The 45,638-nt window shown below is 74.5% G+C and carries 40 protein-coding genes (1 of these 40 running past the window's edge); 21 read left to right on the top strand and 19 right to left on the bottom strand.

From position 1 onward, the window contains the following. The 4 genes in view from AB7J25_RS02050 to AB7J25_RS02065 are tightly spaced (at most 21 nt apart) and all read right to left on the bottom strand, a layout consistent with a single transcriptional unit that may run on beyond the window. A protein-coding gene (locus AB7J25_RS02050; RefSeq protein WP_428504348.1) for an ABC transporter substrate-binding protein crosses the window boundary here: on the bottom strand, nt 1-1,237 show its 5' portion. 95 nt of this gene lie to the left of the window's left edge; only the first 1,237 of its 1,332 coding nucleotides appear in the window; the start codon lies at nt 1,235-1,237; its stop codon lies beyond the left edge, outside the window. Further along, the gene (locus AB7J25_RS02055) at nt 1,234-1,833 is read right to left on the bottom strand and encodes a GTP-binding protein (RefSeq protein WP_428504350.1); all 600 of its coding nucleotides are present in this window, start codon (nt 1,831-1,833) and stop codon (nt 1,234-1,236) included. Before AB7J25_RS02055 ends, AB7J25_RS02050 begins: the two co-directional genes overlap by 4 nt. 21 nt (nt 1,834-1,854) lie before the next feature. Beyond that, nucleotides 1,855-2,271, bottom strand: coding sequence for a roadblock/LC7 domain-containing protein (locus AB7J25_RS02060; protein ID WP_428504353.1), 417 nt, complete (start codon nt 2,269-2,271; stop codon nt 1,855-1,857). Continuing rightward, on the bottom strand, nt 2,268-7,223 hold the full coding sequence (locus AB7J25_RS02065) for a nitrate- and nitrite sensing domain-containing protein (protein ID WP_428504355.1): 4,956 nt from the start codon (nt 7,221-7,223) through the stop codon (nt 2,268-2,270). Before AB7J25_RS02065 ends, AB7J25_RS02060 begins: the two co-directional genes overlap by 4 nt. A gap of 437 nt (nt 7,224-7,660) precedes the next feature. Here AB7J25_RS02065 and AB7J25_RS02070 point away from each other — a divergent pair, with 437 nt between their 5' ends. The 4 genes from AB7J25_RS02070 (at nt 7,661) to AB7J25_RS02085 (ending at nt 11,663) form a co-directional block, all read left to right on the top strand. Beyond that, nucleotides 7,661-9,322 (top strand): DNA repair helicase XPB, encoded by a 1,662-nt coding sequence (locus AB7J25_RS02070; RefSeq protein WP_428504357.1) that lies wholly within the window; start codon nt 7,661-7,663, stop codon nt 9,320-9,322. Between the two features lie 269 nt (nt 9,323-9,591). Next, nucleotides 9,592-9,801 carry a hypothetical protein gene (locus AB7J25_RS02075; protein WP_428504359.1) on the top strand — a complete coding sequence of 70 codons (210 nt, stop codon included), beginning with the start codon at nt 9,592-9,594 and terminating at the stop codon, nt 9,799-9,801. Further along, entirely contained in the window at nt 9,776-10,951 is a 1,176-nt protein-coding gene (locus AB7J25_RS02080) for a GAF domain-containing sensor histidine kinase (protein ID WP_428504361.1), read from the top strand. The genes AB7J25_RS02075 and AB7J25_RS02080 overlap by 26 nt, the downstream gene beginning before the upstream one ends. A gap of 106 nt (nt 10,952-11,057) precedes the next feature. Further along, nucleotides 11,058-11,663 carry a response regulator gene (locus AB7J25_RS02085; RefSeq protein WP_428504437.1) on the top strand — a complete coding sequence of 202 codons (606 nt, stop codon included), beginning with the start codon at nt 11,058-11,060 and terminating at the stop codon, nt 11,661-11,663. Nucleotides 11,664-11,674: 11 nt separating this feature from the next. On the opposite strand, the gene AB7J25_RS02090 is transcribed toward AB7J25_RS02085, so the two are convergent. The 3 genes from AB7J25_RS02090 to AB7J25_RS02100 all read right to left on the bottom strand — a co-directional run bounded on the left by AB7J25_RS02090 (nt 11,675) and on the right by AB7J25_RS02100 (nt 14,707). Further along, the gene (locus AB7J25_RS02090) at nt 11,675-12,895 is read right to left on the bottom strand and encodes a low temperature requirement protein A (RefSeq protein WP_428504363.1); all 1,221 of its coding nucleotides are present in this window, start codon (nt 12,893-12,895) and stop codon (nt 11,675-11,677) included. Nucleotides 12,896-12,980: 85 nt separating this feature from the next. Continuing rightward, nucleotides 12,981-14,057, bottom strand: a complete 1,077-nt coding sequence (locus AB7J25_RS02095) for an HPP family protein (protein ID WP_428504365.1) — start codon at nt 14,055-14,057, stop codon at nt 12,981-12,983. A gap of 53 nt (nt 14,058-14,110) precedes the next feature. Continuing rightward, nucleotides 14,111-14,707 carry a TIGR03086 family metal-binding protein gene (locus tag AB7J25_RS02100; RefSeq protein ID WP_428504367.1) on the bottom strand — a complete coding sequence of 199 codons (597 nt, stop codon included), beginning with the start codon at nt 14,705-14,707 and terminating at the stop codon, nt 14,111-14,113. A 62-nt stretch (nt 14,708-14,769) separates the two neighbouring features. Here AB7J25_RS02100 and AB7J25_RS02105 point away from each other — a divergent pair, with 62 nt between their 5' ends. Next, complete coding sequence (locus AB7J25_RS02105; protein WP_428504369.1) at nt 14,770-15,735, top strand: helix-turn-helix transcriptional regulator; 966 nt, start codon at nt 14,770-14,772, stop codon at nt 15,733-15,735. A 99-nt stretch (nt 15,736-15,834) separates the two neighbouring features. On the opposite strand, the gene groL is transcribed toward AB7J25_RS02105, so the two are convergent. Beyond that, a complete protein-coding gene (groL, locus tag AB7J25_RS02110; RefSeq protein ID WP_428504371.1) occupies nt 15,835-17,460 on the bottom strand; it encodes a chaperonin GroEL in 1,626 nt (541 codons plus the stop codon). Nucleotides 17,461-17,698: 238 nt separating this feature from the next. Here groL and moeA point away from each other — a divergent pair, with 238 nt between their 5' ends. The 4 genes from moeA (at nt 17,699) to AB7J25_RS02130 (ending at nt 23,578) form a co-directional block, all read left to right on the top strand. Continuing rightward, nucleotides 17,699-18,937 (top strand): molybdopterin molybdotransferase MoeA, encoded by a 1,239-nt coding sequence (gene moeA / locus AB7J25_RS02115; RefSeq protein WP_428504373.1) that lies wholly within the window; start codon nt 17,699-17,701, stop codon nt 18,935-18,937. Nucleotides 18,938-19,376: 439 nt separating this feature from the next. Next, entirely contained in the window at nt 19,377-20,039 is a 663-nt protein-coding gene (locus AB7J25_RS02120) for a phosphatidylserine decarboxylase (RefSeq protein WP_428504375.1), read from the top strand. 5 nt (nt 20,040-20,044) lie between these two features. Continuing rightward, nucleotides 20,045-20,989: a CDP-alcohol phosphatidyltransferase family protein gene (locus tag AB7J25_RS02125; protein ID WP_428504377.1), complete on the top strand. Its 945-nt coding sequence runs from the start codon at nt 20,045-20,047 to the stop codon at nt 20,987-20,989. 204 nt (nt 20,990-21,193) lie between these two features. After that, nucleotides 21,194-23,578 carry an AAA family ATPase gene (locus tag AB7J25_RS02130; protein ID WP_428504439.1) on the top strand — a complete coding sequence of 795 codons (2,385 nt, stop codon included), beginning with the start codon at nt 21,194-21,196 and terminating at the stop codon, nt 23,576-23,578. On the opposite strand, the gene AB7J25_RS02135 is transcribed toward AB7J25_RS02130, so the two are convergent. Beyond that, the gene (locus AB7J25_RS02135) at nt 23,579-24,187 is read right to left on the bottom strand and encodes a LytR C-terminal domain-containing protein (protein ID WP_428504379.1); all 609 of its coding nucleotides are present in this window, start codon (nt 24,185-24,187) and stop codon (nt 23,579-23,581) included. It abuts the gene before it with no gap. Between the two features lie 54 nt (nt 24,188-24,241). Continuing rightward, nucleotides 24,242-24,544, bottom strand: a complete 303-nt coding sequence (locus tag AB7J25_RS02140) for a DUF3263 domain-containing protein (protein ID WP_428504381.1) — start codon at nt 24,542-24,544, stop codon at nt 24,242-24,244. A gap of 153 nt (nt 24,545-24,697) precedes the next feature. Here AB7J25_RS02140 and AB7J25_RS02145 point away from each other — a divergent pair, with 153 nt between their 5' ends. Together AB7J25_RS02145 and AB7J25_RS02150 are read left to right on the top strand one after the other, a co-directional pair. After that, nucleotides 24,698-25,270: a peptide deformylase gene (locus tag AB7J25_RS02145; RefSeq protein WP_428504383.1), complete on the top strand. Its 573-nt coding sequence runs from the start codon at nt 24,698-24,700 to the stop codon at nt 25,268-25,270. Between the two features lie 46 nt (nt 25,271-25,316). Next, complete coding sequence (locus AB7J25_RS02150) at nt 25,317-26,222, top strand: S1C family serine protease (protein ID WP_428504385.1); 906 nt, start codon at nt 25,317-25,319, stop codon at nt 26,220-26,222. On the opposite strand, the gene AB7J25_RS02155 is transcribed toward AB7J25_RS02150, so the two are convergent. Further along, entirely contained in the window at nt 26,219-27,184 is a 966-nt protein-coding gene (locus AB7J25_RS02155; RefSeq protein WP_428504387.1) for a helix-turn-helix transcriptional regulator, read from the bottom strand. The two genes, AB7J25_RS02150 and AB7J25_RS02155, sit on opposite strands and share 4 nt — an antisense overlap. Before the next feature lie 62 nt (nt 27,185-27,246). Here AB7J25_RS02155 and AB7J25_RS02160 point away from each other — a divergent pair, with 62 nt between their 5' ends. Then, a complete protein-coding gene (locus AB7J25_RS02160; RefSeq protein ID WP_428504389.1) occupies nt 27,247-28,233 on the top strand; it encodes an ATP-binding cassette domain-containing protein in 987 nt (328 codons plus the stop codon). Next, the gene (locus AB7J25_RS02165; protein WP_428504391.1) at nt 28,230-29,042 is read left to right on the top strand and encodes an ABC transporter permease; all 813 of its coding nucleotides are present in this window, start codon (nt 28,230-28,232) and stop codon (nt 29,040-29,042) included. The genes AB7J25_RS02160 and AB7J25_RS02165 overlap by 4 nt, the downstream gene beginning before the upstream one ends. 82 nt (nt 29,043-29,124) lie before the next feature. Here the strand turns inward: AB7J25_RS02165 and AB7J25_RS02170 are convergent, their stop codons facing one another. Next, nucleotides 29,125-30,648, bottom strand: a complete 1,524-nt coding sequence (locus AB7J25_RS02170; protein ID WP_428504393.1) for an HD domain-containing phosphohydrolase — start codon at nt 30,646-30,648, stop codon at nt 29,125-29,127. A 63-nt stretch (nt 30,649-30,711) separates the two neighbouring features. Here AB7J25_RS02170 and AB7J25_RS02175 point away from each other — a divergent pair, with 63 nt between their 5' ends. The 4 genes from AB7J25_RS02175 to AB7J25_RS02190 all read left to right on the top strand — a co-directional run bounded on the left by AB7J25_RS02175 (nt 30,712) and on the right by AB7J25_RS02190 (nt 34,432). After that, nucleotides 30,712-31,140, top strand: a complete 429-nt coding sequence (locus AB7J25_RS02175) for a nuclear transport factor 2 family protein (protein WP_428504395.1) — start codon at nt 30,712-30,714, stop codon at nt 31,138-31,140. A 17-nt stretch (nt 31,141-31,157) separates the two neighbouring features. Beyond that, a complete protein-coding gene (gene thiD / locus AB7J25_RS02180; RefSeq protein ID WP_428504397.1) occupies nt 31,158-32,015 on the top strand; it encodes a bifunctional hydroxymethylpyrimidine kinase/phosphomethylpyrimidine kinase in 858 nt (285 codons plus the stop codon). Nucleotides 32,016-32,148: 133 nt separating this feature from the next. Then, a complete protein-coding gene (gene thiC / locus AB7J25_RS02185; protein ID WP_428504399.1) occupies nt 32,149-33,801 on the top strand; it encodes a phosphomethylpyrimidine synthase ThiC in 1,653 nt (550 codons plus the stop codon). Nucleotides 33,802-33,901: 100 nt separating this feature from the next. Beyond that, the gene (locus tag AB7J25_RS02190) at nt 33,902-34,432 is read left to right on the top strand and encodes a hypothetical protein (RefSeq protein WP_428504401.1); all 531 of its coding nucleotides are present in this window, start codon (nt 33,902-33,904) and stop codon (nt 34,430-34,432) included. A 14-nt stretch (nt 34,433-34,446) separates the two neighbouring features. Here AB7J25_RS02190 and AB7J25_RS02195 read toward each other — a convergent pair whose 3' ends face one another. Continuing rightward, the gene (locus tag AB7J25_RS02195) at nt 34,447-35,124 is read right to left on the bottom strand and encodes a response regulator (RefSeq protein ID WP_428504403.1); all 678 of its coding nucleotides are present in this window, start codon (nt 35,122-35,124) and stop codon (nt 34,447-34,449) included. After that, the gene (locus AB7J25_RS02200) at nt 35,121-36,374 is read right to left on the bottom strand and encodes a sensor histidine kinase (protein WP_428504405.1); all 1,254 of its coding nucleotides are present in this window, start codon (nt 36,372-36,374) and stop codon (nt 35,121-35,123) included. The genes AB7J25_RS02195 and AB7J25_RS02200 overlap by 4 nt, the downstream gene beginning before the upstream one ends. A gap of 110 nt (nt 36,375-36,484) precedes the next feature. Here AB7J25_RS02200 and AB7J25_RS02205 point away from each other — a divergent pair, with 110 nt between their 5' ends. The 3 genes from AB7J25_RS02205 (at nt 36,485) to AB7J25_RS02215 (ending at nt 38,953) form a co-directional block, all read left to right on the top strand. Further along, nucleotides 36,485-37,078, top strand: a complete 594-nt coding sequence (locus AB7J25_RS02205; RefSeq protein ID WP_428504407.1) for a hypothetical protein — start codon at nt 36,485-36,487, stop codon at nt 37,076-37,078. Continuing rightward, nucleotides 37,071-38,189, top strand: coding sequence for a DUF418 domain-containing protein (locus tag AB7J25_RS02210; RefSeq protein ID WP_428504409.1), 1,119 nt, complete (start codon nt 37,071-37,073; stop codon nt 38,187-38,189). The genes AB7J25_RS02205 and AB7J25_RS02210 overlap by 8 nt, the downstream gene beginning before the upstream one ends. 179 nt (nt 38,190-38,368) lie before the next feature. Then, nucleotides 38,369-38,953, top strand: a complete 585-nt coding sequence (locus tag AB7J25_RS02215) for a DUF5134 domain-containing protein (RefSeq protein ID WP_428504411.1) — start codon at nt 38,369-38,371, stop codon at nt 38,951-38,953. Between the two features lie 23 nt (nt 38,954-38,976). On the opposite strand, the gene AB7J25_RS02220 is transcribed toward AB7J25_RS02215, so the two are convergent. The 5 genes from AB7J25_RS02220 to mdo form a co-directional block, all read right to left on the bottom strand. Continuing rightward, nucleotides 38,977-39,399, bottom strand: a complete 423-nt coding sequence (locus AB7J25_RS02220) for a VOC family protein (RefSeq protein ID WP_428504413.1) — start codon at nt 39,397-39,399, stop codon at nt 38,977-38,979. 19 nt (nt 39,400-39,418) lie between these two features. Continuing rightward, on the bottom strand, nt 39,419-40,357 hold the full coding sequence (locus AB7J25_RS02225) for a methyltransferase domain-containing protein (RefSeq protein WP_428504415.1): 939 nt from the start codon (nt 40,355-40,357) through the stop codon (nt 39,419-39,421). A 106-nt stretch (nt 40,358-40,463) separates the two neighbouring features. Continuing rightward, nucleotides 40,464-41,996 (bottom strand): VWA domain-containing protein, encoded by a 1,533-nt coding sequence (locus AB7J25_RS02230; protein ID WP_428504417.1) that lies wholly within the window; start codon nt 41,994-41,996, stop codon nt 40,464-40,466. A gap of 15 nt (nt 41,997-42,011) precedes the next feature. Further along, a complete protein-coding gene (locus AB7J25_RS02235; protein WP_428504419.1) occupies nt 42,012-43,247 on the bottom strand; it encodes an AAA family ATPase in 1,236 nt (411 codons plus the stop codon). Nucleotides 43,248-43,330: 83 nt separating this feature from the next. Beyond that, a complete protein-coding gene (gene mdo / locus AB7J25_RS02240; RefSeq protein ID WP_428504421.1) occupies nt 43,331-44,623 on the bottom strand; it encodes an NDMA-dependent methanol dehydrogenase in 1,293 nt (430 codons plus the stop codon). 304 nt (nt 44,624-44,927) lie between these two features. Between mdo and AB7J25_RS02245 the strand changes: the two genes are divergently transcribed. After that, on the top strand, nt 44,928-45,191 hold the full coding sequence (locus AB7J25_RS02245) for a hypothetical protein (protein WP_428504423.1): 264 nt from the start codon (nt 44,928-44,930) through the stop codon (nt 45,189-45,191). Nucleotides 45,192-45,638 lie beyond the last annotated feature (447 nt).

The following is a 45,638-nucleotide window of genomic DNA, read 5'->3' on the forward strand; positions in this document are numbered from 1 at the left end:
CCACGGGGTCGCGGCCCAGCGACTGGGTGACGGCCGGGACCTCGCGCAGCAACGCGACCCCTCCGTCCCTCACCTGGAGAAGGTAGTTGTCGGCGATCACCTGACGGTTCGCGTCGAGCCGGACGGGCCCCTGCGGCGTCTCCATCGCGAGCGACGACAGCGCCGCCCTGAACTCGCGCTGATCACCGGTCACGTCGCCGTCGGCCGCCTCGGCCGCCTCGAGTGTCGCCTTCATCGCCACGTAGTAGAGGACGTCCGCGACCCCCGGCGGTGGCGACTTCGGGTAGTGGGCCCGCATGTTCTCCACGTAGTCGCGGTAGGGCCGGTCCGCCGGCAGCGGGGCCACCGGCCCTGCCGACACGGTGCCCTCCAGCCGGTCCCCGAGCTCCTCGATCGCCGCCGCGTCGAAGGTGAGGCTGCCCGCCAGGATGGGCAGGTCCGCGTCGGTCTGCGCGTCGAGCTCGCGGATGAAGCCCACCGCGGCCTCGCCGTCCAGCGCGAGGAACACCGCGTCGACGTCGGCCGGGACCTGGTCGACGTAGGCGGCGAAGTCCGTGGCGCCCCGCGGGATCCACAGCCGCTTCACCACCGACCGCTCCGGCCCGCAGTACTCCGTGAGGAACCCGCCGACCTGGTCGTACGGGTACGAGTCGATCTCCGCGACCGTCACGACCCGGTCGTAGCGCTGCGCCGCGTACGCGCCGAGGCCGGCCATCCACTGGGCACCGTCGCCGGAGAACCGGAACACGTTCGGTTCGGGGTCGCGCAACGTCAGGTTCTGCGCTGCGGACATGCCGCTGACCAGCGTGACGTCCGGGACGCCCGCGACGTAGTTCTTCACCGCGAGGCCCTCGTCGCCCGACGTCGGGCCGACGATCACGTCCACACCCCGCAGCTCCACCAGCCGCCGCGCCGCGCTCACCGCGACGTCGGGGGACGCCGGGTCCGAGCCCTCGACGAACAGCTGTACCGGCTTGCCCGCCACCCGGGCGCCCCGCACCGCGTCCAGCGGACCGTCCCCGACGAGCGTGCCGCCCGCCTCCAGCAGCGCCAGCTTCGCCCCGCGGTTCGCGGCCTCGCCGAGTGCCGCGTACGGCTCCGACAGCGAGGACAGCAGGCCGATGCGGACGACGTCGGGGTCGTCCGGGACCGACGGCTCCCCGGTCCCGCTGCAGCCCGCGAGCAGGACCGTCGCGGCGGCGCACGCGGCCGCGACGAGACGACGGGACCGCCTCACCGCACCCCCGACTGCATCCAGTGCCGCATCGCGTGCTCGACCAGCGCGATCAACGTCTGCTTCACCGACTCCCGGTTGCGCGCGTCACAACCGAACATGGGCACGCTCGGGTCGATCGACATCGCCTCCCGGACGTCCTCGACGCGGTGGGCCAGGATCCCGTCGAAGCAGTTCAGCCCGACGAGGTAGGGCAGCCCACGGTCCTCGAAGAAGTCGATCGCCGCGAACGAGTCCGCCAGTCGGCGGGTGTCGACGAGCACCACGGCACCGATCGCGCCGCGCACCAGATCGTCCCACATGAACCAGAAGCGGTCCTGACCCGGCGTTCCGAAGAGGTACAGGATCAGATCCTGGTCCAGCGAGACGCGTCCGAAGTCCATCGCGACCGTCGTCGTGCGCTTGTTCGGCACGGCGGAGAGGTCGTCGTGGCCCGCGCTCGCCTCCGTCATCACCGCCTCGGTCGTGAGCGGCATGATCTCCGACACGGACCCGACGAACGTGGTCTTGCCGACGCCGAAACCACCCGCGACGACGATCTTCGCCGATGTCGTGGCGGCCGTCGCGATCGGGCGCTGGGTCGAATCGACTGGATGCACTCCAGGCTCCGTTCAGGGTTCCTAGCGGGCGAACGAGCCCTGCAGCTCGGCGCGCAGCTCGGGGGTCAGGAGCTGGCCGACCCGGTCGACCAGCAGGGTCATCTCGTACCCGATGAGGCCGATGTCGCAGCTCGGGGCCGCCAGCACCGCGAGGCAGCTGCCGTCGCTGATCGACATCAGGGCCACGATGCCGTGGTCCATCTCGATGATGGTCTGCACGACGCCGCCCGCGTCGAAGCAGCGGGCCGCACCGTTGGTGAGACTCACCACTCCCGAGGCGATGGCGGCGAGCTGGTCCGCCCGATCCCGTGGAAGGCGGGCGGATGCCGTGAGCAGCAGCCCGTCCGCGGACACCACGACGGCGTGCGCCACCCCGGGTACCCGGTCGGCGAAGTCGGTGACCAGCCAGCCGAAGCTGCTGAGGTCCGGTCGGCTCACGAGCCCTCCTTGTCGCGGTGACCGTTGCTGCCCGGGGCGAACACCGGTGCCTTGCCCGCCTCGGCGGCCTGCACCGCCTCGGCCGCGGCCGCCATCCTGCGCAGCCGTGCCTCCCGGCCCTGCCGCACGCCGTCCTGGTAGCTCGCCAGGCGGTTCCGGATCGCCTCCGCGGTGCGAGCGGCGCCAGTCTGCTCGCCGTGCCCGGGCGAGCCCGTGCGGCCCACCGGGTCCGCGGGCTGCGGGGCCGGGCCCGCTGCACCCGGGACGAGACGTGCTCGCGGTCGGCGCTTCGGGAGCCCGGCGGAGGTCAGCTCCTCCCCGACGACCTCGGCCGCTGCGGCCGAGGCGCGCCATCCGTCGTCGGCGGGTGTCGCGAACGCGCCGGCAGCAGTGGGTGCGGATGCGGCGGGCGCGGGCGCGGTGGGCGCGGGTGCGGTGGGCGCGGGTGCGGTGGGCGCGGCGGGTGTGCCGAGCGGCGGCGCCTCCGCACTCACCTCCGGGAGGGGCTGCGCCGTCGGCCGCTGCGGGGTGCCGCGGACCGGCAGCGGATCGGGCCCGGGCTCCGGGGGGGCCTCGTAGGGCACCGGGCGATCCTCACGGAACCACGCCGAGGCGATCTCCTCGAAGATCGGTGTCGTCTCCGCGGGGTCGTTGGTGCGTGGGGGCGCGGTGCCGATCGAGGGCGGTGCATCCGTCGCGCGGCCGTCGTCGTGCGCGTCCGCCGGGGGCTGCGGGGCGTCCTGGCGCCGCTGGCCGGTGTCGGCACCCGCCGTGACGGGCGTGCCGGCTGCCGGGCGGGGCGCCGGCCCCGACCCGGGCGCCGGAGCACCGGCCCCGGGGCCGCCGGGCGCGCGGGTGCCGGGTGCGTGCGGGTCGGGACCGGGTGCGCGGGTGCCGGGTGCCTGCGGGTCCGGACCGGGCGCGCCCGGGGTCCACGGCGCGGTGGGCCTGGGACCCGGCCACGGACGGCTGCCGGGGCGGGCGGTCGGGCCGGGTTGCGACGGCGGGCCCGCGAGGGGCCGCGGGTCCCGGTGGGGACCCGCCAGGCCGTTCGGCGACGCGTTGCGATCCTTCGTCCCGGGTCGGCCCGGCCAGCCGGGCCGCGGGCGGCCGGCGGTGGGCGGGCGAAGTGGTGAGTCCTGAGGTCCGTCCTGCCCGGGCGGTGGGCTGCCCGCGGGGAGGCCCGGCGCCCGGCCGGGCTGCGTGACCGGTGCGGGCGGGGTGTCCGACCGCAGCGCATGAGCAGGACCGCCGTCGGAGCCGCCCTCCTGCGGCGGCGTGCCGGGACGGCCGGCACCCGGTGCGTCGAGCCCGGGCCGGGAACGCGAGGCGGCGTCGCCGGTGCGGGCGGTCGTGCCGGGTGGGACGTTGCCGGGCCGGGGATCCGGGCCGTCCGAGGCGCCCGCGAGGGCCGCGGCGGGCCCCGCTTGCGTCCGGTCGGCACCGGTCTGGCCCGCCGGCCCCGGACCGTCGCCGGTCCCGGAGCCGTCCGACACCGGGCGGCTGACGGCCGCCGCGACGGCGGCCGCGACCGAGCCGGCCCCGCTCGCAGGGACGGACGGGCGCGACGAGCCCTCGGCGGGACCCGGGGCCGCGGGGCCTGTCGTGCCCGGCGCGGCGGGCGCGTCCGGAGCCGCGGCGGGCTTCGACGTCTCGGCCGAGCCGGCCGGATCGCCGGGCCGCCCTGCGGCGCCCGGGCCGGGGTCGCCCGGCCGGGGCGCCCCGGTGGCGTCGGGGGCCGCCGGCCGGTCGGCGCCGGCCGACCGCTGTGGGACGGCGGGGTCGGCCGTCTCGCCGGGCCCACCCGGCCGGTCGGCGCCGGCGGCACCGGTCCCGGCCGTGCCGCCGCTGCCCGGCGACCCCGTCCCGCGGGCGCCCTCGGCGCCGGCGGAGGTCGCCGGGCCGGCCAGGGGCGTGCCCGGGTCCGCCGTTCCCGGCTGCGGGCCGGCCGGTCCGTCCGTCGCCGAGTCACCCGATCCCGCACGGGCCGGGGTACCGGGTTCGGCGGGTGTGCCGGGCCTGGTCGGGGAGCCTGCGGCGGCCCGCTGCGGGGTGGACGGGCCGGACGCCGTCCGAGCGGCGTCGTCGCCCTGCGCGCGATCCGATCCGGGCCGCAGCGGCGGGGCGGGGTTCTGCGCGAGGAACGCCTCCGTCGCCGGGGTCGGCGGCTCAGCCGGCGTGGGCCGGTCGCCGTCCGCGGCGCCCGCCGGGCGCGGCGACCCGGGCGCTCGTGGCGAGGACCGGTCGCCGGTCAGCGCCTCGCCTGGTCGGCGGACGGGCAGCGGCCCGGCCGGGCCGGGAGCCTGCAGGCCCGTGGGGAACGCACCGGGCCGGTTGCCGTCGCGGCCGCTCGGGTTCCCGTGCGGGCGGGCGACACCGGGCCGCTCCGCCTCGCCGGGCCCGGCCGGACCACCCCGCTCGCCGGCACCGGGCATCGCCGTGCGGCGATCCAGGTCCTCCGGGGGCCGGGCGAACGACCCCGGCTGCTCGACGTGGCCGTTCGGGCTCGGCCGCAGCGCGAACGCCCCCGAGCTCTCGGACGGGCCGGACGGGCCGGGCGGGTCGAAGAGCTCGCCGGGAGTGCGTGAGGCGCCGGAGGGTCGGGGCGTGTGCTGCGTGCCGGACCGCTCGACGCCCGGTGCCGCAGGCGGCACCTGGCCGAGCATCTGCCCGGGGTGGCGCAGCGGGAGGTCGGAGGCCGAGCCGGTGTCCGGACCAGGGGCAGCCGGCCCGCGCCGGTCGGGCGTGGAGCCGTTGCGGCCGTGGTCGGGGCCGAGGCCGTTCGCCGCGCCACCCAGACCGTTGACGGGGGCCGTCGGGACCCCGTTCGGGCCGGGGCGGCGGGCGGGGGGGCCGGGCAGGGGGCCACCGGGGCTCCCGGGTGGGGCGTCGCCGCCCGCGACGAGCGCGGACAGCGGGGCGGGGCGTTGCTCGCCCGGGCCGCGCAGCGACGGGACGAATGTGTCCGGGCCCGGCGTCGGGGGCGTGGACGGGGTGGGCGGCGTGCTCGAGGACGTGCCGCCGGCTTCGGCGCCGGGACCGGCCGTGACCAGGTAGCCGGGCACGGTGACGGAGGCCGTGGTGCCACCGGACCCGCCGCCGAGGCGGACCCCGAGACCGTGCCGGGCGGCCAGGCGGCCGACCACGAACAGGCCCATCCGCCGGGACACCGAGACGTCCACGGCGGTGGGGCGGGCGAGGCGCTCGTTGGCGGTGTCGACCTCCTCGCCGCTCATGCCGACGCCCCGGTCCAGGATCTCGATGAGGATCGCGCCGTCCGAGGTCCGCTGGCTGGACATGACGACCTGCGTGTCCGGCGGGGAGAAGTTCGTCGCGTTGTCGACCAGCTCCGCGAGCAGGTGGACGATGTCGCTCGCGGCCCGGCCGGCGATCGTGGCGTCCGGCGGCGACTGCACGACCACCCGCTGGTACTGCTCGACCTCGGAGACCGCTGCGCGCAGGACGTCCACGACCGGGACGGGCTGGGTGGCCCGCTTGGAGAGGTCGGTGCCGGAGAGGACCAGGAGGTTCTCGGAGTTGCGCCGCATCCGGGTGGCGAGGCTGTCCAGCTGGAACAGGTTGGCGAGCTGGTCGGGGTCCTGCTCGTTGCTCTCCAGCTGCTCGATGAGCTTGAGCTGGCGCTCGGCCAGCGCCTGGCTGCGGCGGGAGAGGTTGGCGAACATGTTGGAGACGTTGGCCTGCAGCGTGGCCTGCTCGGCGGCGAGGCGGACGGCCTGGCTGTGCACCGCGTCGAACGCGCGGGCCACCTGGCCGATCTCCTCGCGGGTCGTCACGGGGACGGGTTTGACGTCGACGTCCGGGATCGCGCCGTCGCGCATGCTCTGGACGGCGCTGGGGAGCTTGCGGTCGGCCACGTCGAGTGCGGAGGTGCGCAGCGTCCGCAGCGACGTGATGAGGGACTTGGCCACGACGTAGACGACCGCGGCGCCGAGGAGGATGGCGAGCAGCAGGATGACGCTGCTGATGCCGGCCAGGTTGCTGGCGGCCTCCTTCTGCGTGGCGGTGACCTCGCCCAGCTCGGACCGTGCACCGGAAGCGGCCGAGTCGATCTCGGACAGGACGGCCGCCGACGCCGCGTTCCATGCGTCCGGGGCGACCTCGAGCGGGAGGTTCGCGCGCCCGCGGTCCACGACGCTCTGCTTGAGCTGCTCGCGGGTGGCGGCCACGGAGCCGGCGAAGTCGGTGTAGCGCGTCTGCTGCTCGTCGCTCAGCACGGACCGGACGGTGGCGGTGGCCGTGGCGAGGCGTGCGTCCGCGGCTCCCAGGGCGTCCGCCTGGGCGTCGGAGAGGCTGCCGGCCGCGAGCGCCGCGGCGACGACGGCCTGCTGGGCGGCCACCTGCTCGCGGGCCTCGCCGAGCGCGCCGACGGCCTGGGCGAGCCCGCTGGTCTCGGGATCGGTGAGCTGGCGGGTCAGCGCGGTGTCGAACACGAGCAACGGCTCGACGACGACCTTGTACTGGGCCTGCAGGTCGGTGGCGTCGTTCGCGCCGGTGAGGACCTGGCGGCGCAGCTGGGTGAGCCGGAAGTAGGTGTTCTCGACCTGGCGCAGCGCGCCCACGGAGCCGGCGTTGAGGTCGGACTGGTCGCCGAGCAGCTCTGCGGCGTCGGTGCGGGCCTGGTCGGTCGCGCGCGTGGCGGCCTCGAACGGGGCGGGGTCCCTGCGGTCGCGGACCGCGACGAACTCGACGGCGGCCAGCCGCTCCTCCTGCAGCCTGCCGGCGAGCGCGGCGTAGCGCTCCTGGACGGCCGCGATCCGGTCGATCCGGTCGAAGTCCGCTGCGGCGGTGCTCTGGTCGAGGACGCGCAGCACCCCGAGGACGAGGGCGAACAGCGCGGGCACCGCGATCACCGCGACGAGCTTGACCGGCAGGGGCCAGCTTCGTGGCTGGATCCGTTCGGACCAGGAGGCCCTCGGTAGTGGGCTGTTCACGGGCGCGTCCCCTCGCTGTCGTGCTGTGACGGGGTGCCGGGCGCCGACGCCCCGTTCGGCGACGATCCGAGGAACTCTGACATGCCCGCGTCGCGGCACGTGAAGCCGTGAACGTCGGACCGACACCGCGCTGCGGCGAACGGTCGAGGCGTGCGGGGAACGGTGGCGGGGAGCCGCACGATGGGCATCGGGAGAGTCGTCGGATCTTGTGTCATTCGTGTGGTGGCCCGTGTGGCTCGACACGCGCCCATGTTGCGGGCAGGTGCCAAGTCGACCCGGTAGGGTCTCCCACGAGCAGTTGTGCGTCCTGAGCGTGCCTGTTTCGGGATGCAGCAGTGTAAACAGGTGTCGACAGGCGCCCTCGCAGCCCCCGTCGCCGAGGTCGCTCCTCACCCGCCGGCGCGCCGGTTGTCGGTGTCGTGCGGTAGGGAGAACACGTGCCCGAAGGACCCCTGATCGTCCAGTCCGACAAGACGCTGCTGCTCGAGGTCGACCACCCGGACTCGGCGGACGCGCGCATGGCCATCGCCCCGTTCGCCGAGCTGGAGCGGGCGCCCGAGCACGTCCACACCTACCGGGTCACGCCGCTGGCGCTGTGGAACGCCCGCGCGGCCGGGCACGACGCCGAGCAGGTCGTGGACGCGCTGGTGCGCTTCTCGCGCTACGCCGTGCCCCAGCCCCTCCTGGTGGACGTCGTGGACACCATGGGCCGCTACGGCCGCCTGCAGCTCACGAACTCGCCCGTCCACGGGCTGGTCCTCGCGACAACGGACCGCGCGGTGCTGGCGGAGGTGCTGCGCAACAGGAAGATCGCCCCGCTCCTCGGCGCGCGGATCGACGAGGACACCGTGGTCGTGCACCCGTCGGAGCGCGGGCACCTCAAGCAGGCGCTGCTCAAGGTGGGCTGGCCGGCGGAGGATCTCGCGGGCTACGTCGACGGTGAGGCGCACCCGATCGACCTGCGCGAGGACGGGTGGCACCTGCGCGACTACCAGCGTGCGGCCGTCGAGGGCTTCTGGGCCGGCGGTTCCGGGGTGGTCGTGCTGCCCTGCGGGGCGGGCAAGACGCTGGTCGGCGCGGCCGCGATGGCGCAGGCGCGGGCCACGACGCTGATCCTCGTCACGAACACCGTCGCGGGCCGGCAGTGGCGCCGCGAGCTCCTGGCGCGCACGTCGCTCACCGAGGACGAGATCGGCGAGTACTCCGGCGAGCGCAAGGAGGTCCGGCCCGTCACGATCGCGACGTACCAGGTGATGACCCGCAGATCGAAGGGCGAGTACCGCCACCTGGAGCTCTTCGACTCCCGGGACTGGGGCCTGGTCATCTACGACGAGGTGCACCTGCTGCCGGCACCGGTGTTCCGGATGACGGCCGACCTGCAGTCGCGCCGCCGCCTCGGCCTCACCGCCACGCTGGTGCGCGAGGACGGCCGCGAGGGCGACGTCTTCTCCCTCATCGGCCCGAAGCGCTACGACGCCCCGTGGCGCGACATCGAGGCGCAGGGGTGGATCGCGCCCGCGGAGTGCGTCGAGGTGCGGGTGACGCTCACCGACGACGAGCGGATGGGCTACGCCGTCGCGGATGCCGACGAGCGCTACCGGGTCGCCTCCACGGCACACACGAAGCTGAACGTCGTCAAGGCGGTGCTCGCCCGCCATCCGGGCGAGCCTGCGCTGGTGATCGGCGCCTACCTGGAGCAGCTGGAGGAACTCGGCGAGGCGCTGGACGCGCCGATCGTGCAGGGCTCGACGAAGAACCGCGAGCGCGAGGCGCTGTACGACCGGTTCCGCCGCGGCGAGATCCCGGTGCTGGTGGTGTCGAAGGTCGCCAACTTCTCGATCGACCTGCCCGAGGCGAGCGTCGCGGTGCAGGTCTCGGGGACGTTCGGGTCGCGCCAGGAGGAGGCGCAGCGGCTCGGCCGGCTCCTGCGACCCAAGGGGGACGGGCGGCAGGCACACTTCTACTCGATCGTCTCGCGGGACACCGTCGACGCGGACTACGCGCTGCACCGCCAGCGGTTCCTCGCCGAGCAGGGCTACGCCTACCGGATCGTGGACGCGGACGACCTGCTCGGGCCCGCACTGCCGGACGTCGGCTGACGGGCCTCCCACGCCGGGGTCCCGCGAGTGGTGGACCGGCTCCGACCTGCGCGGCGACACCGTTCGGGGCCGTTCCAGACCGTCGCGCCCCGTGCAGTCCGGTGCGGCCGTCGGGGCGAGCCGTCGGCACGCTCGGTGACGATCACGGGCGGGTGGTCGACGACGCGTCACCACTCGCCCGATCGGGATGCCTTCGATCGGGGCACGGTATTGCCCCGGGGCCAGTGAGGATGCACACAATGACGCAACCCCTGGCACCGAGGAGTGACGTGGCACTACTGCTCAGCTCGATCGCGGTCGGTCTGGTCGTCTGGACCGCCCTCGCCGTGGGTACCGCGGTGGTGCTGGGCCGTATGTGCGCACACCGGGACCGGCAGGTCTGCAGCCGGGACCTGCCCGCGCATCTGCACCCGGAGGTGCCGTACCGCACCGCGTATGTGCGATCGTCGGTGGATGCCGTCGAGCGATCGGGCAGCTGAACGAGCCCTCGAGCAGGCCCACCTGCTCGACGTTCTCCTCGCGGACCGGGAAGGACTCGTCGCCGTCCTGGACCGGGTCCTCGCGCTGCGCGGGGCGGCGCAGGTCGCGCGGGACGCGGCGGGCGCCGACATCGGCTTCGTCGCCGACCTGGAGAGCCCGCGCCACCTCGTCATCCGCTGGCTCTCCGGCAACCGTACGGACGCGCTGCGCGACCTCGTCGTCCCCGAGGGGCGCGGGATCGGCGGGCGGGTGCTGTCGCTGGGCCGCCCGGTCCGGGTGAGCGACTACGTCACCTCACCGGCGATCACACACGACTACGATGTGCACGTCTGCCGCGAGGCACTCTCGGCGATGGCCGCCGTCCCCGTCGCACGCGCGGACGGCACCGGCACCGCCGCCATCGCCTACGCAGCGCTGCGCGGGCCGGGTGAGTTCGGCGACGACGCCGTGCGCGCCATGGAGGGCGTCGCCCGCCAGGCGTCGCGCGCCCTGCAGGTGGCGGAGCGCGCCGATGCCGCGCGCTACGACGCCGTCGCCGCCGAGCGCCGCCGCATGCAGACCTCCCTGCACGACTCCGTCGGCGCGATGCTGTTCTCGATCGGTGCCCAGGTGCGCGACCTGCGGACGGCGCTGCCCGACAACCCGCTGCTGGCCACCCGGCTGGGGCGGCTGGAGTCGGACGTGTCGGCGGCGTCGCGCGCGCTGCGCGAGGCGCTGCTCGCGCTGTCCGAGACCAGCCCCGAGCGGGCCCTGCCGATCGAGCTGGCCGAGCACTGCCGCAGCTTCGCGGCCCGCACCGGAGTCCAGGCCCGGTTCGTGCAGCTCTGCGACGTGGCGCCGCTCGACGTGGAACGCACGGGCCTGCTGGTCGGCACCGTCCGCGAGGGCCTGCTCAACGTCGAGAAGCACGCGCAGGGCGTCCACACCGTGGTGGTCAGCCTCGGCGAGGTGGACGGCGGCGTGCAGGTCGCGGTCGCCGACGACGGCACCGCCCAGGACGGCCCCGCCCACGAGGACGGCAGTGGCTTCGGGATCCGGCTGCTGGCCGAGCGTGCCGCGCGCCTCGGGGGCCGGGTCAGCCTCGTCCACGACGAGGACGGCGGCTCCACCCTGCGGATGCTGGTCCCCGGCCCGGAGGTCGGCCCGTGACGCGGCCCGGCACATACCGTGGGGCGGCGGCACCCACCGTCTGCGGGTTGTGTGACCGTGCTGCGGTGTGTGCGACGGGAGTCCGCCCGTGACGGCCGCCCGCGTCATGGTCGTCGACGACCATCCCGTCGTCCGGGACGGGGTGGTGCTCCTCCTGCGCGGCGACCCGGGCCTCACCGTCGTCGGCTCCGCCGAGAGCGGTCGCAACGCCCTCGAACGCGCCCCCGTGCTCCGTCCGGACATCGTGCTGCTGGACCTGCGCCTGCCCGACATGCTCGCCCCCGAGGTCGTCGCCGGGCTGCGCGAGCGCTGCCCCGCGGCGCGCGTCGTCGTCTTCACCGCGCACGGCGACCACCACGGCGTGCAGGCCGCACTCGACGCGGGCGCGCACGGTGCCCTGCTCAAGGACGCCGCGGCCACCGACCTCGTCGCGGCCCTGCGCAGCGTGCTGCGCGGTGAACGGGTGGCCGATCCGCGGATGAGCACGGACCCGGCCGACCGCCAGGCGGCGCTGGACCGCAGTGGCCTCACCCGCCGCGAGTACGAGGTGCTCCGGCTCGCCGCGCAGGGCCGCACGAACCCCGAGATCGCGAGGAGCACGGGGCTCGCCCGCAACACCGTCAAGACCTACCTGCAGGCGGCCCTGCACAAGCTGGGCGCCCGCAACCGCGTCGAGGCCATCGGGAAGGCGAGCGAGGCGGGCCTGCTGTAGCCCGGGCGGCATCACCCCTCGTGCTCCTCATGGCGGACCGTGTGCCGCGCCTCCGCGTACCGGTGTGCCTCGTAGGCGATCATGGTGCACAGCACCGCGGCGAGCAGCGCCAGCGTGACGATGGCCGGCAGGAACCAGGCCACCGGCAGGAGCGCCACGAGCACCGCGATCGTCACCAGCCGTACCGGGCTCACCTGCCCCGCCACGTACCGGAGGAACCCGGCGTGCCCTGCCAGGTACAGCACTGTGCCGCCGAGGAGGGCGATCAGCGACACCCCGTACAGCGGGTCGCTCAGGTGGTGTCCGGAGTCGCCCGCGATGTAGTTCATCGCCTTCTTCAGCCCGAGCGCCAGCAGGATGATGCCGATCATCATCGGCAGGTGCAGGAACGTGTACCCGCCGCGGGCGATGCGGATCCGCTCCTCGCCCTCAGCCGCCGCGAACGCCCGCTCCGTCACCAGCGCCGTGACGTCGAAGTAGGCCCACCAGAGCGCTCCGACGACGGCCAGCCCGAGCGCGGAGGCGGCGATGATCGGCCAGGAGATCGGCAGGTTCACGACGCCGACCCCGATCGAGACGATGCTCTCCCCGAGCGCCACGATGATGATGAGCCCGTGCCGCTCGGCGAACTGCGTCGGCGAGTGGATCCGCCACTGGTTGCCGGACACCCGGGTGCCGGCGAGGTCGCCCAGCAGGGCCACGGCCCACAGCACCGTCTGCGTCGTGCCCTCCGTCTGGGCGGCCACGAGCAGCATGATCGTTCCCCAGGCCGTCGGAACCGCGAAGCGCACGAGCTGCGAGCGCAGCTGTGGGTCCTCGCGACTGGCCAGCCAGAACATGCCGATGTGGACGACCCTCGCAGCGAAGTAGCAGGCCGCGAACACCGCCGGCCCGTACAGGCCGCCCGGGATGTCCACGAACGCCTCGGGGATCGTCAGCGCCGCCACGAACATGACGGCCATCGCGAGGAACATCCCGACCCGGACCGCGCCCTCGTCCGCCTTCACGACATTGCACAGCCAGGCGAAGCCGACCCAGCTCCACCAGAGGATCACGACGATCAGCACCCCGCGCACGACGTTCTCGGTGGTCGGCGCGCCCACGCCCTTCGCCATCCACGCGGTGACCTGCGTCAGCGCGAACACGAAGACCAGGTCGAAGAACAGCTCCAGGGTCGTCACGGGGGCGGAGCGCTCGACCGCCTCCATCCTTCCCCGCCGCGGCGGCACCATGGGCCAGATCGTGCCCGACGGATCGTGCCGGCGTCGACAACTCGCGATCGTGAGCGCCGACGGATGCTGCGAGGCGCGCCACCACTCAGCCGGCGACGATCGCCCGGTTCAGCACGGCGATCAGCTCCGCGCGGGTGACGAGACCGGCGAGCCGCCCCTCGTCGTCGACGACGGGGAGGTGGCGCAGGCCGAGATCGGCCATCAGCGCGACCAGCCGCGCGACCGGTGTGTCCGTCCCGACCGTGGTGACCGGGCTGCTCATCACGGTCGCCACCGGGTCGAGGTTGACCAGGTCCAGGTTGAACAGGTCGTACACGGTCACGATGCCCACGACCCGGTGCTCGTCGTCGATCACCGGCAGGGCCTTGACCCGGTGCTGCTCCATGAGCAGCCGGGCGCGGTAGATCGACTCCGTGGGACGCAGCGTGCGCACGTCGCGGACCATCACGTCGCCGCAGCGCAGCCGGCCGAGGCGCCGGTCCAGCGCCTGGGTCTCGGCCTCGCGCACGAGCGTGGCGACGTCGCCCGGAAGCACGTCGAGGCCCTGGTCGAGGCGCGCCATGGCCTCGCGGATGTCGTCGATGCCGATGCCGACCCGCTGGGTCGGGGCCGACGATGGTGGCGGCGCCGGGACGTGCGGGTACGGGCGTCCGGTGAGGTTGTTCACCAGCGCCCCGACGACGAGCAGGCACACCGTGTTGACCCCGACCGGCCACAGCGCGAACAGGTAGCCGTGCGCCGTCACCGCCGGGGCGCCGACGGCGGCGAACAGCGCGCAGGCCCCGCCCGGCGGATGCACGCAGCGCAGCAGCATCATCACGACGATCGCGGCCGCGACGGCCACCGACGCCGCGAGGGTGACGCCCGGGAGGAGCCGCCCTGCGGTGACCCCGACGAGCGTCGATGCGATGTTGCCCGCCAGCACCGGCCACGGCTGCGCCAGCGGGCTCGCCGGTGCGGCGAACAGCAGGACGGCCGTCGCGCCCATCGGGGCCACGATGTAGGGCAGGAGCGGCGGCCCACCGGGGACGAGCCGGGCCGTGAGCGCGGCGACCGCGATGCCGAGGAGCGCGCCGAGCCCGCCGCGCAGGAGGTCCGCGCGGCGGTAGCCGATCGGCGCAGGCCGCATCGACTCCAGCGCCGACGTCATCCAGGCACGCACGGGCCACCCCCTCCGGCGGGCCTGGTCGTCGGGTCGCCCGCAGCCGGCCGACCCTACGATCCGACGAGCGCCGGACGCGAGCGCCTGCCGCTCCAGTTGGCGAGCCGCTCCGTGGGGCCGGCGTCGGGCGCGGGCTCGACGGCCGGGTCGAACGGGAACCCCTCGCGCGGGCCGGCCGGGAGGTAGCGGCGCGCGGCGGCGAGCGTGGCCTCGGCGAGATCGGGGTCGGCCTCCGGGTCCTGGCCGGTGGCGACGGCCAGGTCCCAGGCGTGCACGACGGTCTCGTTGACGTAGCCCCACAGGGCATCGCGGCCGGCGACGTGGCCCCACGGCACCTCGACGGGCGCGTCGAGACGGGCGTCGTCGGACCACACCGTCCACATCCGCTCGGTGGCCTCGCGGTGGGCGTCGACCCACCCGTCGTCGGCCACCCCGGTGACGAACGACGGCACCGAGAAGGGCGGCTCGCCCGCGCCGACGACGCGGGCGCGGTCGACGGTGGCGAGCAGGTGGCTCAGCAGGGTGCGGACGTCGAAGTCGGCGCACGGCGTCGGGTCGCCGAGCTGGTCGGGGCGGACGGCGGCCATGAGCGCCCGGACGTGGACGAGAGCGCGGTCGTAGAAGGGGCGGGGATCGCTGTAGTCGGTCATGGCGCCACTCTCGTGCGCAAAGATGACATGTCCTGTCGTGTTTTCCTGGCACTCTGACGACCGTGCGCGCCGATCGCCTGCTGTCGCTCGTGCTGCTGCTGCGCCATCGCGGCCGGATGTCGGCGGCCGCGCTGGCCCGTGAGCTGGAGTGCTCCACCCGCACCGTGCTGCGCGACGTCGAGGCGCTCTCGGCCGCGGGCGTCCCCGTCTACGCCGAGCGGGGTCGGGCGGGCGGGTTCGCGCTGCTGCCGGGCTGGTCGACCGATCTCACCGGGCTCACGCTCGACGAGGCCCGGGCGCTGCTGGTCGCGGGGGCGCGGCCGGGTGTGGGGCCGGAGCTGGCGGCCGCCATGCGCAAGGTGGTGGCGGCCCTGCCGCAGGCGCAGCGCGAGGTCGCGACCACGGCCGCGGAACGGGTGCTCGTCAGCCCCGAGCGGATGCTGGGCACCGCCGATCCCGAGGACGTCAGCGCCCGGGCGCGCCTGCTCGCCGTCCAGCGGGCGGTGTTCGCGCGGCGCCGGTTGCGGCTGCGCTACGCCGCCCGGGGCGAGGAGCCGCGCTGGCGGACGGTCGACCCGGTCGGGCTGGTGGAGGCGGCGGGCCGCTGGTACCTGCTCGCCACCCGCGACGGCGAGGAGCGCACGTACCGCCTCTCGCGGGTGCGGGAGGTCGCGGAGCTCGACGAGCCCGCGGCGGGCCGGCCGGTCGACCTGCGGCATGCGTGGGCGGAGCGGCGCGACCGGTTCCGGGCGAGCCTGCCGCGGGTGCGTGTGCGGCTGCGGATCCTGCCCGAGCGGCGCGCGGCGCTGGCCGCGGTGGCGCGAGACGTCGACGCGCACGGCACCGACGCCGGCTGGGACGTACTGAGCTGCGACTTCGGCGACCTCCGCCACGCCGCGGGGGTGCTGTGGCAGCTGAGCCCGGACGTCGAGGCGCTGGACCCGCCCGAGCTGCGGGCGATGCTGGCGGAGCGGGCCGCGGGCACGGTGGCCCGCCACACCGACATGATCACCGGTTCCGAGACATGACCTGCACCGGCGCACCTCATGTCCCGCAACCAATGATCATGCCCGGAGACGCCGCAGGGGCGGCACCCGGCGAACCGGGTACCGCCCCTGCGGAAGGACTCAGAAGTCCATGCCGCCCATGTCGGGCGCGCCACCCGCCGGGGCCGGGGTCTTCTCCGGCTTGTCGGCGATGACGGCCTCGGTGGTGAGGAACAGGGCCGCGATGGACGCCGCGTTCTGCAGCGCCGAGCGCGTGACCTTGGCCGGGTCGATGATGCCGGCCTTGATCAGGTCCGTGTACTCACCGGTGGAGGCGTCGAGGCCCTCGCCCGCGGGGAGCGAGCGGACCCGCTCCGCCACGACGCCGCCCTCGAGGCCGGCGTTGACGGCGATCTGCTTGAGCGGGGCCTCCAGCGCGACCTTGACGATGTTCGCGCCGGTGGCCTCGTCGCCGTCGAGGCCAAGGCCCTCGAAGACGCCCGCGCCGGCCTGGATGAGGGCGACGCCGCCGCCGGCGACGATGCCCTCCTCGACGGCCGCCTTGGCGTTGCGGACGGCGTCCTCGATGCGGTGCTTGCGCTCCTTGAGCTCGACCTCGGTGGCGGCACCGGCCTTGATGACCGCGACCCCGCCCGCGAGCTTGGCCAGCCGCTCCTGCAGCTTCTCGCGGTCGTAGTCGGAGTCGGTCTTCTCGATCTCGTTGCGGATCTGGTTGACCCGGCCCGCGATCTGGTCGGCATCGCCCGCGCCGTCGACGATCGTGGTCTCGTCCTTGGAGACGACGACCTTGCGTGCGCGGCCGAGCAGCGTCAGGTCGGCGTTCTCCAGCTTGAGGCCGACCTTCTCCGAGATGACCTCGCCGCCGGTGAGGATGGCCATGTCGGCCAGCATCGCCTCGCGGCGGTCACCGAAGCCCGGGGCCTTCACGGCGACGGACTTGAACGTGCCGCGGATCTTGTTGACGACCAGGGTGGCCAGGGCCTCGCCCTCGACGTCCTCGGCGATCACGGCGAGCGGCTTGCCGGTCTGCATGACCTTCTCCAGCAGCGGGAGCAGGTCCTTGACCGTCGCGATCTTCGAGGAGACGAGTAGGACGTACGGGTCCTCGAGCTCGGCCTCCATGCGCTCGGCGTCGGTCACGAAGTAGGGCGAGATGTAGCCCTTGTCGAAGCGCATGCCCTCGGTGAGCTCGAGTTCGAGCCCGAAGGTCTGCGACTCCTCGACGGTGATGACGCCTTCCTTGCCGACCTTGTCCATGGCCTCGGCGATCAGGTCGCCGATCGCCTTGTCGGCGGCGGAGATCGACGCGGTGGCGGCGATCTGCTCCTTGGTCTCGACCTCCTTGGCGCTCTTCAGCAGCGCCTCGGAGACGGCCTCGACGGCCTTCTCGATACCACGCTTGAGGGCCATCGGGTTCGCACCCGCGGCCACGTTGCGCAGGCCCTCGCGGACCAGCGCCTGCGCCAGGACCGTCGCGGTGGTGGTGCCGTCACCCGCGATGTCGTCGGTCTTCTTGGCGACCTCCTTGACGAGCTCGGCCCCGATCTTCTCCCACGGGTCCTCGAGCTCGATCTCCTTGGCGATGCTCACACCATCGTTGGTGATGGTGGGGGCACCCCACTTCTTCTCCAGCACGACGTTGCGGCCGCGCGGGCCCAGCGTCACGCGGACGGCGTCGGCGAGGACGTTCATGCCGCGCTCGAGCCCGCGGCGTGCCTCCTCGTCGAAAGCGATCATCTTCGCCATGGGGAAGTGTTCCTCCGTAGGGGGACGACTCGTCGGGCCCGCGCCCGCGACGGACGGCCGGCAACCCTGCGCCGGCCTCGCCGACCCGACACTGACGATCTGCTTGGCACTCGAACACGACGAGTGCCAGTCGGATGCCACTGCCGGTTCTAGCACTCGGGTCGGGCGAGTGCAAGTTCGCTCGCAGGGCTGCGCCCGGTGGGTCGTCCGCGGCGCCGTCCGGGCAGGATGGGGGGCCGTGACGAGCACCGCGAAGGCCGCCCGGACCGTCGACGAGCACCGCGCGGCGGTGGCCGCCCTCCTCCCCCCGATGCCGCTGGAGGACGTGCCGCTGGCCCGCGCGCGGGGCCGGGTGCTCGGCGCGGACGTCGTGGCCGCGGTGGCGCTGCCGTCGTTCGACAACTCCGCCATGGACGGCTACGCCGTGCGCGCCGCGGAGATCGCGGGAGCGGTCGCCGGGGCGCCCGTCGAGCTACCCGTCGCGGCGGACATCCCGGCGGGCCGTACGGACGTCCCGGTGCTGGAGCCGGGCACCGCCCACCGGATCATGACGGGCGCGCCGCTCCCGGAGGGCGCGGACGCCGTCGTGATGGTGGAGCTCACCGACGGCGGCACGCAGCGGGTGCGGATCGCCGAGGCCGTCCCCGCCGGCACCGCGGTGCGCCGGGCGGGGGAGGACGTCCGGGTGGGCGACACCGTCCTCGCTGCGGGCACGGTGCTCGGTGCGCCGCAGATCGGGGTGGCGGCCGCCGTCGGCCTCGCGACGCTGCCCGTGCGCCGCCGCCCGCTCGTCCTGGTGCTGTCGACGGGTTCGGAGCTCGTCGCGCCGGGCACGCCGCTCCAGCCGGGGCAGATCTACGAGTCGAACGGGCCGATGCTCGCCGCGGCGGTCGAGGAGGCGGGCGGTGCGGCGGAGCTGCTGCGGTTCGTCCCGGACGACGTCGAGGAGTTCACGCAGCGGCTGGCGGGCCGTCTCGTGCGCGGGGACGTCGACCTCGTCCTCACCTCGGGAGGGGTGAGCGCGGGCGCCTACGAGGTCGTGAAGGACGCGTTCACGGGCCGCGGCGTGCACTTCGTGCGCGTCGGGATGCAGCCGGGCGGTCCGCAGGGTGCGGGTCGGTTCCGGGTCGATGCCGCGGACGTGGGAGTCGTGACGCTGCCGGGCAACCCGGTGAGCTCGCAGGTGTCGTTCGAGGTGTTCGTCCGCCCGGCGCTGCGGGCCGCGCTCGGGCACCCGCACGTGCTGCGTCCCGTCGTCAGCGCCGCGCTCGCGGAGAAGCTCGTGTCGATCCCGGGCAAGCGGCAGTTCCGCAGGGGCCTGCTGGACGCGGTGACGGGCGAGGTACGCGAGATCGGCGGGCCGGCGTCGCACCTGCTGGGGTCGCTGGCCCGCGCGGAGTGCTTCGTGGTGCTCCCGGAGGAGGTCACCGAGGTCGCGGCCGGTACGCCGGTCGAGGTCTGGCTGCTGGACGGGTGAACGCACCCGAGGGTAATGTGGTACAGGTCACACACGGAACCTGCAACATCCGGAGGCGGCGGAGCGTCGTACCAGATGAAGGTTCGGCCGTTCGGTGCAGATTGGCGGCATCCTTGCCGGTGATCTGGACGAACGTAGGAGCGCTGAGGATACTGTCCGGCGTGGCTGGGTAACCAGGCACCGGATCAAAAAGGCCTACCGCCCGTCGCTGGGGAGCGGACGAGCGGTTCCACGGCCGGGGTCGTCGTCTCGGGGGATGACGGCCCCGGCCCTTTTTGTGTCCCGGATCTGCACCGGACGGCCCGATCAGCACCCTCGATGATCGGCGGGCCCGGCCGCGACGGGCCGGCGAGTGCGCGTAGCGTAGCGGCCCGTGCGCCACGAGACGCCTCCGGCCGACCTCTCCGGCGTGTCCCCTCCGGGGATCTCGCCGACCCACATGGCCAGGCTGATCCGCGCGGCGATCCCCCCGATGCACCCCGGCGGACGCCCGATCGTCGCTGCCGTCGGCGGGGTCGCCACCGCGTTGTGCCTGGTGACGGGCCGGGGTGCGCTGCTCGGTGCGCTCGCCACCGCCGCCACCGCCGCGTTCTTCCGCAACCCCCACCGGGTGCCCCCGCCCCTCGACGGCGTCGTCCTCGCGCCGGCGGACGGCACCGTCGCGACGATCGAGGACGTCGTCCCGCCGCCCGAGCTCGACCTCCCCCGCGAGAAGGCGCCGCGGGTCAGCGTCTTCCTCTCGGTGCTGGACGTGCACACCCAGCGCGTGCCGCTGGACGGCCGCGTCGTCGACGTCGAGTACCGGCCGGGTGCGTTCCTGTCGGCCGACCTGGACAAGGCCAGCGAGGACAACGAGCGCAACGCCGTCCTCTTCGAGGCCGAGGACGGCACGCGGATCGGGGTCGTCCAGATCGCGGGGCTCATCGCCCGGCGCATCGTGTGCGACGTCCGCCCCGGAGCCGAGGTCGCCGCGGGTGAGACCTTCGGGCTCATCCGGTTCGGCTCGCGCGTCGACACCTACCTGCCCGCCGGGGCGCGGGTCACGGTCGCGACGGGGCAGCGCGCCGTCGGCGGCGAGACCGTCCTGGCCGAGCTGCCCTGATCACCATGCCCGCCACCTACCCCTCGCAGGTGCGGCTGCTGCCCAACGCCGTCACCGTCCTCGCGTTGTGCGCGGGCCTGTCCGCGGTGCAGTTCGCGCTCGCCGGCAACTACCCGCTGTGCGTCGCGTCCGTCGGCGTCGCCGCGCTCTGCGACGCCCTCGACGGGCGGCTGGCCCGCCTTCTCGACGCCACCAGCCGCATCGGCGCGGAGCTGGACTCGCTGGCGGACCTGGTCTCCTTCGGGGTCTCGCCCGCGCTCATCCTCTACATCTGGCAGCGCGACGACGCCGGGCGCTTCGGCTGGATGGTCGCGCTCGTGTTCGCGGTGTGCATGGCGCTGCGGCTCGCCCGGTTCAACACGCTGATGGACGAGCCCGATCCGTACCCGTTCAGCAAGGAGTTCTTCGTCGGCGTCCCCGCGCCGGCGGCGGCGCTCGTGGCGGGCACCCCGCTCTACCTGTACCTGCACTTCGGCGAGGGCTGGTGGTCGGCCGCGCCGCTGGTCGGGGCGTGGGCGCTGGTCGTCGCCGTGCTGATGGTGAGCCGCCTGCCCACGCTCTCGCTGAAGTCGCTGCGCGTGCCACCGCGGCTCATCGCGCCGCTGCTCGGCCTGGTCGCCGTCGCGGCCGCGGTGCTGTTCACCGCGCCGTTCCTCGGGCTCGCCACCGTGTCGGTCGCGTACGTGCTGTTCCTGCCGTACACGCTCTACCGCTACCGGTGGCTCGCCCGGCATCCGGAGGCCTGGGACGTGCCGATCCGGGAGCGCCGCGCCGTCGCCCGCGCCGCCCGCTCGGCGCGCAGGCTCGGGTTGCGCCCGCCCCTGCGGCGCCGGGTCGCGGGCCGGGCCAGCGCGATGGCGCGGGCGGTGCGCCGCCGCGGCGAGACCAACGGGACGCCCCTCGCCGGCGACGAGGCCCGCCGCCGGACGCGGCTGCGGCGCCGGCGGTAGCGCAGCACCAGGGTCCCGCGCGGCCCCGGTTCTCCCGCGTCTCCCGCGCGAACGGCCCCTATGGGAAGACCTACTTCCCGTACGGGCCGTTCGCGCGGGAGCGGTTGCGCGTTCGGGCCGTTCGCACGGCGGCGGTTGCGCGTTCGGGCCGTTGGCCGGGTGCGCCGGGGCCGAGCCGCTAGCGTCTGCGCCGTGAGCACCCCGATGATCACGCTGGTCGCCCGGCTCGCCGCCTCCGCCGCGGACGCGCGCCGTGGCGTCGTGCGGCTGCACCCCGAGGTGCTCGACGCGCTCGGCCTGGAGGCCTGGGACGCCGTCGGCCTCACCGGCACCCGGGTGACGACGGCACTCGCCGCGCCCGCCCCGGCCGGGGCTCCGGCGGGCCAGGCCACCTTCGACGACGTGACACTGTCCAACGCCGGCCTCACGGACGGCGCGAGTGTCGCGGTGGCGCCGGCGCGGGTGCAGCCCGCACGGCAGGTGCTCCTCGCCGGGTCGCGGCTCGCCCGCGCCGCGTTGGCGCCGGAGACGGTGCGGCTCGCACTGCTGGGCAAGGTCATCATGGTCGGGGACGCGGTGTCGCTCCTGCCGCAGGATCTCGAACCCGCTGCGGGACTGGACGTCCCTGCGGCGCGGGCGCGGCTCTCCGGTGCCGTCGGCAGCGCGTGGACGAGCGAGCTGCTCACGGTGGCGGTCGCGGAGCCCGAGGGCGCGGTGGCGGTCGTGCCGTCGACGGTCGTCGGCTGGCAGGGCGGGCCGGTGACCGGGTCCGTCGCCCCCGACGCGCGAACGGCCCGTACGGGAGATAGGTCTTCCCACACGGGCCGTTCGCTCGGGGGAGCGAGCGGGAGTGGCGTGCCCGGGCTTCGCGGACGGGGCGGGCCGGGCAGTCCCGGGGGTGGGCAGGGAGGCCACGGCAGCGAACCGGCCGGGGACGCGCCGCCCGGCGCTGCCGCGGGCCGGGGTGGGCCAGCGGCCGAGCCGCGGCCGGGTGGCCCCGAGCCCGTCCTCGCGATCGACGAGCTGATCGGCAACGTTGAGCCCGCCCGCCGCCTCGTCGAATGGCTCGACCTCACCCTGCGCCGCCCCGAGCTGCTCGTCCGGCTCGGCGGCGAGGCCCGCCTCGGGGTGCTGCTCGTCGGCCCCGAGGGCGCGGGCAAGGCGACCCTCGTGCGCAGCGCCGCGGCGGCCGTCGAGGCCGGTGTCGTGGAGCTCGCCGCCCCCGCGGCTGCCGCGCTCGAACCCGGCGCAGCGTCCGCCCGCGTCCACGAGGCGACGGCCGCCGCCAGGAGCGCGGCGATGCGCGGGGAGCGAGCCGTCCTTCTCGTCACCGACGTCGAGGCGCTGCTGCCCTCGGCAGCCCCCACCCCGCTCGGCACGCTCGCCCTGGACGCGCTGCGCGCCGCCGTCGCCACGCCGGGTGTCGCGCTGGTCGCGACATCGGCGGCACCGGAGTCGGTCGACGCGCGGCTGCGGGCGCCCGATCTCGCGGACCGTGAGCTGAGCATCGGGCTGCCCGACGCCCGCACCCGCGCGGAGCTGCTGCGCCGCCTGCTCGCCTCCGTCCCGCTCGCCGAGGGCGTGGATCTCGCCGCGGTGGCCGACCGCACGCCGGGCTTCGTCGTCGCCGATCTCGCCGCCGTCCGCCGCGAGGCCGCCGTGCGCGCCGCGCTGCGCCACGCCGCCGGGACGGACGGGGCCCGCATCTCCCAGCAGGATCTTCTCGACGCCGTCGCGTCCGTCCGGCCGATCTCGATGTCCACGGAAGCGACGCTCAACACCGGTGGCATCACGCTGGACCAGGTCGGCGACATGGCAGAGGTGAAGCAGGCCCTCACCGAGGCCGTGCTGTGGCCGCTTCAGTACCCGGACTCGTTCGCCCGCCTCGGAGTCGCCGCGCCGCGTGGCGTGCTCGTGTACGGCCCGCCCGGGTGCGGCAAGACGTTCCTGCTGCGGGCGCTCGCCGGCACCGGGCGGCTCAACGTGCTCGCCGTGAAGGGCGCGGAGCTGCTCGACAAGTACGTGGGGGAGTCCGAGCGGGCCGTCCGGGAGCTGTTCCGCCGTGCCGCCGACGCCGCGCCAGCGCTGGTGTTCCTCGACGAGGTGGACGCCCTCGCGCCGCGGCGCGGCCAGTCCTCCGACGCCGGGGTGACGGACCGCGTGGTCGCCGCCCTGCTCACCGAGCTGGACGGGACGGAGCCCCTGCGCGACGTCGTGGTCGTCGGTGCGACGAACCGCCCGGAGCTGATCGACCCGGCCCTGCTGCGACCCGGACGCCTCGAGCGGCTCATCTACGTCCCGCCGCCGGACGCCGCCGCCCGCGCCGACATCCTGCGGGCCGCGGGCCGCAACACCCCGCTCGCCGCGGACGTCGACCTGGACGCGCTGGGTGCCGAGCTGGAGGGCTACTCCGCCGCGGACTGCGCCGCCGTGCTGCGGGAGGCGGCGCTCACCGCGATGCGCGCCGACCGGGACGCCGCCGAGGTGACCGCGGCCCATCTCGCCGCGGCGCGCGAGGTGGTGCCGCCGTCGCTGGACCCGCTGCAGCTCGCGACGCTGGAGGCGTACGCCTCGCGCCGCATGGACTGATCAGCCGCCGAACTCGCGGGTGACGATGACGACGAGGTTGTCGCCGCCGAACTGCAGCCCGCTGAACCCGGGCCGCGCCCGAATACCGAACTCGCGCGCCAGCGTCTCGGCGGCGGCCTCGCTGCCCGGCTGGTAGTAGACCGTGCTCGTCGGGATGACCCCCGAGCTGTAGTTGCCCACCGCCGTGACCTGCCAGCCCGCCGCCCGGAAGTCCGCGGCGGCCTGCTCGGCGAGCCCGCTGACCCGGCTGTTGTTGTAGACCCGCAGCGGCGCCTTGACCGGGGTGGCCGCGTTGTCCGGCGCGGTCTCGGGCGTGTACGGCGCGATCGGCTCCTCGGCCGGAGCCGTAGTCGGCGCGGGCGGCGCGGGCGGCGTGGTGGGTGGGGGCGGCGGAGGAGCGGCGGACGGGTCCACCGGCGGGGGTGTGACCGGCGCGGGCTCGACGGGGGCCGCGGAGCTGGCGGACGCGAGCGCCTGGTCGCCTGCGGAGTCGCCGCCCGTGGCCAGGGTGAACAGGCCCCCGAGCGCGGCGACGACGGCGACCCCGACCAGCGCCAGTCCGCCGATGCGCAGAGCCGACGATCCGCCGGACGGTGCGGGTGACGTCACGAGAACCCCCTGGAGAGAGACACACGCCGTAACCGAGCGCGGATCATCGTGCGCCTACCAGGGCTCGATTCCCAGGCGACGCGCCGCACGGGTACGGGCACGACCCGATCGCAGGCGCCGGAGCCGCTTGACGAGCAGCGGGTCCGCCTCCAGCGCGGCGGGCTTGTCGAGGATGGCGTTGAGGACCTGGTAGTACCGCGTGGCCGACAGGTCGAACAGCTCGCGGACGGCCTGCTCCTTGGCACCCGCGTACTTCCACCACTGGCGCTCGAAGGCCAGAATCTCCTGCTCCCGCAGGGTGAGCCCCTCGGTCGCGCCCGTGGAGTGTTCGTGGCGGGGCTGCGTGGCGGACGGCATCGACGGACCTCCTCGCGACCGGCTCCCCGGCCCCCCTGCGCGGCCGCGGAATTACACCGGTGTCATTCGAAGGCGATTGAACCACGGCGGCCCGACGAAACCCCGGCGCCGCAGCGGGAGAGGGTCCGGTCGGTGACGGACTAGAGTCCGGACGTGACCGTCCGCCCGATCCGCATCGTCGGCGATCCCGTGCTGCACGCTCCCACGAGACCCGTCACGGACTTCGACGACACGCTGCGCACCCTCGTGGAGGACATGCTCGAGACGATGGCCGCCGCCGAGGGGGTGGGCCTTGCCGCCAACCAGGTGGGGATCGACCTGCGCCTGTTCGTCATGGACTGCCCGGACGAGGAGACCGGGCAGCGGGTGCGCGCCGTCGTCGTCAACCCCGTGCTGGAGACCTCGCCGCGCCCCGAGACGATGCCCGATCCCGAGGAGGACGAGGAGGGCTGCCTCTCCGTGCCCGGCGAGGCGTTCCCCACCGGCCGTGCCGAGTGGGCTCGGGTCACGGGCGTGGACGCGGCCGGGGAGCCGGTGACGGTGCAGGGCCGCGGGTTCCTCGCGCGGTGCCTGCAGCACGAGGTCGACCACCTCGACGGCCTCGTGTACACCGACCGGCTGGTGGGCCGCAACCGGCGCGCGGCGCTGAAGGCGCTGCGGCGCAACGGCTGGGGGCGGCCCGGGCTCTCGTGGGATCCGTCGACGCAGGACGCGGTGGAGGTCTGACGCGTACGCTCGAAATCCTGAAAGTGTGTAATCGGGAGGTCGGGCCGTGGAGGAGCTGGACGCCTACTCGCGCGCGGTGAGTGCCGTCGCGGCCGAGCTGACCGGGCGGGTGGCCGCGGTGCGGTCCGGGCGGGGCAGTGGCTCGGCGGTCGTCGTCGAACCCGGGGTGCTGGTGACGAACGCGCACGTCGTCGGGGACTCCCGCCGCGGCCGCGTCGAGTTCGTGGACGGCGCGGGCGCGGACGTCGCGGTGGCGGGCGCGGACCCGCTGTCGGACCTCGCCGTGCTGCGCGCCCCCCGTGACGCGCTGCCGCAGCCCGCGCGGCTCGGGGACGCCGACTCCCTCGTCGTGGGCCAGCTCGTCGTCGCGGTCGGCAACCCGCTGGGGCTCGCCGGGTCGGTGACGGCCGGTGTGGTGAGCGCGCTCGGGCGCGCGCTGCCCACCCGCAGCGGGCGGGCGGCGCGCGTGGTCGAGGACGTCATCCAGACCGACGCCGCGCTGAACCCGGGCAACTCCGGTGGCGCCCTCGCCGACTCGAGCGGGCGGGTCGTCGGGATCAACACCGCGGTCGCCGGGGTGGGCCTCGGGCTCGCCGTTCCCGTCAACGCCACCACGCGGCGGATCATCAGGACGTTGCTCGCCGACGGTCGGGTGCGCCGGGCCTACCTGGGCGTCGTCGGGGCGCCCGCACCGGTGCCCGCCGCCGTCGCGGACCGCCACGGCCGGCGCAGCGGGCTCCGCCTGGCCGAGGTGATCGCCGGGAGCCCGGCCGCGCGGGCCGGGCTGCGGGCGGGCGACCTCGTGCTCGACGTGGGCCGCAGGCCGGTCGAGAACGCCCAGGGCATCCAGCGGCAGCTCTTCGACGAGGCCATCGGGGTGCCGCTGCCGGTCACCGTCCTGCGCAACGGCGCGATGGTGGACGTCGTGGCGGTGCCGACCGAGCTGGGTTAGCCCGCGGCGCGCGTGAACCGCTCGCCCCACTCCCGGGCGAGCTCGGCCAGCTCCGGCGGGTTGCGCACCTCGAAGTCCGCGCCGACGCCGCCGAGGGCGAACAGCGGCCAGTCCAGGGAGTCCACCGTCATCCGCATCACGCAGCGCTGCGAGCCGTCCTCGCCGTCCGCCGGCGTGATCTCCGCCCAGCGGCCGATGTGCCCGCGGACCCGGTCGGCCGGCGCGTGCACCAGCACGTCGACGGTGTACGCGGCGGGGATGTTGCGCATCCCGGCCCGGACGAAGGTGGCCGCGTCCTCGGCGGGCAGCTCGCGCGGCCGGAACCGGGCGCCGGTGCGGTGCGGCTCGGTGAGCCGGTCCAGGCGGAAGCTGCGCCAGTCGTGGCGGTGCAGGTCGTAGGCGACGAGGTACCAGCGCCTGCCCAACGCGACCAGCCGGTGCGGCTCGGCGAGGCGCTGCGTGCGCGCGCCGTCGGCCGCGGTGTAGCCGAACTCGAGGCGCTCGGCGTCCCGGCAGGCCTGGGCCACGACGGTGAGCGCGGCCGGGTCGACCGCCGGGCCGCCGCCGAACGACACCGGCTCGGTCACCGCGCGCAGCGTCTCCACCCGCCGGCGCAGCTTCGGCGGCATCACCTGCACGATCTTCGCCAGCGCCCGGACCGACGACTCGGCGATGCCCGCGACGCCGCCCTGCGCCGCAGCCTGCAGCCCGACGGCGAGCGCGACGGCCTCCTCGTCGTCGACGACCAGCGGGGGCAGCGCAGCGCCTGCCGCGAGCTGGTAGCCCCCGTCCACCCCGCGCTGGGCCTCGACGGGATAGCCGAGCTCGCGCAGGCGGTCGACGTCGCGCCGCAGCGTCCGCACGGAGACGCCGAGCCGGTCCGCCAGCTCCGAGCCGGGCCAGTAGCGGTGCGTCTGCAGCAGGGAGAGCAGCCGCAGCGTCCGGGAGCTGGTGTTGGCCATGGATCCGATTCTGCCGCCATTGCGGACAGGAACTGTCACCTGTGCCGGATACCGTGGACGACGTGATCGAGACGAGAGACCTCGTGAAGGACTTCCCGACCGGCAAGAGCACCGTGCACGCCGTGCGCGGGATCAGCCTGCACATCGAGCCGGGCGAGCTGGTCGCCGTCCTCGGGCCGAACGGCGCGGGCAAGACCACCACCATGCGCATGCTCACCACGCTCATCGCACCCACGTCCGGCAGCGCCACCGTCGCGGGCTGCGACGTCGTCGCCGATCCGGCCGGCGTGCGCAGGCGCATCGGTTACGTCGGGCAGGGCAACGGGGCGGGCCACAACCAGCGCGCCCGCGACGAGCTGGACACCCAGGGCCGGATCTACGGCCTGTCCCGGCACGAGGCGCGGCGGCGCCGCGGCGACCTGCTCGAGGCCTTCGACCTCGTCGAGCTGGCCGACCGGAAGGTCTCCGCGCTCTCCGGCGGGCAGCGCAGGCGCCTGGACGTCGCGATCGGGCTGGTACACGCGCCGTCGCTGCTGTTCCTGGACGAGCCGTCCACGGGCCTCGATCCGCAGAACCGCGCCAACCTGTGGGACCACATCGCCCGGATGCGCGCCGAGCACGGCATGACGATCGTGCTCACCACCCACTACATGGACGAGGCCGACACGATGGCCGAGCGCGTCGTGGTCGTCGACCGCGGGCAGGTGATCGCGGACGACACCGCGGACGCGCTCAAGGCCAAGCTCGCAGGCGACCGGATCGACGTCACGGCAGGCGATCCCGCCGCGCTCGCCCGGCTCGTGGCGAACCTGCCCGGCGCCCGCGACGTCACCGTGACGGGCGAGCGGGTGCAGGCGCGGGTCGCGGACGGCCCGTCGGCGCTGCCCGACCTGCTCCGGGCGGCGGGCGAGCTGCGGGTGACCACCGCACAGGTGCACCGGCCCACCCTCGACGACGTCTTCCTCACCCTGACCGGTCGCAGCCTGCGCGAGGCCGGCGGGACCGAATCCGAACCCGACCCGGCCGAGACGGCGGAGGTGCCCCGATGACCACGCTGACCGCGCTCGCGACCACCGGCCGCTCCGGACCCGCCGCATTCACCCGGGACACCGCCATCGTGCTGCAGCGGGAGCTGCGGCCCGTGCTGCGCGACCCGTTCTCCGTGATCTTCGGGTTGATCCAGCCGATCGTGTTCCTGGTGCTGTTCGGCCCGCTCCTGGTCGGCTCGCTCGGCTCGCAGGCCGACGCGCTCGGCGGGAGCGTCTGGCAGTGGTTCGTGCCGTCGATCCTCGTGATGACGGCGCTCTTCGGCACCTCGACGGTCGGCGCGAACCTGCTCTGGGAGTTCCAGACCGGTGCCCACGAGCGGATGCTCGTCACTCCGCTCTCGCGGCCGTCGCTGCTGGTGGGGCGCTCGCTCAAGGAGATGGTGCCGCTCGCGGCGCAGGCCGTGGTGATCGTCGCGGTGATGATGCCGTTCGACTTCGAGCTCCACCTCGCCGGCGCGGTGCTCGGCCTGCTGCTGCTCGCGGTGTTCGGCGTGGGGCTCGGGTCCTTCAGCTACGCGCTCGCGATCGCGGTGCGCAAGCAGGACTGGATGTTCTGGGCCGTGCAGCAGACGCTGCTGTTCCCGCTGATGATCCTCTCCGGCATGCTGTTGCCGCTGGAGACCGGGCCGGGCTGGATGCGGGCGGTCGCGGTGGCCAATCCGCTGGCGTACGTCGTGGACGCCGAGCGCGCGCTCTTCGCCGGCGAGATCGTGTCCGGCACGGTGGCGTGGGGCTGGGTCGCCGCGCTGGCGACGGCCGCGGCCGGCCTGGTCGTCGGGATCCGGGTGATGGTCCGCAGCGCCGAGTAGCCGCGGCCGGGCCGGGTAGCCGCGAGTTGCGCAACTCGCCGGGGCGAGTTGCGCAACTCGTCAGGACGAGATGCGCGTCTCGTCAGCCCGAGTTGCGCGTCTCGCCAGCCCCGTCGCGGAGCAGCCCGTGCTCGACGGCGAACAGCGCCGCAGCACCGCGCGTCGACACGCCGATCTTGGCGTAGACGTGCTGGACGTGGTGGTCGGCGGTCTTCGGCGAGACGGTCAGCCGCTGCGCCACCTGCCGGGTCGTCAGGCCCAGGGCGAGCAGGCGCAGCACCTCCACCTCGCGGGCGGTGAGCCCCGCGGGACGGCGGGGGCGGGCGCGCCGGTGGCCCGCTGCGGCGAGCACCCGCTCCACGGCCTCGGCGTCGAGCCGTCCCGCCGCGGCTGCGGCACGCAGCGCGGCCGCGGCGTCCGCGGGGGCGAGCGCAGCCCGGTGCGGACGGTCGGACACCAGCGCCTGGTAGACGTCGGCGGCGGCAAGCACCCGTTGCGCGTCGTCGAGCTGTGCCCCCGCGAGCCTGCGGTGGTAGCCCGATCCGTCGAGGCGTTCGTGCGCGGCGCACGCCGTCGCAGCCAGCGCGGCGGTGTGCGGCACGCGGCGCAGCAGCTGGTCGGTGACGAGCGGGTGGGTCTCGACGCGGTCGCGTTCGTCGCGGGTGAGGGGGCCCGGCTTGTCCCAGACGGTGTTCGGCACCGCCACGCGACCGAGGTCGTGCAGGAGCGCCGCCGCCTCGGCCGCCGGGCCGCACGCGCGCCCGGCCAGCTCGGCCACGGCCCGGGAGTGGCCGCCGAACCACGGCGACTTCAGGTCGGCGAAATCGGCGAGGACGAGCAGTGCCTCGCGGGTCGCCGCCGCGTCCAGCGGCACGCACGGCGGGGCGAGCGCGAGTGCGGCGGACCACGGATCAGCCGCCTCCACCTCGGCCCACCAGCCCGCGGCGTGCGCGAGCACGAGGTCGGCGAGCTGCGGGTCGTAGGAGCGCCCCCGCCTGCGGCGCACGACGGCGAGCGCCGCGTCGATCCCCTCGATCCGCGCGAACACCTCCAGCTCCTGTGCGAGCTGCGCGACCCGCATCGGGCGCGGGATCGCCGTGCCCCGCGCCCCCGCCGGCAGACCCGCGCCGTTCCAGCGTTCGAAGTTCGCCGCGAGCGCGGTGCGCACCGCGTCGTCGAGGCCGAGGCGGGCGGCCAGGGCGTCCGCGACCTCGCAGGCCATCCGGAAGTTCAGCTCCGCGGCCTTCCGCCCGCCCGCGAGGACGGCGAGCACCGCGCGCAGCCGCCCGAGCCCGGACGTGCCCGGCCCGGCGCGCTCGATCATCACGCGCAGGACCTCCGCCGGGTTCGCGGCGTCCATCCGCAGCGACCGGGCCCGCAGCTCGATCTCGTCGCCGAACACGACGGCGGTGTCGTAGGCGTGCCCGGTGCAGCCGAGAAAGCGCAGCGCGGACGTCCACCAGGTGGTGGCGAGGTCCTCGCCGGCCGCGCGCGCGAGGTGCTGGCCGAGCACGGTGGCCCGCAGCTGGGCCCCGGGCGGCTGGCCGAACGCGTGGTCCTGCGCCGCGGCCAGGAGCGCCGCGATCTCCGCGCGGGTGACGGCCACGGCGCGACGATATGGGGAGTTCTCCCGACGCGGCCAGCGGCCGGTCGGCGGGACCGTCGGTGCATGACGAACCGCATGACGAACCGCATGACGAACACCGACCGCCACCTCGCCTCCGTGCAGCGCCTCTACGCCGCCTACCGCGACCGCGACCTCGACGCCGTGCTCGCCGAGCTGGCCGACGACGTCGACTGGGCCGCCGAGGCCTCGGGGACGGCGGTGCCCTGGTACGGCCCCTTCCGCGGGAAGGCTGCGGTGCCGCAGTTCTTCGCGGCGATCGCGAAGAACGTCGATGTCACGGAGTTCGAGCTGGTCGGGACGGCCGCGAACGAGACCGACGTGTACACGACGATCCACTGGACCTACACCGTGCACGCGACCGGGCGGACCGCCTCGATGTACATGCAGCACTGGTGGCGGTTCGCCGACGGGAAGATCGTGTTCTTCCGGGGTTCCGAGGACAGCGGGCAGTCGATCGCGGCGTTCGCGTAGCGGGTTACCGTCGGGCCATGGAGCTGACCGTCGGCGTGACACCACCCCGCGTGATGACGATCGCCGGAACGGATTCCGGCGGCGGTGCCGGGGCGGCAGCCGATCTGCGGACGTTCGCGGCGTGCGGCGTCCACGGCTGCGTCGCGGTCACGGCGGTGACGGTGCAGAACACCGTCGGCGTGACGGGGGTGCACACGATCCCGCCGGACACGGTGGCCGCGCAGATCGTCTCCGTGGCCTCGGACATCGGGCTGGACGCCGTGAAGACCGGCATGCTCGCCACCACCGACATCATCGAGGCGATCGTGGCCGCCTGCGATCAGGTGGGCATCGGTGGGGACGGCGTCCCGCTGGTGGTCGACCCGGTCGCGGCGTCCATGCACGGCGACCCGTTGCTCGCCGACTCCGCCCTGGACGCCTACCGCGACCTGCTCTTCCCGCGGGCCCTGGTGGCCACGCCGAACCTGGACGAGGTGCGCCTGCTCGCCGGGGTGGACGTGCGCGACCGGGACGGCCAGTACGAGGCGGCGCGGGTGCTCCACGCGATGGGCCCTCGGTACGTGCTTGTCAAGGGCGGCCACCTGAAGGCCGACGCCGACGGGTGCCTGGACCTGCTCTACGACGGGAGCGAGTTCACCGAGCTCCCCGGCCCCCGGTTCGACACCGAGAACACCCACGGTGGCGGCGACTCGATGGCCGCGTCGCTCGCCGCGTTCCTCGCCCGCGGGGCGTCGGTGCCCGAGGCCGTCGGGTTCGCGAAGCGGTACATGGTGCAGGCCGTGCGCCGGTCCTACGCGCTCGGCGGCGGGCACGGGCCCGTCTCGTCGCTGTGGACGGTGCGGCCCTGGTGGGCGGAGGACTCCCCGATCGGGTGACAGGCCGATCCACGCTCGCCGGGTTACGGTCGAGGTGATCCAACGGGAGCTCACGGGAGTGGGCTGAGAGGGCGGCTACCCGCCGCCGACCGTCGAACCCGCCGGGTAATGCCGGCGCCGGGAGGGGCAGCACATGACCGTGCTCGACGACAGCCGCGCGCGTCCGGAGATCACCACCGGGCCGATCAGCGGCTCGCGCAAGGCCCACCTGGACGGTCCGGACGGCCTTCGCGTCCCGGTCCGCCGCATCGGGCTGAGCACCGGGGAGCACCTCGACGTCTACGACACCTCGGGGCCCTACACCGACGAGTCCGCCACCGTGGACGTCCGGGCCGGGCTGCCCGCGCTGCGCGCGCCGTGGATCGCGGCCCGTGCGGCCGTCGGCGGGGCCGTCACGCAGCTCGCCTGCGCCCGCGCCGGGATCGTGACGCCGGAGATGCGGTTCGTCGCGATCCGGGAGGGCTGCGACGTCGAGCTCGTGCGCTCGGAGGTGGCCCGCGGACGGGCGGTGATCCCGACCAACCGCCGCCATCCCGAGTCCGAGCCGATGATCATCGGGAAGCGCTTCCTGGTGAAGGTGAACGCCAACATCGGCAACTCGGCGGTGACCTCCTCGATCGAGGAGGAGGTCGACAAGATGGTGTGGGCCACGCGGTGGGGCGCCGACACCGTGATGGACCTGTCCACCGGCCGCGACATCCACGAGACGCGCGAGTGGATCCTGCGCAACTCGCCGGTGCCCGTCGGCACCGTGCCGATCTACCAGGCGCTGGAGAAGGTCGGCGGCGACCCCGTGAAGCTCTCCTGGGAGAGCTACCGCGACACCGTCGTCGAGCAGTGCGAGCAGGGCGTGGACTACATGACCGTGCACGCGGGAGTGCTGCTGCGCCACGTCCCGCTGACCGCGAAGCGGGTGACCGGCATCGTCTCCCGGGGCGGTTCGATCATGGCGGCGTGGTGCCTCGCGCACCACCGGGAGTCGTTCCTCTACACCCACTTCGAGGAGCTCTGCGACATCCTGCGCGGCTACGACGTCACCTTCTCGCTCGGCGACGGGTTGCGGCCGGGGTCGATCGCCGATGCCAACGACGACGCGCAGCTCGCCGAGCTGCGCACGCTCGGCGAGCTGACGCACGTCGCGCGCGCCCGCGACGTGCAGGTGATGATCGAGGGCCCCGGCCACGTCCCCATGCACAAGATCGCGGAGAACGTGCGCCTGGAGGAGGAGTGGTGCGGCGAGGCGCCGTTCTACACCCTCGGACCGCTCGCCACGGACATCGCGCCGGCCTACGACCACATCACCTCGGCGATCGGCGCGTCGGTCATTGCCCAGCACGGGACGGCGATGCTCTGCTACGTCACGCCCAAGGAGCACCTCGGCCTGCCGGACCGCGACGACGTCAAGGTCGGCGTCATCGCCTACCGGATCGCGGCCCACAGCGCGGACCTGGCCAAGGGGCACCCGCACGCGCAGGTCCGCGACGACGCCCTGTCCGCGGCGCGGTTCGAGTTCCGCTGGGAGGACCAGTTCCACCTCTCCCTCGACCCGGACACCGCGCGGGCCTACCACGACCAGACGCTGCCGGCAGCGCCCGCGAAGACGGCGCACTTCTGCTCGATGTGCGGCCCGAAGTTCTGCTCGATGCGGATCACCGCCGACGTCCGGGCCTACGCCGAGGAGCACGGGCTCACCTCGGTCGAGGCGATCGAGGCGGGGATGGCGGAGAGGTCGGCGCAGTTCGCGGCCGGGGGTGCGCGGGTGTACCTGCCGCTGGAGCCGCGGTGACCGCCCGCCGGGCGGGTTCCGACCCCGGCCGCCGGACGTCCGGCGGCCGCCGGGGCTAGGCTCGCGCCGCCCGACCCGGCCCACGACAGCAGGAGGCGCGGTGCTCGACAAGCAGCAGCAGGCAGACGTGGCGCGTGCCGCCGACGCCGTCGCGACCGCCCTGCGCGACGCCGTCCAGGTCACCGTCGACGAGCACACGCCCGACGCCGCCCGCCACGCCGTGTTCGCGATCGTCGAGACCGGCATGCGCACGCCCAGCCCGGACGGCGGCAACCCGGCCGCGATGATGGCCACGTACCTGCTGCTGCACCAGATCACGCTGGTGCGCGAGGCGCTCGCGGACCGGCCGGACCGGGTCGCCGAGATCCTCTCCTGGATCGAGGAGAACCTCGGGAAGCGGCCGCGGCTGCGGGCCCGTTACACGAGCGAGGCGCTCGTGAGCGAGGCGGGCGTGGAGGAGATCGCGGCGTACGCCGAGGGGCTCGGGCCGGACTTCATGCCGTCGCTGCTCTGGCTGCTCGCCGGGGCCGTGGCGGTCTACGCCGACGGTGACGCCGAGTGGATCTCGACGCTGCAGGAGGCCCGCAACGGCCGGGAGGGTGCCGAGATGCAGGGCGTCGAGGCGCCGTAGGAGCAGGCCGACGGTCAGCCCGCGAGCCCCGCATCGCGGGCCGCGACCGCCGCCTGCGCGCGCGAACGCAGCCCCAGCTTCGCGAGCACGCGCGACACGTGTGTCTTCGCCGTCGCCTCGGTGATCACCAGGTCCGCGGCGATCTCCGCATTGGACAGGCCCTGGCCGAGCAGCGCGAGGACGTCGGTCTCGCGGCTGGTGAGCTCGTCCAGGCCCGGGGGCCGCACCGGGCGGCGCCCGCCCGCGGCGAGGCGGTCGATCAGCCGCCGCGTGACCTCCGGTGCCAGCACCCCGTCCCCGCGTGCCACCGAGCGCACCGCGGCGAGCAGTGCAGGTGCCTCGACGGACTTGAGCAGGAACCCGGCCGCCCCGGCGGCGAGCGCCTCGTCGACGTAGTCGTCCAGGTCGAACGTGGTGAGCACGAGGATCTCGCTGAGGTCGCGGAGCCTGCGGGTGGCCTCGATGCCGTCGATGCCCGGCATCCGGACGTCCATCAGCACCACGTCCGGGTGGCTCGACCGGACGATCTCGACGGCGGCGAGCCCGTCCGCCGCCTCGCCGACCACCGTGATGTCCGGCGCGGAGTCGAGGATCATGACCAGCCCGGTGCGGACCGCGACGTGGTCGTCGGCGACGACGACACGCACGGCAGGCGGGGCCGCGCCCGAGGGCGACCTCGCAGGCTCCGTCACGTCCGCCTCCCCGGGACCGCCTCAGGGTCCGCTGCGGCGGCGCGGTACGCCTCGTCGGCGGGACACGGCGGGTCGGGGGCCGCGTCACCGCCCGCCGGGAGCACCGCCCGCACCCGCCAGCTGCCGTCCCGCGGGCCCGCGGCGAACGTCCCGCCGACGAACCGCGCCCTCTCCGCGAGGCCGGTGAGTCCGGTGCCGGTGCCTTCCCCGCCGCCGTGGCCCGGCACGAGGCCGCTCGTGACCTCGACCACCAGCGGCCCGCCCGCGTCGTCCAGCAGGATCCGCACGGCGGTGCCGGGCGCGTGCTTGAGGGCGTTCGTCAGCGACTCCTGCACGATCCGCAGCGCCGCCCGGTCCGTCGCCGTGGGCGGCGGGGGCCCGCCGCGCCGATCGGTGACCTCGACGCGCAGCCCGGCCTCGCGCGCGGAGACGACGACGGGGTCGAGCAGGTCCAGCCCGCCGGGAACGGTGCGGTCGGCGCCGGCGGAGTCGTCGCGGAGAAGCCCGATCATCGTGCGCATCTGCGCGAGCGAGGCCACGGAGTCCCGCCGCACGGAGGAGAGGACGCGGCGCAGCAGTGCCGGATCGGCGTCGGGCAGGTTCAGCGCCGCCGCCGACTGCACGGCGATCCCGGAGAGCTGCCCCGCGACCACGTCGTGCAGGTCGCGGGCCATCCGGGCGCGCTCGGCCGCGACGGCCGCCGCGCTCTCCAGGGTCGCCAGGCGTTCGGCCTGGTCCGCCCGCTGGCGCTGCAGCTCGGCGCGTTCGCGGTGCCAGCGCACCTCCATCGTCCAGGCGATGGGGATGCCGAGCGCGAGGCCGAGGTTCAGCGCCGTCCGCAGCGCCGCCCCCGGACCGCCGGCGACCAGCGCGACCACCGTCGCCACGACCACCACCGCACCCGCCGCCGCGACCACGGCGCGGCTCGTGCGTGGCGACGAGTGCAGCACCGCGCAGCCCAGCAGGTCGTACCCCGCGACGACGACGGGCAGCGCCACCCAGCCGACCAGCAACGGGCCCGCCACGAGCGCCACCCCGCCCACCGCGAGCGCGACGAGCGGACGGCGGCGCCGCTGCGTCTCGGCGACCGCGGCGAGCACCAGCGGGGCGACGGCGAGCGGCGACAGCGCGCGATCCGCGGCCCCGTCCATGCCCCTGACCGGGATCCGGGCCTCGGGCAGCAGGAGCACCAGCGCGCCGCCCACGAGCAGGACGGCAGCCGCGATGAGCAGATCCCGTCGCGCCGGCACGTCCCCATGACAGCACGCCGGGCGGGGGATCACGTCCCTCGAAGGATGTACGCGAAGATCGGTCCCGCGCCCGACGCCGCCCGCACCGCCCGCGGGCAGCGTGGACGACCATGACGACCTTCCTCGTCGAGAACCCGCTCGTCCTGCTCATCGGTGCCTGCGAGGTGGCCTTCTGGGTGCTGGTCGGCGCCGGTCTCGCCACCCGCTACCTGCTGCGGCTACCGCGGATGAGCGCATGGCTGCTCATCGCCGTCCCGGTGGTGGACGTGGTGCTGGTGACGGCCTCGCTCGTCGACGTCGGGCGGGGCACGCCGCCCGGGCTCACGCACGGCCTGGCCGCGGTGTACCTCGGGGTCACGGTCGCGTTCGGCCACTCGGTGATCCGCTGGGCGGACACCCGGTTCGCGTACCGCTTCGCAGGGGGCCCGCCCCCGCCGCGCCCGCCGCGTCACGGCGGCGCGCGCGTCGCCTACGAGTGGCGGGAGTGGGGCAAGGCCGCGCTGGCCTGGGCGATCACGGTCGCCGTGCTCGCCGCGACCGCTCTCGTCGCGGGCACCGGCGTGCCGTCGCCGGGGGAGTGGATTGGCGACCCGCTGTGGCAGTGGGCGTGGCGACTCGGAGTCGTGGTGGTGGTCTGGTTCGTCGGCTGGCCGCTGTGGGTGACGCTCGCCCCACCGCGCGAGCGGGACCACGCCGATGCGTGAGCGGATCGCGTCGCTGGACGTCCTGCGCGGGGTCGCGATCCTCGGCACCTTCGCCACCAACGTCTGGCTCTTCGCCCACCCCGGCGGGCCGCTCGGGTTCATCGCCGACGGCGGCACGGCCGCGGGCGGGGTCGAGGCGGCGCTGCGCGCGGTGTCGAACGGGAAGTTCCTCGCGCTGCTCACCCTGCTGTTCGGCGTCGGGATGGAGCTGCAGTACCGGTCGGCGGAGCGGCGGGGCACGCCGTGGCCGGGACGCTACCTCGTCCGCTCCGCCGTGCTGTTCGTCGAAGGGCTGCTGCACTACCTGCTCGTGTTCGAGTTCGACGTGCTCATGGGCTACGCGATCACGTCGATGGTGGTGGCGTACCTGATCGGGCGCAGCGACCGGGTCGTGCGGTGGTGGGTCGGCGGCGTCGGCGCGGTGTACGTGGCGCTGCTCGCCCTCGGGACGGCGGCGCTGTTCGCGCTGCCGGACCCCGGCCCGTCTCCGGTCGGGCCGGAGGCGACAGCGAGCTGGACGGGCCAGGTCGCGACCCGGGTCGCCGCGTTCGGCCTGCTGCGCGCCGAGATCGTGCTGATCGTGCCGTCGGCGGTGGTGCTGTTCCTCGCCGGCTCGCGGCTGCTGCGGGCCGGGGCGTTCGCCGACACCGACGCGGGGTGGCGGCTACGGCAACGGCTGATGCTCGCCGGGTTCGGGGTCGGCGGCCCGCTCACCGTCCTCACCGCGCTCGGCGGGGCCGACTGGTTCCTCCTGGACCGCTACCTCGTCCCCCCGCTGGTCGCGCTGGGCCTGCTCGGCCTGGTCACCGAGGTCGTGCTGCGGGTCCGCGCCGGCGCGGGGCAGCGAGCCCTCGCAGCCGTCGGGCGGACGGCGCTGTCGTGCTACGTGCTGCAGAACGTCGTCGCGAGCGTGCTCTGCTACGGCTGGGGGCTCGGCCTCGCGGCCCGGTTCGGCGGCGATCCGCTGTTCGTGGTGCTGCTGTGGACCGTGGTGTGCGCGGTGTGTGCGGGTTTCGCCGTGCTGTGGCTGCGGCGCTTCGACCGGGGGCCGCTGGAGCTGGTGCTGCACCGCCTCACCGGGCGCGCCGCGGTCCCGGTGCCCGTGCGCTGACCCGGGCGGCGGGTTCGCCCGAGCTGACCCGCACGCCCCGCGGCAGGGCGCACCGCTGATCCCCGGAGGGCTGAAATCCGCAGGTCACTGCCGTACGGGTACCCCGTCTCCGTATTGTCGGTGACCGGCCCGTCACCTACCGTCGTCGGAAACGTGTCGGGGCGAGCGGGCGGGGTGCGATGGGAAGCCAGGTGATCGACGTCGTCCTCGCGCTCGTCTGCCTGGCCGTCGGCGTGCTCCACCTCGGCACCGCGTCCGGGCGGCTCGGGGAGGCCGTCGCGCACGGTGTGATGGGGCTCGGGATGGCCGCGATGTTCGTCCCGGCCGCCGATCCGCTGCCCCGCTGGGTCTGGCTCGGCGCCTTCGGCGCGCTGGCGGTGTGGGCCGCCGCCGCGGCGGCGCGGGAGCGCAGCCTCGCCGGGCACGGGGTGCACCACCTCGTCGGCGCCGCCGCGATGCTGTTCATGGTCCTCACCCCGGCCGCGGCCCCCGGCACGCCCGCAGGCGGCGGGCACCACCACGGGGCGGCGGCGGGAGCGGGCGGGGCCTCCCTGCTGCTTGCGGTGGTGGCGCTGACGTTCACGGCCTGGTTCGTGGCGGACGTCGCCCGCACGCTGTCGAGCCCCGCACCGGACGTGGCGCGCGAGCCCCGCACGGACGGCGGGCCCGTGGCGGTCGCGGTGTCCGCGTCGCTGGTGCGCCTGCTACGTCCCGCACGCATAGCGATGAGCGCCGCGATGGCGGTCATGCTCGTCGCGGCCTGATCCCGCCGGGACCGGGTGCCCGATCAGGCCGGATCGTCCGGACCCGACGGCGCGCACACCTCGAGCTCCATGCCGTCCGGGTCCCGGAAGAACAGCGACCATTCGCCGCCGAGCTTCTGGATCTCCCCGGTCTCTGCGCCGGCCGCCACCATCCGTTCGCGCAGCCCGGCGAGGGTGGCGTGGGAGTCCACCGCGATGCCGAAGTGGTCGATGGCTCCGCGGCCGCCCAGCGTGCGCCGGGCACCGATGATGGACTCGTCCGGCACCTCGAAGACGTTGAGCGCGCCGCCCGCACCGAGGTCGATGATCGCCATCCGCGGGTGGTCGCCCTCGGCAGCCATCTCGAAGGTCACCGTCGCCTCGAAGGCGTCGGAGTAGAACCGGATCAGCCGGTCCAGATCCGGGGTGAGGGTGGCGATGTGGTTGATCCCGCCGGTGATGGGCACGGAGCGATACTCGCACCGATCACGCGTCGACGACCAGCCAGCCACCGTGGAACTCCGCCACCGCGTACGGGCACCCGGTGGCGGCACCGAGCGCGTCCAGGGCTGCGAGGTCGAACGTGCGGACGTGGCCCCAGGTGGGGTTCGGCTCGTCCTCGAACGGCACCGCCACGACGGCGCGGCGGCGGGCGACCCGCAGCATCTCGGCCAGTACCACCGGGGCGAGCGCGGGCGGCAGGTGCTCCAGGAGGTGCACCGCGAACACGGTGTCGGCGGCACCGTCGGCCAGGGGGACGGCGCACGCGTCCCCGGCGAGCGCCGTCACCGTCCCCGGGGTGCCCGCCCTCTGTACGCCCGTCCTTCTGCCCGTCCCCCTCCCCGTCCCCCTGCCCGTCCCCCTGCCCGTCCCCCCGCCCGTCCCCCTGCCCGTCCCCCCGCGAGTTCCGCATCTCGTCGCCGCGAGTTCCGCATCCCACCGCCGCGAGTTGCGCATCTCATCAGGGCGTGTGGCGGCTTCGGCCAGGAGCCGGGGCGCGACCGAGCCGAGCAGCCGCGCCGTCCCCGGCACGAGGTCGACCGCCGTCACCCGGAACCCGGCCCGCGCCAGCCGCAGCGACAGGAAGCCGAAGCAGCACCCCAGCTCCACGACGTGCGGGCCCACCGCCAGCTCGACGGCCCGCGCGTGCACCGGTGCCATGCCTGCGTTCGTGCCCGCGCCCTCCCCGCGGCCGAGCGCGGCCAACGTGTTGCGGTAGAACGCCGTCCACGCGACGGCCGGGTCCGCATCAACGGCGAGCACCGCCTCGACGAACACCGCCTCGAACTCCGACGGCCCGATCAGCCCGGGCGCGACGAGGTCCTCGGCGATCCAGTCGGCGAGGTCGTTGCTGATCGTGTCCGCGCCGATCGCGTGCCGGACGCGGCCACCGTCGAGCCACAGGCGCGGCGGCGCGAGCGTCACCGGTCCGGCCCGACGGATCGCGCAAGACGGCCTGATGAGATGCGCAACTCGCGGCCGCGGGATGCGGAACTCGCGGGGGAGGGGGCGAGCGGCGGAGCGGCGGAGATCACCGGCCGACCTGGTCCGTCGCCATCTCGTGGGCCGCGGTCTCCAGCCCGGTCAGGTCGCGGACGACGCGGACGCGCGTGCAGTACTCGGCGTAGAGCGGCAGGTCGCATCCGCCGAGCCCCCACGAGTACCGCGGCTCGGGGGTGAGCCAGATCGTCTCGCGCGCCCGGCGGGTGATCTCGTCGAACGCCTCGAGGTTCGGGTCGTTGCTGTTGCCGCGCCCGTCCCCCAGCACGATGACGGTCGTGCGCCGGTTGACCGCCGACCCGAACTCCTCGTGGAACGTCCCGAACGCCTGCCCGTAGTCGGAGTTCGCGTCGACGTCGAGGACGTCGCCGCCGAACACCAGCCCGAGCGCCTGCTCGACCGGGTGGTCCTCGAACAGGTCGGTGATCTCGACCAGGTCGGCGACGAACGCGAACGTCCTGACCTGCCCGAACAGGTTCTGCAGGCCGTGCACGAGGTGCAGGGTGAAGCGGGCCGTCGCCCGCACCGAGAGCGAGACGTCGGTGAGCACCACGAGTCGCGGCTTGTCCTCCGCCCGCTGGACCGTGACGGGCGCGAACGGGATGCCGTCGAACCGCATGTTGCGCCGCATCGTCCGCCCGGAGTCGATCCGCCCGCGCGGGGCGACCCGCCGCTTGTGCGTGAGCCCGCCGTGCAGCGAGCGCGCGAGCCGGCGCAACGACTCCTCCAGCTCCATCCGCTCGTGCTCGCCCACCCGGTCGACCTCGGCGATCCGCCGCTCCTCGGCGCCCTCGACGATCCGGCTCTCCAGCGCCAGCAGCGCCTCCAGGTGCTTCTTGATCGCCTCGGGGAGCCCGGCGAGCACCCCGGTGAGCCGGCGGCGCAGCGCGGCGGCGTCCGACTCGTCGCCGTCCTGCCCGATCTCCTCCTCGACCTCGTTCAGCCAGCCCAGCAGCGCCTCCTGCTCGGCGACGGACAGATCGGCGTCCACCTTCGTGCCCTGCGCTTGGGAGATCTGCCCGGGCGCGCCGGCGTTGTGCAGCCGGTCCGTCTCGATCTGGACCCGGTTGCCCTCGCTGAGATTCGACTGATTGTCCTTCGAGAGGATGATCTCCTCGGTCATCGCCGCGAGGTCGAGCTTGTTCGCCTCCTGGTGCAGGTTGTACTGCTGCGCCAGGTCCTCGGGGTTGAAGAACTCCCGGATGTCGACGGGTTTGCCGTGGGTGTGCCCCTGCTGCGGGTTGTCGCCCGGCTCCTCCGACAGCGTGAAGTCCTGCAGCTCGCCCTCGTCGGACAGATCGGCGTGGCCGTGCCCGTGGCCGTGGCCCGTGTCCGGCCCGCCGACCCTCACCAGCGCGAAGAACTGGTCGAAGATCTCGTCGAAGATCTCCTCGTCGCGCCGGTCCTTGATCAGCGCGACGCGCAGGGCCGCCTTGAGGTGCGCCTTGTCGGCGAGCATCCCCGGCTGGCGCGCGCACGCCATCGCGTCCAGCGCCTCGGGGATCGAGATCCGCACCTGACGCAGGCGGAGCAGCCGGACGAACCGGTGCAGCGCGTTCTCCATGTCGACCGGCCCGATCTAGAGCGCGCGCTTGCGACCCAGGCCCGCGCCGAAGCTGCGCGAGCCCCGCTCGGCCGGGACCTTCGGCGCCTTCGCCGCCTTCTCGCCCAGCCCGACGCCCAGCGGGTTCGAGCCGTAGGTGTGGCCGAACCGGCCGGCCTGGTCCTTCGCGGCCCGGATCGCGCGGCCGTCGACCTCGCTCGGCTCGTCCTCGGTGTCGTCGACGGCGCGGTGCGCCGGCTCGTCGTGCGAGTGGCCGCCGTCGTGGCCGTGTCCATGCCCGTGGCCGTGGCCGTGCTCGGGGATCGTCGCGTTCGGGTCGACCAGCCGCGGCAGCGCACCGATCGCCTTGCGCACGTCCTTGTCGTACTTCACGACGACGGACGCGGTGTCCGACAGGATCGTCGCGTTCAGCTCCTCGACCCCGAGGACGGCGAGCGTGCGCGCCCAGTCGATCGTCTCCGAGATCGACGGCGACTTGCGCAGCTCCAGCTCCCGCAGCCCGCGCACGATGTCGACGAGCTGCGCGGCGAGCGCCTCGGGCAGGCCGGTGTTCTTCGAGCGGACGATCTCCAGCTCGCGGTCCGCCGAGGGGTAGTCGAGGAAAAGGTGCAGGCAGCGGCGCTTGAGCGCCGCGGAGAGATCGCGGGTGTTGTTCGAGGTCAGGATGACGTACGGCGGCTGCTTCGTCGTGAACGTGCCGACCTCGGGCACCGACACCTGGTACTCGGCCAGGGTCTCCAGCAGGACGGCCTCCAGCGCCTCGTCCGCGCGGTCGACCTCGTCGATGAGCAGGACGACCGGCTCCGGCGCGCGGATCGCCTCCAGCAGCGGGCGCGGCGCGAGGAACCGCTCGGAGAAGAACACCGACTCCTGGGCGCCGATGCGTTCGACGGCCTCGTGCAGGTCCGGGGCGTCCGCGACGACCTGGCCGATCTTCTCCCGCAGGATCTGGGTGTACAGCAGCTGCTTGCCGTAGTCCCACTCGTAGAGGGCCTTGGTCTCGTCCTGGCCCTCGTAGCACTGCAGCCGCAGCAGCCTCCGTCCGCTCACCGCGGCGAGCGCCTTCGCCAGCTCCGTCTTGCCGACGCCGGCGGGCCCCTCGATGAGCAGTGGCTTCTCGAGCCGCGTCACGAGGAACACCGTGGTGGCCAGGCGCGTGTCGGCGATGTAGCCCTGCTCGCCCAGCGCTGTGACGACCTCGTCGACCGAGTCGAACCTGACCACTTCGTCGACGGTCTCGAACTGCGACATCGTGCTCCGTTCCGAAACGCTCGCTACCGGGGCGAGGGGCGCCGGTCGGAAACCGGCGCCCCTCGACTGTACGTACTCGGGACTTAGGTGAGCAGGTCGTCCAGGTCGCCGGTCATGCAGTGTTCGACCACCGGGCGGACCGTCTCGAACGTGCACTCCTTCGCGTTGCCCGGGGTGCAGGCGTCGCCGAGGACGTGGTTGGTCAGGCGGTCGACGTCCGCGTCGTCACCCGTGATGACCTTCGCGTTCTCGTAGAACTTGGTCGGGCCCTGGCCCAGCCGGTTCTTCGAGTACGAGTCCTGCTTGACGTCGACGAACCGCTCCGGGATGCCCACGTCGCGCAGCAGCCGGATGGCCGCGGCGAGCGCGGCCTCGGCCGCCTGCACGTCGTTGAGCCCGTGGGTGTCGAGGCCCATGGCGCGGGCGATGTCGGCGAACCGCTTGTAGGCCACCGGCATGTTGAACGCCCACACGCGCGGCAGCGCGATCGCGTTGTTCAGGCCGTGGTGGGTGTCGTAGAACGCCGACACCGCGTGCGAGATCGAGTGGATGATCCCCAGACCACCGGAGTTGAACGCCTGGGCGGCGATGTACTGGGCGTACATCATGCCCTCGCGGCCGGGCAGGCTCTGCGGGTTCCACACGGCCTCGCGCAGGTTCTCCGCGGTCAGCTTGATGGCGTGCAGGGCGTTGCCCAGCGAGGTCTGGAAGTTGATCCGCGAGACGTACGGTTCCGAGGCGTGCGCCAGCACGTCGAAGCCGCACTGGGCGGTGTAGTCGATCGGGCAGGAGTAGTAGAGCACCGGGTCGTCGATCGCGAGGCTCGTGACGCACGCGTCGTCGAACGCGACGTACTTGTGCGGGTTGTTCGGGTCCGTCGTGGTGTCGGTGATGACGTAGGCCCAGGAGGTCTCCGAACCCGTGCCGGCCGTGGTGGACACGGCGATGTGCGGCGGGTTCTTCGGGTTCTCGGACTTGTTGAAGCCCTCGAACTCGTTGACGTTGCGGCCGTCGTGCGCGACCGAGACGCGGGCGCCCTTACAGGCGTCGTGCGACGAGCCGCCGCCGATGGAGACGAAGCTGTCGCAGTTGTTCTGCTGGTAGAGGGCCACAGCGTCCATGACGTTGTAGTCCTTGGGGTTCGACTCGACCTTGTCGTAGACCACGACGTCGAGGCCGTGGTACTTGAGCGAGCCGACGATCTTCTCGATGATGTTCGAGCCGCGCAGGCCCGAGGTCATCACCAGCGTCTTCTTGAAGCCCAGCTTGAGCGCCTCCGGTCCGATGATCTCGTGGGAGCCGGGCCCCAGAAGCCCCCGCGGGAACGGGTGGAACTCCTTGATGGGGAACAGCGGAAGCATCTCTTCGACCTGCATGGCAGCCCTTTCTGGTGCAGGCGGACGGGTTCGGGGCCGACGCTAGGGCCGCTGTGGCGCGGGGCCCAGCAATACCGTCGCGGGTGCCGGGCCGTCCCCCCTCCGGTCGGGCAGGTGGGGCGGGGGGAGGGGGGTGGGGCGGAAGGAACGTGGGTGGGGGCGGAAGGAAGGTGGTCGGGAATCGAGGCACGGACGGGCGATGACCGCTCCGAGTGCCCCCGCGACGTGCGCCGATCGCGGCTGCCCTGTCCGTACGGGCAGGGGCGTGCCTATCCTTTCGTATGGGTAACGGGGGGTTGCGGACGTGACCGGCGGGCAACCGCCGGGGTGGTTCGAGGGCGCGACGACGGCCGAGCCGTTGCAGCGGCACGAGTGCTCCCGCCTGCGGGCGGCCGCCGCGCACGCCCGGCGGGTCTACCCGGGCCCGGTGGGTGAGGTGCTCGCCCGCGAGCTCGTCGCGTACGCGGACTTCGGCTACCGGGGCAGCGACGACGCGCTGATCCCCCGGCTCGCCCGGCAGGTGCTCGCGATGCCGAGCCCGCCGGTCGTCAGCAGCGACGCGGCCTGACGCGGTCGGGCGCGGCGGCCGGGGCGGCTGGGCCGGCGCGGCGATGGCCTCTTCGCAGGGCTTCGGAGCGCCTCGCAGAGGCTGCAGCGTCTGCGGAGCGTGGTACGGGCCTGCGAAGGCAGGTCCGCGGGGGCCGGGGCGCGGGGCGGCTGGGCCGCTGGGAGCCGCGGCGGCCGGGCAGTTGTGGCCTCGGTGTGCGGCGCGGCGATGGCCTCTTCGGCGCGGCGATGGCGTCCTCGCAGGGCTCAGGAGCGCCTCGCAGAGGCTGCAGCGTCTGCGGAGCGTGGTACGGGCCTGCGAAGGCAGGTCCGCGGGGGCCAGGGGCGCGGGCCCGGCGGGCGCCGGACGGCCGCGGTGGTCGACGCCGCCGTGACCGCTCCGGAAGCGCGGACCGGACGCGGGCCCAGCGCCGGGCCGCCTCACGCGGGGCGGTGCGCCGCCCAGGAC

The sequence above is a fragment of the Pseudonocardia sp. genome (assembly GCF_050246655.1).
Lineage (GTDB): Bacteria > Actinomycetota > Actinomycetes > Mycobacteriales > Pseudonocardiaceae > Pseudonocardia.

What these genes read in the sequence shown, in the direction of transcription:
- AB7J25_RS02080 (WP_428504361.1), top strand. Translation starts at nt 9,776, where the DNA reads ATGCCGTCGAGCGATCGGGCAGCTGAACGAGCCCTCGAGCAGGCCCAC.
- AB7J25_RS02085 (WP_428504437.1), top strand. Translation starts at nt 11,058, where the DNA reads ATGGTCGTCGACGACCATCCCGTCGTCCGGGACGGGGTGGTGCTCCTC.
- AB7J25_RS02090 (WP_428504363.1), bottom strand. Translation starts at nt 12,895, where the DNA reads ATGGTGCCGCCGCGGCGGGGAAGGATGGAGGCGGTCGAGCGCTCCGCC.
- AB7J25_RS02100 (WP_428504367.1), bottom strand. Translation starts at nt 14,707, where the DNA reads ATGACCGACTACAGCGATCCCCGCCCCTTCTACGACCGCGCTCTCGTC.
- groL (WP_428504371.1), bottom strand. Translation starts at nt 17,460, where the DNA reads ATGGCGAAGATGATCGCTTTCGACGAGGAGGCACGCCGCGGGCTCGAG.
- AB7J25_RS02120 (WP_428504375.1), top strand. Translation starts at nt 19,377, where the DNA reads ATGGCCAGGCTGATCCGCGCGGCGATCCCCCCGATGCACCCCGGCGGA.
- AB7J25_RS02125 (WP_428504377.1), top strand. Translation starts at nt 20,045, where the DNA reads ATGCCCGCCACCTACCCCTCGCAGGTGCGGCTGCTGCCCAACGCCGTC.
- AB7J25_RS02130 (WP_428504439.1), top strand. Translation starts at nt 21,194, where the DNA reads ATGATCACGCTGGTCGCCCGGCTCGCCGCCTCCGCCGCGGACGCGCGC.
- AB7J25_RS02140 (WP_428504381.1), bottom strand. Translation starts at nt 24,544, where the DNA reads ATGCCGTCCGCCACGCAGCCCCGCCACGAACACTCCACGGGCGCGACC.
- AB7J25_RS02155 (WP_428504387.1), bottom strand. Translation starts at nt 27,184, where the DNA reads ATGGCCAACACCAGCTCCCGGACGCTGCGGCTGCTCTCCCTGCTGCAG.
- AB7J25_RS02165 (WP_428504391.1), top strand. Translation starts at nt 28,230, where the DNA reads ATGACCACGCTGACCGCGCTCGCGACCACCGGCCGCTCCGGACCCGCC.
- AB7J25_RS02175 (WP_428504395.1), top strand. Translation starts at nt 30,712, where the DNA reads ATGACGAACCGCATGACGAACCGCATGACGAACACCGACCGCCACCTC.
- thiD (WP_428504397.1), top strand. Translation starts at nt 31,158, where the DNA reads ATGGAGCTGACCGTCGGCGTGACACCACCCCGCGTGATGACGATCGCC.
- thiC (WP_428504399.1), top strand. Translation starts at nt 32,149, where the DNA reads ATGACCGTGCTCGACGACAGCCGCGCGCGTCCGGAGATCACCACCGGG.
- AB7J25_RS02205 (WP_428504407.1), top strand. Translation starts at nt 36,485, where the DNA reads ATGACGACCTTCCTCGTCGAGAACCCGCTCGTCCTGCTCATCGGTGCC.
- AB7J25_RS02210 (WP_428504409.1), top strand. Translation starts at nt 37,071, where the DNA reads ATGCGTGAGCGGATCGCGTCGCTGGACGTCCTGCGCGGGGTCGCGATC.
- AB7J25_RS02215 (WP_428504411.1), top strand. Translation starts at nt 38,369, where the DNA reads ATGGGAAGCCAGGTGATCGACGTCGTCCTCGCGCTCGTCTGCCTGGCC.
- AB7J25_RS02230 (WP_428504417.1), bottom strand. Translation starts at nt 41,996, where the DNA reads ATGGAGAACGCGCTGCACCGGTTCGTCCGGCTGCTCCGCCTGCGTCAG.
- AB7J25_RS02235 (WP_428504419.1), bottom strand. Translation starts at nt 43,247, where the DNA reads ATGTCGCAGTTCGAGACCGTCGACGAAGTGGTCAGGTTCGACTCGGTC.
- mdo (WP_428504421.1), bottom strand. Translation starts at nt 44,623, where the DNA reads ATGCAGGTCGAAGAGATGCTTCCGCTGTTCCCCATCAAGGAGTTCCAC.